Annotated in this window: 51 protein-coding genes (1 of these 51 running past the window's edge); 44 read left to right on the top strand and 7 right to left on the bottom strand. The window is 41.0% G+C overall.

Annotation, left to right across the window (positions count from 1 at the left end; genetic code table 11):
- The coding region (locus tag ADH90_RS11540; protein WP_152904468.1) for a DUF4190 domain-containing protein at positions 1 to 169 on the top strand (169 nt) is incomplete at its 5' end.
- A gap of 42 nt (positions 170 to 211) precedes the next feature.
- Here the strand turns inward: ADH90_RS11540 and ADH90_RS03235 are convergent.
- Positions 212 to 937: a 16S rRNA pseudouridine(516) synthase gene (locus tag ADH90_RS03235; protein WP_049529946.1), complete on the bottom strand. Its 726-nt coding sequence runs from the start codon at positions 935 to 937 to the stop codon at positions 212 to 214.
- A gap of 161 nt (positions 938 to 1,098) precedes the next feature.
- Between ADH90_RS03235 and typA the strand changes: the two genes are divergently transcribed.
- Both typA and ADH90_RS03245 read left to right on the top strand, forming a co-directional pair.
- Complete coding sequence (typA, locus tag ADH90_RS03240) at positions 1,099 to 2,940, top strand: translational GTPase TypA (protein ID WP_049529947.1); 1,842 nt, start codon at positions 1,099 to 1,101, stop codon at positions 2,938 to 2,940.
- Positions 2,941 to 2,959: 19 nt separating this feature from the next.
- Entirely contained in the window at positions 2,960 to 3,208 is a 249-nt protein-coding gene (locus ADH90_RS03245; protein ID WP_000262655.1) for a DUF3165 family protein, read from the top strand.
- A gap of 70 nt (positions 3,209 to 3,278) precedes the next feature.
- Here the strand turns inward: ADH90_RS03245 and ADH90_RS03250 are convergent, their stop codons facing one another.
- Both ADH90_RS03250 and sstT read right to left on the bottom strand, forming a co-directional pair.
- The gene (locus tag ADH90_RS03250; RefSeq protein ID WP_049529948.1) at positions 3,279 to 4,250 is read right to left on the bottom strand and encodes an aromatic acid exporter family protein; all 972 of its coding nucleotides are present in this window, start codon (positions 4,248 to 4,250) and stop codon (positions 3,279 to 3,281) included.
- A gap of 64 nt (positions 4,251 to 4,314) precedes the next feature.
- Positions 4,315 to 5,520, bottom strand: a complete 1,206-nt coding sequence (gene sstT / locus ADH90_RS03255; protein ID WP_049529949.1) for a serine/threonine transporter SstT — start codon at positions 5,518 to 5,520, stop codon at positions 4,315 to 4,317.
- A 151-nt stretch (positions 5,521 to 5,671) separates the two neighbouring features.
- On the opposite strand from sstT, the gene ADH90_RS03260 reads away from it, so the two are divergent.
- The 25 genes from ADH90_RS03260 (at position 5,672) to ADH90_RS03380 (ending at position 28,225) form a co-directional block, all read left to right on the top strand.
- Positions 5,672 to 6,238 carry a mechanosensitive ion channel family protein gene (locus ADH90_RS03260; RefSeq protein WP_049529950.1) on the top strand — a complete coding sequence of 189 codons (567 nt, stop codon included), beginning with the start codon at positions 5,672 to 5,674 and terminating at the stop codon, positions 6,236 to 6,238.
- Positions 6,239 to 6,289: 51 nt separating this feature from the next.
- Positions 6,290 to 7,195, top strand: a complete 906-nt coding sequence (locus tag ADH90_RS03265; RefSeq protein WP_049529951.1) for a magnesium transporter CorA family protein — start codon at positions 6,290 to 6,292, stop codon at positions 7,193 to 7,195.
- Between the two features lie 16 nt (positions 7,196 to 7,211).
- The gene (locus ADH90_RS03270) at positions 7,212 to 7,739 is read left to right on the top strand and encodes a YqeG family HAD IIIA-type phosphatase (RefSeq protein ID WP_049529952.1); all 528 of its coding nucleotides are present in this window, start codon (positions 7,212 to 7,214) and stop codon (positions 7,737 to 7,739) included.
- Between the two features lie 2 nt (positions 7,740 to 7,741).
- A complete protein-coding gene (yqeH, locus tag ADH90_RS03275) occupies positions 7,742 to 8,848 on the top strand; it encodes a ribosome biogenesis GTPase YqeH (RefSeq protein ID WP_049529953.1) in 1,107 nt (368 codons plus the stop codon).
- Between the two features lie 83 nt (positions 8,849 to 8,931).
- Entirely contained in the window at positions 8,932 to 9,243 is a 312-nt protein-coding gene (gene yhbY, locus ADH90_RS03280) for a ribosome assembly RNA-binding protein YhbY (RefSeq protein WP_000060171.1), read from the top strand.
- Between the two features lie 51 nt (positions 9,244 to 9,294).
- Complete coding sequence (locus tag ADH90_RS03285) at positions 9,295 to 9,924, top strand: nicotinate-nucleotide adenylyltransferase (protein WP_049529954.1); 630 nt, start codon at positions 9,295 to 9,297, stop codon at positions 9,922 to 9,924.
- Positions 9,924 to 10,517 (top strand): bis(5'-nucleosyl)-tetraphosphatase (symmetrical) YqeK, encoded by a 594-nt coding sequence (gene yqeK / locus ADH90_RS03290; protein WP_049529955.1) that lies wholly within the window; start codon positions 9,924 to 9,926, stop codon positions 10,515 to 10,517. The genes ADH90_RS03285 and yqeK overlap by 1 nt, the downstream gene beginning before the upstream one ends.
- Entirely contained in the window at positions 10,518 to 11,018 is a 501-nt protein-coding gene (locus ADH90_RS03295; protein WP_049529956.1) for a cysteine hydrolase family protein, read from the top strand.
- Positions 11,019 to 11,029: 11 nt separating this feature from the next.
- A complete protein-coding gene (rsfS, locus tag ADH90_RS03300) occupies positions 11,030 to 11,383 on the top strand; it encodes a ribosome silencing factor (protein WP_049529957.1) in 354 nt (117 codons plus the stop codon).
- Positions 11,384 to 11,493: 110 nt separating this feature from the next.
- Entirely contained in the window at positions 11,494 to 12,234 is a 741-nt protein-coding gene (locus ADH90_RS03305) for a methyltransferase domain-containing protein (RefSeq protein WP_049530001.1), read from the top strand.
- 9 nt (positions 12,235 to 12,243) lie between these two features.
- On the top strand, positions 12,244 to 13,341 hold the full coding sequence (locus ADH90_RS03310) for a nucleotidyltransferase (protein WP_049529958.1): 1,098 nt from the start codon (positions 12,244 to 12,246) through the stop codon (positions 13,339 to 13,341).
- Between the two features lie 131 nt (positions 13,342 to 13,472).
- A complete protein-coding gene (locus ADH90_RS03315) occupies positions 13,473 to 13,727 on the top strand; it encodes a type II toxin-antitoxin system Phd/YefM family antitoxin (RefSeq protein WP_186822552.1) in 255 nt (84 codons plus the stop codon).
- A gap of 3 nt (positions 13,728 to 13,730) precedes the next feature.
- Entirely contained in the window at positions 13,731 to 13,985 is a 255-nt protein-coding gene (locus ADH90_RS03320; RefSeq protein ID WP_049492101.1) for a Txe/YoeB family addiction module toxin, read from the top strand.
- Positions 13,986 to 14,198: 213 nt separating this feature from the next.
- Positions 14,199 to 15,812: a ribonuclease Y gene (locus ADH90_RS03325; RefSeq protein WP_049529959.1), complete on the top strand. Its 1,614-nt coding sequence runs from the start codon at positions 14,199 to 14,201 to the stop codon at positions 15,810 to 15,812.
- 136 nt (positions 15,813 to 15,948) lie between these two features.
- Positions 15,949 to 16,575, top strand: a complete 627-nt coding sequence (gene gmk, locus ADH90_RS03330; protein WP_000775049.1) for a guanylate kinase — start codon at positions 15,949 to 15,951, stop codon at positions 16,573 to 16,575.
- A 24-nt stretch (positions 16,576 to 16,599) separates the two neighbouring features.
- On the top strand, positions 16,600 to 16,914 hold the full coding sequence (gene rpoZ, locus ADH90_RS03335; protein WP_006146546.1) for a DNA-directed RNA polymerase subunit omega: 315 nt from the start codon (positions 16,600 to 16,602) through the stop codon (positions 16,912 to 16,914).
- Positions 16,915 to 16,998: 84 nt separating this feature from the next.
- The gene (locus ADH90_RS03340; protein ID WP_049529960.1) at positions 16,999 to 19,395 is read left to right on the top strand and encodes a primosomal protein N'; all 2,397 of its coding nucleotides are present in this window, start codon (positions 16,999 to 17,001) and stop codon (positions 19,393 to 19,395) included.
- A 12-nt stretch (positions 19,396 to 19,407) separates the two neighbouring features.
- Complete coding sequence (gene fmt, locus ADH90_RS03345; protein ID WP_049529961.1) at positions 19,408 to 20,343, top strand: methionyl-tRNA formyltransferase; 936 nt, start codon at positions 19,408 to 19,410, stop codon at positions 20,341 to 20,343.
- Positions 20,336 to 21,649 carry a 16S rRNA (cytosine(967)-C(5))-methyltransferase RsmB gene (gene rsmB / locus ADH90_RS03350; protein ID WP_049530002.1) on the top strand — a complete coding sequence of 438 codons (1,314 nt, stop codon included), beginning with the start codon at positions 20,336 to 20,338 and terminating at the stop codon, positions 21,647 to 21,649. Before fmt ends, rsmB begins: the two co-directional genes overlap by 8 nt.
- 15 nt (positions 21,650 to 21,664) lie before the next feature.
- Positions 21,665 to 22,405: a Stp1/IreP family PP2C-type Ser/Thr phosphatase gene (locus ADH90_RS03355; protein WP_045763175.1), complete on the top strand. Its 741-nt coding sequence runs from the start codon at positions 21,665 to 21,667 to the stop codon at positions 22,403 to 22,405.
- Positions 22,402 to 24,288 carry a Stk1 family PASTA domain-containing Ser/Thr kinase gene (gene pknB, locus ADH90_RS03360; RefSeq protein WP_049529962.1) on the top strand — a complete coding sequence of 629 codons (1,887 nt, stop codon included), beginning with the start codon at positions 22,402 to 22,404 and terminating at the stop codon, positions 24,286 to 24,288. Before ADH90_RS03355 ends, pknB begins: the two co-directional genes overlap by 4 nt.
- Before the next feature lie 104 nt (positions 24,289 to 24,392).
- Positions 24,393 to 25,151, top strand: coding sequence for a threonine/serine exporter family protein (locus tag ADH90_RS03365; RefSeq protein WP_049529963.1), 759 nt, complete (start codon positions 24,393 to 24,395; stop codon positions 25,149 to 25,151).
- Position 25,152: 1 nt separating this feature from the next.
- Positions 25,153 to 25,602, top strand: a complete 450-nt coding sequence (locus tag ADH90_RS03370; RefSeq protein ID WP_045763178.1) for a threonine/serine exporter family protein — start codon at positions 25,153 to 25,155, stop codon at positions 25,600 to 25,602.
- Positions 25,603 to 25,778: 176 nt separating this feature from the next.
- Positions 25,779 to 26,951 (top strand): hydroxymethylglutaryl-CoA synthase, encoded by a 1,173-nt coding sequence (locus tag ADH90_RS03375; protein WP_049529964.1) that lies wholly within the window; start codon positions 25,779 to 25,781, stop codon positions 26,949 to 26,951.
- Positions 26,951 to 28,225: a hydroxymethylglutaryl-CoA reductase, degradative gene (locus ADH90_RS03380; RefSeq protein ID WP_049529965.1), complete on the top strand. Its 1,275-nt coding sequence runs from the start codon at positions 26,951 to 26,953 to the stop codon at positions 28,223 to 28,225. The genes ADH90_RS03375 and ADH90_RS03380 overlap by 1 nt, the downstream gene beginning before the upstream one ends.
- 150 nt (positions 28,226 to 28,375) lie before the next feature.
- Here the strand turns inward: ADH90_RS03380 and ADH90_RS03390 are convergent, their stop codons facing one another.
- Both ADH90_RS03390 and ADH90_RS03395 read right to left on the bottom strand, forming a co-directional pair.
- A complete protein-coding gene (locus ADH90_RS03390) occupies positions 28,376 to 29,341 on the bottom strand; it encodes a LacI family DNA-binding transcriptional regulator (RefSeq protein ID WP_049529966.1) in 966 nt (321 codons plus the stop codon).
- Positions 29,322 to 30,776, bottom strand: a complete 1,455-nt coding sequence (locus ADH90_RS03395; RefSeq protein WP_049529967.1) for a sucrose-6-phosphate hydrolase — start codon at positions 30,774 to 30,776, stop codon at positions 29,322 to 29,324. The genes ADH90_RS03390 and ADH90_RS03395 overlap by 20 nt, the downstream gene beginning before the upstream one ends.
- A gap of 360 nt (positions 30,777 to 31,136) precedes the next feature.
- On the opposite strand from ADH90_RS03395, the gene ADH90_RS03400 reads away from it, so the two are divergent.
- Entirely contained in the window at positions 31,137 to 33,020 is a 1,884-nt protein-coding gene (locus ADH90_RS03400; RefSeq protein ID WP_049529968.1) for a sucrose-specific PTS transporter subunit IIBC, read from the top strand.
- 307 nt (positions 33,021 to 33,327) lie between these two features.
- A complete protein-coding gene (gene scrK / locus ADH90_RS03410; protein WP_049529969.1) occupies positions 33,328 to 34,215 on the top strand; it encodes a fructokinase ScrK in 888 nt (295 codons plus the stop codon).
- Positions 34,216 to 34,257: 42 nt separating this feature from the next.
- On the opposite strand, the gene ADH90_RS03415 is transcribed toward scrK, so the two are convergent.
- Positions 34,258 to 35,448, bottom strand: coding sequence for a cation diffusion facilitator family transporter (locus tag ADH90_RS03415; RefSeq protein WP_049529970.1), 1,191 nt, complete (start codon positions 35,446 to 35,448; stop codon positions 34,258 to 34,260).
- A gap of 158 nt (positions 35,449 to 35,606) precedes the next feature.
- On the opposite strand from ADH90_RS03415, the gene ADH90_RS11545 reads away from it, so the two are divergent.
- The 11 genes from ADH90_RS11545 (at position 35,607) to ADH90_RS03470 (ending at position 50,576) form a co-directional block, all read left to right on the top strand.
- On the top strand, positions 35,607 to 37,037 hold the full coding sequence (locus ADH90_RS11545) for a hypothetical protein (RefSeq protein ID WP_239681979.1): 1,431 nt from the start codon (positions 35,607 to 35,609) through the stop codon (positions 37,035 to 37,037).
- 1 nt (position 37,038) lies between these two features.
- Positions 37,039 to 38,007 (top strand): glycosyltransferase family 2 protein, encoded by a 969-nt coding sequence (locus ADH90_RS03425; RefSeq protein WP_049529971.1) that lies wholly within the window; start codon positions 37,039 to 37,041, stop codon positions 38,005 to 38,007.
- Positions 38,008 to 38,196: 189 nt separating this feature from the next.
- A complete protein-coding gene (locus ADH90_RS03430; protein WP_049529972.1) occupies positions 38,197 to 40,881 on the top strand; it encodes a cation-translocating P-type ATPase in 2,685 nt (894 codons plus the stop codon).
- Between the two features lie 108 nt (positions 40,882 to 40,989).
- On the top strand, positions 40,990 to 41,400 hold the full coding sequence (locus ADH90_RS03435) for a peptide deformylase (RefSeq protein ID WP_049529973.1): 411 nt from the start codon (positions 40,990 to 40,992) through the stop codon (positions 41,398 to 41,400).
- 45 nt (positions 41,401 to 41,445) lie between these two features.
- Positions 41,446 to 42,168, top strand: a complete 723-nt coding sequence (gene yaaA / locus ADH90_RS03440) for a peroxide stress protein YaaA (RefSeq protein ID WP_049529974.1) — start codon at positions 41,446 to 41,448, stop codon at positions 42,166 to 42,168.
- Positions 42,169 to 42,305: 137 nt separating this feature from the next.
- Positions 42,306 to 43,592, top strand: coding sequence for a homoserine dehydrogenase (locus ADH90_RS03445; RefSeq protein ID WP_049529975.1), 1,287 nt, complete (start codon positions 42,306 to 42,308; stop codon positions 43,590 to 43,592).
- 1 nt (position 43,593) lies between these two features.
- Positions 43,594 to 44,463, top strand: a complete 870-nt coding sequence (gene thrB / locus ADH90_RS03450) for a homoserine kinase (RefSeq protein WP_049529976.1) — start codon at positions 43,594 to 43,596, stop codon at positions 44,461 to 44,463.
- 123 nt (positions 44,464 to 44,586) lie between these two features.
- Positions 44,587 to 45,525 (top strand): peptide-methionine (R)-S-oxide reductase MsrB, encoded by a 939-nt coding sequence (gene msrB / locus ADH90_RS03455; protein ID WP_049529977.1) that lies wholly within the window; start codon positions 44,587 to 44,589, stop codon positions 45,523 to 45,525.
- A gap of 49 nt (positions 45,526 to 45,574) precedes the next feature.
- A complete protein-coding gene (locus ADH90_RS03460; RefSeq protein WP_049529978.1) occupies positions 45,575 to 47,299 on the top strand; it encodes an ABC transporter ATP-binding protein in 1,725 nt (574 codons plus the stop codon).
- 1 nt (position 47,300) lies between these two features.
- Entirely contained in the window at positions 47,301 to 49,049 is a 1,749-nt protein-coding gene (locus ADH90_RS03465) for an ABC transporter ATP-binding protein (protein ID WP_049529979.1), read from the top strand.
- Positions 49,050 to 49,316: 267 nt separating this feature from the next.
- Positions 49,317 to 50,576 (top strand): TRZ/ATZ family protein, encoded by a 1,260-nt coding sequence (locus ADH90_RS03470; RefSeq protein ID WP_049529980.1) that lies wholly within the window; start codon positions 49,317 to 49,319, stop codon positions 50,574 to 50,576.
- Between the two features lie 178 nt (positions 50,577 to 50,754).
- Here ADH90_RS03470 and ADH90_RS03475 read toward each other — a convergent pair whose 3' ends face one another.
- The gene (locus ADH90_RS03475) at positions 50,755 to 52,233 is read right to left on the bottom strand and encodes an oligosaccharide flippase family protein (RefSeq protein ID WP_049529981.1); all 1,479 of its coding nucleotides are present in this window, start codon (positions 52,231 to 52,233) and stop codon (positions 50,755 to 50,757) included.
- 124 nt (positions 52,234 to 52,357) lie between these two features.
- Here ADH90_RS03475 and mecA point away from each other — a divergent pair, with 124 nt between their 5' ends.
- The 3 genes from mecA to ADH90_RS03490 form a co-directional block, all read left to right on the top strand.
- Positions 52,358 to 53,095: an adaptor protein MecA gene (gene mecA, locus ADH90_RS03480; RefSeq protein WP_049529982.1), complete on the top strand. Its 738-nt coding sequence runs from the start codon at positions 52,358 to 52,360 to the stop codon at positions 53,093 to 53,095.
- Between the two features lie 663 nt (positions 53,096 to 53,758).
- Positions 53,759 to 54,322 (top strand): TIGR01440 family protein, encoded by a 564-nt coding sequence (locus ADH90_RS03485; RefSeq protein ID WP_049529983.1) that lies wholly within the window; start codon positions 53,759 to 53,761, stop codon positions 54,320 to 54,322.
- 1 nt (position 54,323) lies between these two features.
- Positions 54,324 to 57,671: the 5' portion of a ZmpA/ZmpB/ZmpC family metallo-endopeptidase gene (locus tag ADH90_RS03490; protein ID WP_049529984.1), read on the top strand. The gene runs 2,466 nt beyond the window's last position; only the first 3,348 of its 5,814 coding nucleotides appear in the window; it begins with the start codon at positions 54,324 to 54,326; its stop codon lies off the right edge, out of view.

A 57,671-nucleotide genomic window follows, 5' to 3' on the forward strand; every position in this document is an offset into this window, starting at 1 on the left:
GCTATCTCCAATCGTAGGTCTCGTTTTGGGGATCATTGGTCTAGTCTTGGCTAATTCACACCAAAAAGAATCTGGACTAGACTATAAGAGAGAAAAAAATTTGTCCATCCTAGGGATTGTAATATCTGCACTTCACTTTATTTTAGGTGTTATGCTATTCGTACGCTAAAGAAGATTAAAAAAAGCTTTATTTGTTTAAAGCTTTTTTGTTTTATCCACTATTTTCTAAGTAATTTTTTATAACCTGTAATTCTTCTTTGTTCAGAAGTCGGAACTCACCTTCTGCTAGCTCAGGGTCCAATATAAAATTCCCGAATTGAACTCGTTTGAGAGCAGTTACCTTGACACCGACTGAGAGGAACATTTTTTTGACTTGATGAAACTTTCCTTCAGAGATGGTGATAGTGGCTTTGCTGAGACTAGGACTTGAGGATAAAATCTCAAGTTGAGCAGGTTTACAAATAGTTCCGTCAAGAAAGATAATCCCGTCTTTGAACTCTTGAATATGGTCGGGAGTTAGTGGCCCATTGATCTCTACTTGGTAAGTTTTATCGACATGGTATTGAGGATGGAGGAGTTGAAAACCTAGAGGCCCATTGTCCGTTAAGAGGAGGAGTCCTGTCGTATCCCGATCCAGACGACCGATAGCATAGAGTTGGTCTGATTGGAGGTGTTGAGGTAGTATGTCCATAACCGTTGGGAGCTTCTTGTCCTTGCTTGCTGTCACGACACCATTTGGTTTGTGAAGCATGATATAGGTGTGATCATATCCTTGGATTTTTATACCCTGAAAAATCAACTCTTGTAATCCCGTATCAACATTCTGTGCAAGGGAACTAGCAGGGAGTCCATCAACTAAAATTTCTTTTTTCAAAAGAGCTTGTTTCATGGCTTTTCGACTGATTTTTTCCTGGGCTAATAATTTATCTAAACGCATACCAGCCTATCTTATCACAAGTCGGAATTTTTGAAAAGAAAAGAGAAGGAATGAATTTTCTTTTGAAAACATTTACACTTACTTGAGTTAAGTCATTTGCTCAAAATTGTGGTATAATCGTTCAGTTAGAAAATAAATTTTTGAATACAATAGAGGAAATCATGACAAAATTAAGAGAAGATATCCGTAATATCGCGATTATCGCCCACGTCGACCACGGTAAAACTACCCTTGTTGACGAATTGTTGAAACAATCTGAAACTCTTGACGCGCGTACAGAGTTGGCAGAACGCGCAATGGACTCAAATGATATTGAAAAAGAGCGTGGAATTACCATCCTTGCGAAAAATACAGCAGTTGCCTACAACGGAACTCGTATCAACATCATGGATACACCAGGGCACGCGGACTTCGGTGGAGAAGTTGAACGTATCATGAAAATGGTTGACGGTGTTGTTTTGGTCGTAGATGCCTACGAAGGAACCATGCCACAGACTCGTTTCGTATTGAAAAAAGCCTTGGAACAAGACCTTGTGCCTATCGTTGTGGTTAACAAAATCGATAAGCCATCAGCTCGTCCAGCAGAAGTAGTAGATGAAGTCTTGGAACTTTTCATCGAGCTTGGTGCGGATGATGACCAACTTGACTTCCCAGTTGTTTATGCGTCAGCTATCAACGGAACATCTTCATTGTCAGATGATCCAGCAGACCAAGAAAAGACTATGGCGCCAATCTTTGACACTATTATCGACCACATTCCAGCTCCAATCGATAACTCAGATGAGCCCCTTCAATTCCAAGTGTCACTCTTGGACTACAATGATTTCGTTGGTCGTATCGGTATCGGACGTGTCTTTCGTGGTAGTGTAAAGGTTGGGGATCAAGTTACCCTTTCTAAATTGGATGGTACAACTAAGAACTTCCGTGTCACAAAACTCTTCGGTTTCTTTGGTTTGGAACGTCGTGAAATCCAAGAAGCTAAGGCTGGTGACTTGATTGCCGTATCAGGTATGGAAGACATCTTCGTTGGGGAAACAATCACTCCAACAGATGCAGTTGAAGCTCTTCCAGTTCTTCACATCGACGAACCTACTCTTCAAATGACCTTCTTGGTTAACAACTCACCATTTGCTGGTCGCGAAGGTAAATGGGTGACTTCTCGTAAGGTTGAAGAGCGCTTGCAAGCAGAATTGCAAACAGACGTATCTCTTCGTGTAGATCCAACAGACTCACCAGATAAATGGACAGTTTCAGGACGTGGGGAATTGCACTTGTCAATCCTCATCGAGACTATGCGTCGTGAAGGTTATGAGCTTCAAGTATCTCGTCCAGAAGTTATCGTAAAAGAAATTGATGGCGTCAAATGTGAACCATTTGAGCGCGTGCAAATCGATACTCCAGAAGAATACCAAGGATCTGTTATCCAAAGCCTTTCTGAGCGTAAGGGTGAAATGTTGGATATGATTGCAACAGGTAATGGTCAAACTCGTTTGGTCTTCCTAGTTCCTGCGCGTGGTTTGATTGGATACTCGACTGAGTTCTTGTCAATGACTCGTGGTTACGGGATTATGAATCATACCTTCGACCAATACTTGCCATTGATTCCGGGTGAAATTGGTGGACGTCACCGTGGTGCCCTTGTTTCGATCGATGCTGGTAAGGCTACAACTTACTCTATCATGTCTATCGAAGAACGTGGAACTATCTTTGTTAACCCAGGTACTGAGGTTTACGAAGGAATGATCATCGGTGAAAACTCTCGTGAAAATGACTTGACTGTTAATATCACTAAGGCTAAACAAATGACCAACGTTCGTTCAGCTACTAAAGACCAAACAGCGGTTATCAAAACTCCTCGTATCTTGACTCTTGAAGAATCACTTGAGTTCTTGAACGACGATGAATACATGGAAGTAACGCCTGAGTCTATCCGTTTGCGTAAACAAATCCTTAACAAGGCAGAGCGCGAAAAAGCAAACAAAAAGAAAAAGTCAGCTGAATAAAAGCTAGAAAGAGCAGAAAATGGTCTATTTAATCATAGGGATTTTATTACTCTTACTCTATATATTTGCGACACCTCAAAGTATCAAGGGAACGGTTAATATTGTAATTCTTGTTTTTGGTCTCGTTTCCCTCGTGATTTTGCTCATGTTGTCCATCCTGCAAATCTTTCAGCTACCAACAGAATTCTTTATCACAGTAGCCATGCTGGTCCTTGCTTACTTTAGTTTGCGAGATATCAGTCTCATGTCAATTCGAAAAAAACACTAATCATCAATTCGAATCCTAAAATAACAAAAACTTCTATTAGCAACTAGTTGGCTGATAGAAGTTTTTTTGATTAAGATAGATTGCTTTTTTCTTCAGAATAGCGTTGATAGAAGTCAACTTTCAGTTGGATAAAGTTTTCCAATTCGCGCAGGAGTTGAAGTAATGTTGCGCGCGTTTCAAATTCTTCCCTTGTTTTAGGGAGGCTACGATTGCGAAATACCTGCAGGTAGCTTTCAATATCATTTAATAGATCGTTGGCTGGATTGGTCTGACTGAGTTGATCTGCAATTTTAGCGAATAGCTGGGCAAGGATTAGGCTTTCGCTTGCTGCTAGATTACAGGTGTTGATTTGCTGGGCCATATTACGAAGAATGCGACTCTGTCTCTGTCTCATTTCGAAATAGTGGATATGATAGTCGGTCTGATGAAAGAGATGGTCAGAGTGATCAAGATAGACCAGTTTGAGAGCTTCTTCAAGAAGCTGATCCAGTTCCTCAACGAGTTGAGCACGGTTACGGCCATCGCCCTTTCCAAGATAATATTCAAAACGTTGTAGAATGTGTTTGAGTTTTTCTTCTACCTTGAGATGATAGAGATGGATTTCTTCTTGTCGAGAAGGCATATAGAGATTGACAGTCAAGGCAAATCCCGTACCGATAAGAAATAGGAGGAGCTCATTCACTAGCAGATCTGGTGATGTAGACTTCTGAACCAAGAGATGACTGACCAGGACACTACTCGGGGTAATGCCAATTTCCCAGCCGAATTTATAGGCAAGGGGAACATAGAGGGCCAAATAGAGACCGAAACTCCAGATATGGTAGCCAGTCAGGTGAAAGGAAAGGACACCAATGAAAAGAGCAAGAAGGGTAGAGAATAAACGATTGCGAGCTAGTTTTATAGTGCTTCTACGAGTATCAGACAAGCTCAAAAGGGCAATGATACCAGCGGACACTGCTGAAGATAAATCGAGAAAGTAGGCTAGGACACAGGCAAAACAGGTTGCCAGAACGAGTTTTAAAGTACGTTGGGTGATGGACATGAGACATTTCCTATAATGAATGATAGAAACCAGACAAAACAAGCCCTAAAAAGGCTTGTCTAGATTAGTTTTTGTGAGCAGAGGAAAATTCTGCTACTGCTGTAAAGAGGACATCTGTTGAAGAGTTGAGGGCTGTTTCGCAAGAGTTTTGAATAACACCAATAACGAAACCAACACCCACAACCTGCATAGCAATATCGTTGGTAATCCCAAAGAGACTGCAGGCAACTGGGATAAGTAGGAGTGAACCTCCGGCGATTCCTGAAGCACCGCAGGCAGAGATGGCTGCAACGATACTGAGTACAAAGGCTGTTGCAAAATCAACTGAGATTCCTAGAGTATTGACAGCTGCTAGGGTTAAGATGTTGATGGTAACAGCAGTTCCAGCCATATTGATGGTTGATCCCAAGGGGATTGAGACAGAATAGGTATCTGGATTAAGACCTAGATCCTCACAGAGTTTCATATTAACAGGGATATTAGCAGCGGAACTTCGGGTGAAAAAGGCTGTAACGCCACTGATACGCAAGCATTTCCACACCAAGGGATATGGATTTTTCTTGATAAAGAGAAAAGCAATCAGAGGATTGATCACTAGGGCAACGAAAACCATAGTGGCAATCAAAAGTCCGAGTAGGATTCCGTAATTTGCTAAACTAGCGATACCTTGGTCTGAGATGGTTTTAAAGACCAAGCCCAGGATACCAAAGGGCGCCAGGTTGATGATCCATTCCACGATTTTTGAAGTCACACTGGCCATTGTTTTGAGTAGTCCCTTGCTATTTTTGCTAGCTTCTCGCATGGCAATCCCAAAGACGATAGCCCAAGACAAAATTCCGATATAGTTAGCTTCGATGATGGCATTGACAGGATTATCTACTATTTTTAGCAGAAGATTGCTGAGCACTTGTCCGATACCGTCTGGAGGAGTAACTTCTGTGCTAGCGCTACTCAAGACCATCTGAACAGGGAAGAGAAAACTAGCCAAAACTGCTACAAGAGCCGCAGCAAAAGTCCCCAGCAAATAGAGGAAAATGACTCTTTTCATATTGCTATCTTGGCCTTTTTGGTGTTGGGAAAGGGCGTTAGCGACTAAAGCAAAAACCAGGATAGGAGCGATAGCTTTTAGTCCTCCTACAAATAAATCTCCCAATAAACCAATGCCAGTTAGATTAGGAACGAATAGGCCGAGGATAGCTCCGATGGTCATTCCGATTCCGATACGTTTGATCAAATTTGTTTTGTTCCAAGCACGAATGATTCTTTTCATAGAGGTCTCCTTTTTTGTGTATTGTTTATGATTATAGTATAAATATGCTTGAAAAGCAAGTGAGTTATATGTTTCGTTGGAATTAATGAATATTTATGAAAAGGATGGCTGGGAAGGATTTATGGTATAATGGATAGAAAAGGAGTTTTATATGCAAGAATTTTTTCAACGTTATTTAGATAAATTAGATTTAACAACTGTATTAGAGAATCTCTTGACTAAGGTGATTTCTCTTCTACTTCTTATCCTTCTATTTTATATAGCTAAAAAGTTCCTCCATGTTGCTGTAGGAAAGATTGTTAAACCTTCACTTAAGTTTTCAAATCGAGATGCAGGTAGACAAAAGACTATTTCTCGTTTGCTTGAGAATATTTTCAACTACACACTTTATTTCTTCTTGATTTACTGTATCTTATCTATTTTAGGGTTACCTGTTTCTAGCTTGCTTGCAGGTGCGGGGATTGCTGGAGTGGCTATAGGTATGGGGGCACAAGGCTTCCTTTCAGACGTCATCAACGGCTTCTTTATTCTCTTTGAACGTCAGTTGGATGTAGGAGATGAAGTTATTTTGACCAATGGGCCTATTACTGTATCAGGAAAAGTAGTTAGTGTCGGAATTCGAACGACTCAACTGAGAAGTGATGACCAAGCCCTTCACTTTGTTCCTAACCGCAATATTACTGTGGTTAGCAATTTTTCAAGAAAAGAAGAGAACTGAAATTTTACTTGATTTATGGTACAATAGAAAGAGTTTGGTAAAGGAGAAACGATGTTTTTAGATGAGAAATTAGGAAATGATTGTGTTTGGATCAATCTAGATGTAGAAAAAATTAAAAATCTTGAAGATTTATCTGAAATCTACGGATTGGATAAAGAAACTATCGAATATGCGCTGGATAAAAATGAACGTGCCCATATGGATTATAACCGTGAGAATGGGACTGTGACCTTTATCTACAATGTTCTGGATTTAGAAAAGGACAAGGATTACTATGAAGCGATTCCCATGACCTTTATCGTTGAAAAGCAACGAATGATTACCATCAGCAACCATAAGAATGCTTATGTCATTGATCAGATGTTAGCTTATCTGGATAGCCATGAGTCGCTTTCTATTTACAAGTTTCTCTTTGCTGGTTTAGAGATTATCAGTAACGCTTATTATCCTGTCATTGAAGAGATGGATAAAAGTAAGGACGAAATTAGTGCCTTGCTACGTCAAACTACAACAAAGAAAAATCTCTTCGCCCTCTCTGACTTGGAGACAGGTATGGTTTACTTGACAGCAGCGGCAAAACAAAATCGACTCCTCTTGGAACATATCCAGGGCCATGCTCTTTATCGGAGATTTAATGATGTCGAACGAGAGCAGTTTGATGATGCCATGATTGAAGCCCATCAGTTGGTGTCTATGACAGACTTGATTTCTCAAGTCTTGCAACAACTCTCAGCTTCTTACAACAACATCCTAAACAATAACTTGAATGATAGTTTGTCAATTTTGACTATTATCTCCGTCTTACTAGCAGTACTTGCGGTTATTACAGGTTTCTTCGGAATGAATGTTCCTCTACCATTTACAGAAGAGCCAAATGCTTGGATTTATATCTTAATGGCTAGCTTGATTTTATGGGCAGCCTTATCTCAATGGCTGAAGAAAATTACTAGAAAATAAAAGAAAAGGAGCCAAAATGGTGATTGAAAACTACATGCCAGACTTTGCTGTAGAAGCAGTTTATGATTTGACAGTCCAAAGCCTGCAAGAGCAGGGGATCAAGGCTGTTTTGGTTGATTTGGATAATACCCTGATTGCTTGGAATAATCCAGATGGAACGGTAGAGATGAAGCAATGGTTGCATGATCTGCGCGATGCTGGGATACGTATCATTGTGGTATCTAACAATACTCCCAAACGTGTCAAACGAGCAGTTGAAAAATTTGACATTGACTATGTTTACTGGGCACTGAAGCCCTTTACTTTAGGAATTAACCGTGCCATGAAACATTTCCACTATGAAAAAGACCAAGTGGTCATGGTAGGCGACCAGCTGATGACGGATATTCGAGCAGCCCATCGAGCAGGTATTCGTTCGATTTTGGTTAAACCCTTGGTTCAGCACGACTCTATTAAGACTCAGATTAACCGAGCGCGTGAGCGTCGTGTGATGAGAAAAATCGCTGAAAAGTACGGACCGATTACATATAAAAAAGGAATCTAATTATGGAAGAAATTCTCTGTATTGGTTGTGGAGCAATCATTCAGACGGAAGATAAGACTGGTTTAGGTTTTACACCTCAGTCAGCACTTGAAAAAGGTTTGGAAACTGGAGAAGTTTATTGCCAGCGTTGTTTCCGTCTTCGTCACTACAATGAAATCACTGATGTTCAGTTAACGGATGATGATTTCCTCAAACTCTTGCACGAGGTTGGAGATAGCGATGCCTTGGTAGTAAATGTCATTGATATCTTTGACTTCAATGGTTCTGTCATCCCAGGTTTGCCACGTTTTGTATCGGGTAATGATGTGCTCTTGGTTGGAAATAAAAAAGACATCCTTCCTAAGTCTGTTAAGCCTGGTAAAATTAGCCAATGGCTCATGGAACGTGCCCATGAGGAGGGTCTTCGTCCAGTTGATGTCGTCCTAACTTCTGCACAAAATAAGCATGCCATTAAGGAAGTCATTGACAAAATCGAGCATTACCGTAAGGGACGCGATGTCTATGTCGTTGGGGTAACCAACGTTGGAAAATCAACTCTAATCAATGCCATTATCCAAGAAATCACGGGCGACCAGAATGTCATTACGACGTCACGCTTCCCAGGGACAACCTTGGACAAGATTGATATCCCGCTTGATGATGGTTCTTATATCTACGATACGCCTGGAATTATCCATCGTCACCAGATGGCTCACTACTTGACGGCCAAAAATCTCAAGTATGTCAGCCCTAAAAAGGAAATCAAGCCAAAAACCTATCAGCTAAACCCTGAACAAACTCTATTTTTAGGTGGCTTGGGACGATTTGACTTCATTTCAGGAGAAAAGCAAGGATTTACAGCTTTCTTTGACAATGAACTCAAACTTCATCGTACCAAGCTAGAAGGGGCTAGCGCCTTTTATGACAAGCACCTGGGAACTCTTCTAACACCACCAAATAGCAAAGAAAAAGAAGACTTTCCAAAACTAGTCCAACATGTCTTTACTATCAAGGATAAGACAGACCTAGTCATCTCAGGACTAGGCTGGATTCGTGTAACAGGCACCGCCAAAGTCGCCGTCTGGGCCCCAGAAGGCGTCGCCGTCGTCACACGAAAAGCAATTATTTAAACACAGAAAGGAAAGAGTTGTCTTTATAAAGGTGAGCATTACGAGCCCAGAAAAGTATAAAAAGAAACTCTCTTAAATGAATTATGTCATTAACATCGAAACAACGTGCCTTCCTCAACAGCCAGGCACACACCCTCAAACCCATCATCCAAATCGGGAAAAATGGACTCAACGACCAAATCAAAACCAGCGTTCGTCAGGCACTTGATGCTCGCGAATTGATCAAGGTTACTCTCTTGCAAAACACAGATGAAAATATCCACGAAGTAGCTGAAATCTTAGAAGAAGAAATAGGTGTGGATACAGTCCAAAAAATCGGACGTATCTTGATTTTGTATAAACAATCAAGCAAGAAAGAAAATCGCAAGATTTCTAAAAAAGTCAAAGAAATTTAAGAATGACACTCCAAAAAACTGTTTTTACAGAAAAGTAAAGGAGATTAACCTATGGCAATCGAATTATTAACTCCCTTTACCAAAGTGGAGTTAGAGCCAGAAATCAAGGATAAAAAACGCAAGCAAGTTGGAATCTTAGGGGGGAATTTTAACCCTGTTCACAACGCCCACCTTATCGTGGCAGACCAAGTCCGCCAGCAGTTGGGATTGGATCAGGTCTTGCTCATGCCCGAATATCAACCACCTCACGTAGATAAAAAGGAAACCATTCCTGAACACCACCGTCTCAAAATGCTTGAATTGGCAATTGACGGAATCGAAGGTTTAGCTATTGAGACTATTGAGCTAGAGCGCAAGGGCATTTCCTACACCTACGACACCATGAAGATTTTGACAGAGCAACATCCAGATACGGATTATTATTTCATTATCGGAGCTGACATGGTGGACTATCTGCCTAAGTGGTATCGAATTGACGACCTGGTTGACATGGTTCAGTTTGTAGGAGTTCAGCGCCCACGTTACAAGGCAGGGACTTCTTATCCCGTTATCTGGGTGGATGTGCCTCTCATGGATATTTCATCTAGTATGGTGCGTGATTTCATCGCCCAAGGACGCACACCCAACTTTCTCCTACCCAAACCAGTGCTAGACTATATCGAGAAAGAAGGGCTTTACTGATGGCATACCAAGACTACATCAACTGTTCCCGTGAAGAATTGTTGGAAAAAATGGCAGAGCTCCTACCTGAAAAACGTCTAACCCATTGTCTGGGTGTAGAGCGTGCAGCCATAGAATTGGCTCAGCGCTTTGGTGTGGATGTTGAGAAGGCAGGTCTAGCAGGGCTACTTCATGATTATGCTAAAAAACTATCAGATCAAGAGTTTCTAGACTTGATTGATCGATATCAACTAGATCCAGACCTTAAAAACTGGGGCAATAATGTCTGGCATGGTATGGTCGGCATTTACAAAATTCAGGAAGATTTGAACTTGCAAGATCCTGAAATTTTACGGGCTATCGAAATTCATACAGTCGGAGCAAGTCAGATGACAGACCTTGATAAGGTTATCTACGTCGCAGACTATATCGAGCACAATCGTGCCTTTCCAGGTGTGGACCAGGCACGTGAGATTGCTGAGCTATCTCTCAATAAGGCTGTGGCCTACGAAACAGCTCGTACTGTGGAGCATTTAGCTCACCAGGGATTTCCCATCTATCCCAAAACCCTTGAAACCTATAACGCCTATGTGCACTATTTGAAAGAGGATTAAATGAAGACGGCTTTTATCATTATTGATGTACAAAATATTTTAGTGGAAACGGGGTTTCAGACAAAAGGTCTATTGGAAAAAATTTCTTATTTACAAAACCAAGCTAGAAGTAAGAATATCGAAATTATCTATGTTCAACATATTGAGAACCCTGAAGCCCAAACATCAGAAGATTGGCAGTTATCTACGCTTTTAAATCGAAAACCTGATGAAAAGGTCTTTCAGAAGAAGTATAATAGTATTTTCAAAGAAACTGGCTTAAAAGAATACTTGGATAAACAGGGGATTGAAAAATTAGTTTTATGTGGTATGCAGACAGAATATTGTGTGGATACCTCTGTCAAGGTTGCTTTTGAATATGGCTATAAGCTTATTATTCCAGAAGGAACTTGCACAACGTTTGATGGGGATGACATTCCAGCAGAAACGATCAATGAATTTTATGAGGACATTTGGGAGGAGCGCTTTGCAGATGTCCTAGATTTTAAAAATATTTTTTAAAAGAGGATTAAATGAACGAAAAAGAATTACTAGAACTAGTCGTGAAAGCGGCTGATGAGAAACGTGCGGAGGATATCCTCGCACTTGACGTACAAGATTTGACCAGTGTGACAGACTATTTTGTTATTACTAGCTCTATGAATAGCCGTCAGTTGGATGCTATCGCTGATAACATCCGTGAAAAAGTAGCTGAAGCTGGCTTTAAAGGTAGCCATGTTGAAGGCGATGCAGCTGGAGGCTGGGTCCTATTAGACCTCGGTAGTGTCGTAGTGCATATCTTCTCAGAAGAAATGCGTGCCCACTATAACCTCGAAAAACTATGGCATGAGGCAAATTCTGTAGACATTTCAGAAGCCTTAGCATAGAAGATGAACTCAGTTGTAATCAACTGGGTTTTATTTGCTTATGTTAGAAGAAAATTGTTAGAAAGGTAAGGGCTAGTGGTGTTTACCATGGGGCTCTTGGTATCATGATTATGGCAACTTATGAAACCTTTGCGGCTGTTTACGATGCTGTGATGGATGATAGTTTATACGATAAATGGACGGATTTTTCTCTACGTCATTTGCCTAAAACCAAGGACAGAAAGAAACTATTGGAGCTTGCTTGCGGGACAGGGATCCAGTCTGTGCGCTTTTCTCAAGCTGGTTTTGATGTGACTGGACTTGATTTGAGTGCGGATATGTTGAAGATTGCCGAAAAGAGAGCGGCTTCAGCCAAGCAAAAGATTGATTTCATTGAAGGCAACATGCTGGATTTGTCCAAGGCTGGTAAATACGACTTTGTCACTTGTTATTCGGACTCTATCTGTTATATGCAGGATGAGGTGGAAGTCGGGGATGTCTTTAAGGAAGTTTATAATGCCCTCAATGAAAATGGTATCTTTATCTTTGATGTGCATTCGACTTACCAGACAGATGAGGTCTTCCCAGGCTATTCCTACCATGAAAACGCTGAAGACTTTGCCATGCTGTGGGATACCTATGAGGACGATGCTCCTCACTCCATCGTGCATGAACTGACCTTCTTTGTCAAGGAGGCAGATGGTTCCTTTAGCCGTCATGATGAGGTACATGAGGAACGGACTTACGAGGTCTTGACCTATGATATTTTGCTGGAGCAGGCTGGTTTCAAGTCCTTCAAACTCTTTGCGGACTTTGAAGACAAGGAGCCAACAGAAACCAGTACCCGTTGGTTTTTCGTTGCTCAGAAGTAGGAGATTTCCATGACCATTACAGGTATTATCGCGGAGTTCAATCCCTTTCATAATGGCCACAAATACCTACTGGAACAGGCAGAGGGACTGAAAATCGTTGTCATGTCTGGGAATTTCATGCAGCGTGGGGAGCCTGCTATCGTGGATAAGTGGACACGGGCTCAGATGGCGCTGGAAAATGGGGCGGACTTAGTGGTAGAATTGCCCTTTTTAGTTAGTGTCCAAGCAGCAGATTTTTTCGGTCAGGGTGCAGTGGCTATCTTGGTTCGTTTGGGGATTAACACTCTTGCTTTCGGGACAGAGGAAGTTCTGGATTACCAGAAAATTGCTGACTTATACACAGAGAAAGGTGCTGAGATGGAGAAATTTGTGGATAATTTACCTGACTCTCTCTCCTACCCTCAGAAAACGCAAGCTATGTGGAAGGAATTTGCAGGTCTTGATTTTTCAGGCAATACGCCCAATCATGTCCTTGCTCTCGCTTATGCCAAGGCGGTTGCAGGACGAAACATCAGACTTCATCCGATTCAGCGTCAAGGAGCCGGCTATCATTCTGTGAACAAGGATGTAGACTTTGCCTCGGCCACAGCTCTCCGTCAGCACCAAAGTGATAAAGATTTCTTAGAACGCTTTATGCCTTCTCTTGCCCTTTTTGAAAATGCTAGTAAGGTGAGCTGGGAAGATTATTTTCCGCTTTTACGCTATCAAATCTTGTCAAATCCAGAACTAACTACTATCTATCAGGTTAATCAAGAGATGGCTGTGCGCATTAAGGAAGCCATCAAAACAGCCCAGTCTGTAGAAGAATTGGTTGAGTTAGTGGCGACCAAACGCTACACCAAGGCCCGTGTCAGACGCCTCTTGACCTATACCTTGGTGCAGGCCAGAGAAAGTGGCCTGCCAGAAGGTATTCACATCCTTGGTTTTACCGAAAAAGGCAGACAACACCTTAAAGCTCTCAAGGAGCAGGTCAATCTCGTCAGCCGAATCGGTAAAGAACCTTGGGATGCTATGACTCAAAAGGCAGACCAAATTTATCAACTGGGACATCCAAGTATAGAAGAGCAGAATTTCGGCAGAGTACCCAATAGAATAGAATCAAACTAAGTCTACTGAAAGGTAGGCTTTTTGAGATTTTTTCGAATAAATAGATAGAAAAGAAAAAACTTGTACAAGTTCCTGACAATTTCTTTCTTTTTGTGTATAATAGTGGAAAAGAGGTAAAACGAGGTATGGTTATGGAAGCAGTTCTTTACTCAACATTCCGAAATCATTTGAAGGATTATATGAAGAAGGTAAACGATGAGTTTGAGCCTTTGACGGTGGTCAATAAAAATCCTGACGAGGACATTGTAGTCCTTTCAAAGAGCGAGTGGGATAGTATTCAAGAAACTTTGAGAATTGCTCAGAATAAGGAGCTTTCTGACAAGGTCTTGCGAGGAATGTCCCAAGTTCGTGCGGGACACACTCAGGTGCATGTGATTGAGGAATGATGGATGCTACTCAAGTTTACAGAGGATGCCTGGGCAGATTATTGCTATTGGCAAAACCAAGATAAGAAAACATTAAAAAGAATCAACAAACTAATTAAGGATATTCAACGTGATCCATTTACAGGAATTGGTAAACCAGAACCACTCAAATATGACTACCAAGGAGCCTGGTCACGGCGTATTGACGCAGAAAATCGCTTGATTTACATGATGGATGGAGATAGCATCGCTTTCTTGTCCTTTAAGGATCATTATTAAGTCTACTGAAAGGTAGACTTTTTAACTTTTTTTGAAAAAAATCTTTAAAAATTTAATAAGGGAGAACAGCCTATTTTATTAGGAAAAATAAGGATTTTTAGCCTTGAAATGACCAAAACATCTTCCATTTAAGGTTTGTTAAAAATGATTTTTTATGGTAGAATGTATAAGAATGCATATCATTCGGATAAACAAATAAATTGAGGTAAAAACATGGAAATTATGGCGATTGTTATCGTTGTTTTTGCCGTCATCATTGGTTTAGTCATTGGATATGTCAGCATCTCAGTCAAGATGAAATCATCACAAGAGGCTGCAGAGCTGATGCTTTTAAATGCTGAACAAGAAGCAACTAATTTACGAGGACAAGCTGAGCGCGAAGCGGATTTATTACTCAATGAAGCTAAGAGCGAAAGCAAGTCTCTTAAAAAAGAAGCACTATTGGAGGCCAAAGAAGAAGCCAGAAAATACCGTGAAGAAGTGGACGCTGAATTTAAATCAGAACGTCAAGAACTCAAGCAAATCGAAAGTCGTTTGACCGAACGTGCTAGCAGTCTTGATCGTAAAGATGACAATTTGACGAACAAAGAAAAAACACTTGAACAAAAAGAACAAAGTATTTCTGATAGAGCAAAAAACCTTGATGTACGTGAAGAGCAACTAGAAGAAATTGAGAAACAAAAGCAAGCTGAACTAGAGCGTGTCGGAAGTCTGACTCAGTCGGAAGCAAAAGACATTATCTTAGCCCAGACAGAGGAAAACTTGACTAAGGAAATTGCTAGTCGCATTCGTGAGGCTGAGCAAGAAGTTAAGGAACGTTCAGACAAATTGGCTAAGGATATCTTGTCTCAAGCCATGCAGAGAATTGCTGGTGAGTATGTGGCTGAGTCTACCAACTCTACGGTTCATCTGCCTGATGATACGATGAAAGGTCGTATCATTGGTCGTGAAGGACGTAATATCCGTACTTTTGAAAGTTTGACAGGGGTTGATGTCATCATTGATGATACGCCAGAAGTGGTAACCTTGTCAGGTTTTGATCCTATCCGTCGCGAGATTGCCCGTATGACTATGGAAACCTTGCTTAAGGATGGACGTATTCACCCAGCTCGTATCGAAGAGTTGGTTGAGAAAAATCGTCAAGAGATTGATAACAAGATTCGTGAATATGGTGAAGCTGCAGCCTATGAAATTGGTGCACCGAACCTTCACCCTGACTTGATGAAGATCATGGGTCGCTTGCAGTTCCGTACTTCATACGGACAAAATGTCTTGCACCACTCGATTGAAGTGGCTAAGTTGGCTGGTATCATGGCTAGCGAACTTGGTGAAAATGCTACCCTTGCTCGTCGCGCGGGATTCCTTCACGATATTGGGAAAGCCATTGACCGTGAGGTGGAAGGTAGCCACGTTGAGATTGGTACTGAATTGGCTCGCAAGTACAAGGAACACCCAGTTGTGGTGAATACTATTGCCAGTCACCACGGAGATGTAGAGCCTGAAAGTGTGATCGCAGTCATCGTTGCTGCAGCGGATGCCTTAAGCGCAGCCCGTCCAGGAGCTCGTAGTGAATCGCTTGAAAGCTACATCAAACGTCTCCATGATTTAGAGGAAATCGCTAATAGCTTTGAAGGAGTTCAAAATAGCTTTGCCCTTCAAGCAGGTCGTGAAATCCGAATCATGGTAAATCCAGGTCAAATCAAGGACGACAAGGTCACAATCTTAGCTCACAAAGTTCGTGAGAAAATTGAAAGCAACCTCGATTACCCAGGAAATATCAAGGTAACCGTGATTCGTGAACTTCGTGCAGTTGATTATGCAAAATAAATAAGAAAGAGCAGTTGAAAAATTACTGCTTTTTTGTTACACTAGATAGAAAGATTGTAGTGTGCAGAAATGGCTTTAGACATATAATCTTACAGAAATTTTCAAGTCATTTCACAAACTATCCAAAGGAGACATAATGGCAGACCGTGGCTTACTAATCGTTTTTTCAGGTCCTTCAGGAGTTGGAAAAGGAACGGTTAGACGAGAAATTTTTGAGAGTTCTGAAAATCAATTCCAATATTCTGTATCTATGACAACACGGGCTCAACGTCCAGGTGAAGTAGACGGAGTTGACTATTTCTTCCGTACGCGTGAAGAATTTGAAGAATTGATCCGTCAAGGGCAGATGTTAGAGTATGCAGAGTATGTAGGCAACTACTACGGAACTCCTCTGACCTATGTCAACGAAACACTTGATAAGGGAATCGATGTCTTTCTTGAAATTGAAGTGCAGGGAGCTCTCCAGGTCAAGAAAAAAGTGCCAGATGCTGTCTTTATCTTTTTGACACCACCAGATTTGGAAGAATTGCAAGACCGTCTCGTAGGCCGTGGTACCGATAGTGCAGAAGTGATTGCCCAGCGTATCGAAAAAGCTAAGGAAGAAATTGCTTTGATGCGTGAGTATGACTACGCTATTGTCAATGATCATGTTCCTCTTGCAGCAGAACGTGTGAAACGTGTCATTGAAGCTGAACATTTCCGTGTAGACCGCGTGATTGGTCATTATCAGGATATGCTACCAAAGTCTCCGACTATTCGATAAACTATAGAAAATAGGTACAAACAAATGATGCTTAAACCCTCTATTGATACCTTGCTTGATAAGGTACCATCAAAATATTCACTCGTCATCTTGGAAGCAAAGCGTGCTCACGAATTAGAAGCTGGAGCACCTGCTACTCAAGAATTTAAATCTGAAAAATCTACTCTTCGTGCTCTGGAAGAAATTGAATCTGGGAATGTAACCATCCACCCAGATCCAGAAGGAAAACGCGAAGCTGTTCGTCGTCGTATCGAAGAAGAAAGACGATTGAAAGAAGAAGAAGAAAAGAAAATTAAAGAGCAAATCGCGAAAGAAAAAGAAGAAGGTGAAAAAATTTAAGGTTGGGGGGACTCAATCTTATTTTTTCTATTGCAAGAATACTCAATTAATTAAAAGGATTTAAGAAGAGAAGGAGGTGAGGATATGGCTATTGCAAAAATCATTGTGGATGTTCCCTTGATGCAGACAGACCAGCCCTATAGCTACAAGATTCCAGAGGAATTTGAAGAGATGCTGAAAGTTGGCATGCGGGTTCATGTACCTTTTGGGAAGGCCAATCGCTTGATTCAGGGAATTGTTCTTGGGTTGGAGTCTCAATCTGATGCAGATGTGGCAGACGAGGACTTAAAAGAAATTGCCGAGGTGCTGGACTTTTCTCCTGTCTTAACGGAGGAACAGCTCTGGTTAGCTGAAGAACTACGTAAGTCAGTATTCTCTTATAAAATTTCCATTCTTAAAGCTATGCTTCCGGGATTTTTGAATTCTAGCTATGATAAGATCCTCTATCCTCTGGAAGGCTTGAGTCAGAAGGACAGAGACCGTTTGTTTGGTTCGCAGGAGTCTCTAGCATTTTCATCTCTCGACCTAGAAAAGCAAGCTGAGATGATGTGCTTGACCCGAAAAGGGCTCTTGAAACTAGAGTATCAGGCTGTAGACCAGAAAAAGGTTAAAACGCAGTCTTGGGTTGAAGTGAATCCTGACAAATTAGAAAAACTAGAAATCTCGAACCGTGCCAAGAAGAAATTGGAACTGCGAAAATATTTATTAGCACATCCTGAAAGTGCACCTTTGGCTGATTTGTTAGAACATTACTCACGCGAGCAAGTTAACTTCTTTGTGGGACGTGGTGCTGTTACCATCGTTCAAAAGGAAGTCCAACGTTCAGCTGCCTACTTTGAAGGAATTGAATCGAATCAAGCCCTAGAGTTAAATCCAGAACAAAAAGAAGCCTGTGAGGCAGTTGTTGGAGCGATTGGGAAAGAACATCCTCCATTTCTTCTACAAGGAATCACAGGAAGTGGGAAAACGGAGGTTTACTTGCAGATTATCCAAGGAGCCTTGGATATGGGGAAAACAGCTATCGTTTTAGTCCCAGAAATCTCTTTGACACCTCAAATGACAGAGCGTTTCATTGCTCGTTTTGGTGATAAAGTAGCCATTCTCCATTCAGGTTTGTCCAATGGTGAAAAGTACGACGAATGGCGCAAGGTGGAGCGAGGAGAAGCCCAGGTAGTTGTTGGTGCTAGGTCTGCCATTTTTGCACCTTTGAAAAATCTAGGGGTAATCATTATCGATGAGGAGCACGAGGCCAGCTACAAGCAAGACAGCAATCCTCGTTATCATGCTAGGGATGTGGCTCTTTTACGTGCCCGGTACAATCAAGCAGCATTAGTCCTTGGTTCTGCAACCCCGAGTCTAGAAAGTCGTGCGCGTGCTGGCAAGGGTGTCTATCAACATCTACGCCTGACGCAACGGGCCAATCCTTTAGCAAGTATTCCTGAGGTTCAACTGATTGACTTCCGTGACTATATCGGGCAGAATGAAACGTCCAACTTTACACCACCACTGATTGAGGCAATACAAGATCGACTGGATAAAAAAGAGCAAGTGGTTCTCATGCTCAACCGCCGTGGCTATTCTAGTTTTGTCATGTGCCGGGAATGTGGGGCCGTGGATACCTGTCCAAACTGTGATATTTCTCTTACTCTGCACATGGATACTAAAACTATGAATTGTCATTATTGTGGTTTTTCTAAGGATATTCCTCATGTCTGTCCAAACTGTCAGAGTCGCAGTATTCGTTACTATGGAACAGGAACTCAGAAGGCCTACGATGAGCTAGCTGAACTCTTTCCAGAGGCACGTATTCTGCGCATGGATGTGGATACAACTCGTAAAAAGGGTAGTCACCAAGCTTTACTTGAACAATTTGGCAATGGTGAAGCGGACATATTGCTAGGAACCCAGATGATTGCCAAGGGCTTGGACTTTCCAAATGTAACCTTGGTTGGTGTTCTCAATGCGGATACAGCCTTGAACCTTCCTGATTTCCGTTCTTCTGAGAGAACTTTCCAACTCTTGACCCAGGTGGCAGGACGAGCAGGAAGGGCTGAAAAAGCTGGGCAGGTCTTGATCCAGTCTTACAATCCTCAGCACTATGCTATTCGCTTTGCCAAGGATCAGGACTATGAAGGCTTTTATGCCTATGAAATGGGTATCAGACGTCAGTTGGGTTATCCACCTTATTATTTCACAATTGGAATTACCTTGTCTCATAAGAAAGAAGAAGAGGTTCTTAGACGTGCTTATCAAGTCATGGAAATATTGCGGTCAGGTTTGTCGGATGCTAGTATCATCCTTGGACCAACGCCAAAACCTATTGCTCGGACTCATAACCTCTATCATTATCAGATTTTAATTAAATACCGTTTAGAAGATGAGCTAGGTCCAACCCTTAACCAGGTCTTGGCCTTGACACAAGAACGGGAAAATAGTGAACTTCGTCTCAGTATTGACCACGAACCGCAACAATTTTTATAAGAAGGAGAAGATATGACAAAACTAATATTTATGGGAACGCCTGAATTTTCAGCGACTGTTTTAAAGGGACTTTTGACAGATGATCGCTACGAGATTGTTGCAGTTGTAACTCAGCCAGACCGTGCGGTTGGACGTAAAAAAGTCATCCAAGAAACCCCAGTCAAACAAGCAGCCAAAGAGGCAGGCCTACCTATCTACCAACCTGAAAAATTATCAGGTAGTCCAGAAATGGAAGCCATCATGAATTTGGGAGCTGATGGGATTGTAACAGCAGCTTTTGGACAATTCCTCCCAAGTAAACTCCTTGATAGCATGGATTTTGCAGTCAATGTTCATGCTTCGCTCCTTCCTAAACACCGTGGTGGTGCTCCTATCCATTATGCCTTGATTCAGGGTGATGAGGAGGCAGGAGTAACCATTATGGAAATGGTCAAGGAAATGGATGCAGGAGATATGATTTCTCGTCGTAGTATTCCCATTACTGATGAGGACAATGTAGGAACCTTGTTTGAGAAATTGGCGATTGTTGGTCGTGATTTGCTTTTGGATACTTTGCCTGCATACATTGCTGGCGAGATTCAGCCTCAACCACAGGACCCAAGCCAGGTTACATTTTCGCCTAATATCAAACCTGAAGAAGAAAAGTTGGACTGGTACAAGACCAATCGTCAACTCTTTAACCAAATTCGTGGTATGAATCCTTGGCCAGTTGCTCATACTTTTCTAAAGGGCGAACGCTTCAAAATCTATGAAGCTCTGCCTGTAGAAGGCGAGGGGAATCCAGGTGAGATTCTTTCCATCGGTAAGAAGGAATTGATTGTCGCAACAGCAGAAGGAGCCCTGTCTTTCAAACAGGTTCAACCAGCAGGAAAACCTAAGATGGACATTGCTTCCTTCCTCAACGGTGTGGGACGAACTTTGGCAATAGGAGAACGATTTGGTGATTAAAGTGGAAACGGCTAGAAGTTTAGCTTTAGAGGTATTGGAGGATGTCTTTATCCAACAAGCTTACTCCAATATCGCCTTAAATAAACACCTTAAGGGAAGTCAACTGTCAGCGGCAGATAAAGGCTTGGTGACAGAGCTTGTTTACGGAACCGTAGCTCGAAAACTAACTTTAGAATGGTATTTGTCTCATTTTATCCAAGACAGAGAGAGGCTAGATAGTTGGCTCTATGTTCTGCTTCTCATGAGTGTCTATCAACTCCAATACTTGGATAAGCTACCTGACCATGCAGTGGTCAATGAAGCAGTGGAACTAGCTAAACTTCGCAAAAAAGGTAGCGAAAAACTAGTCAATGCTGTTCTGCGCCGTATCCTGCGAGAAGGTTTGCCAGATATTGCCAGTATCAAACGTAAAAATAAGCGTGATTCTATCGCCTACTCTTTGCCAGTGTGGTTGGTTTCTAAGCTCAAGGAAGAGTATGGAGAAGAGCGAGCGCAAGCGATTTTTGAGAGTCTTTTGCAACGCAATAAAGCCAGTATTCGCGTAACAGATTTGAGCCGAAAAGAGGAAATCAAAGCTCTGCTTGGTGCAAGTGATTCTTATTTATCTCCTGCTGGTCTGGTTAAGGAACAGGGGCATTTTGCTAGTCATGACTTGTTTTCAGAAGGACTTATTACTATCCAAGATGAGTCAAGTCAACTGGTTGCACCAACACTAGAGCTACAAGGCGACGAGCAGGTTTTAGATGCTTGTGCAGCTCCTGGCGGAAAGACCGCCCATATGGCATCCTATCTGACGACAGGTCAGGTGACGGCTCTAGATCTCTATGACCACAAACTCACTTTAATTCAAGAGAATGCTCAGCGTTTAGGTGTAGCGGACCGTGTCCAAACGCAAAAACTAGACGCTCGAAAAGTGCATGAATTTTTTGGTAAGGATCAATTTGATAAGATTCTTGTTGATGCCCCTTGTTCAGGGATTGGTCTATTGCGTCGAAAACCAGATATCAAATATAATAAAGAGACAGCAGATTTCGCGTCATTACAGGAAATTCAATTGGAAATATTAGGTAGTGTTTGTCAAACGCTACGTAAAGGTGGTATAATAACGTATAGTACCTGTACTATTGTCTCGGAAGAGAACTTTCAAGTGGTTCAAGCTTTTTTAGAAAGTCATCCCGACTTTGAGCAGGTTAAACTAGAACATGAATGTAAGGATATCCTAAAAGATGGCTGTATCCTCATTACTCCGGAATTATACGGAAGTGATGGATTCTTTATCAGCCAATTTCGTAAGATATCCAATTAGGAAGGAACTGACACAATGGAGATTTCATTATTAACAGATGTGGGTCAGAAACGTACAAATAATCAAGACTATGTCAATCTTTTTGTCAACCGTGCCGGTCGTACAATGATCATCTTGGCTGATGGGATGGGAGGACACCGTGCAGGTAATATTGCCAGCGAGATGGCAGTAACTGATTTGGGTGTTGCCTGGGTTGATACGCAGATTGACACCGTTAATGAAGTTCGCGAATGGTTTGCCCACCATTTAGAAGTTGAAAATCAAAAGATTTATCAAATGGGGCGTGATGAAGCCTACAAGGGAATGGGGACAACTCTAGAAGCCCTTGCAATCATTGATCATCAAGCTATTTACGCTCATATTGGAGATTCTCGTATCGGTCTCATTCGAGGAGAAGAGTACCGTCAACTGACAAGCGATCATTCCTTGGTTAACGAATTGCTCAAGGCGGGTCAATTGACACCTGAAGAAGCTGAAGCACATCCACAAAAGAATATTATCACTCAATCTATCGGACAAAAAGATGAAATTCAACCTGACTTAGGAATTGTCAGCTTGGAAGCAGGTGACTATCTGGTCATGAATAGTGACGGTCTAACCAATATGATTTCAGGTAGTGAGATCTATGATATTGTGACTAGCGATATCTCTCTTGATGATAAGGCAGCCACTTTGGTACGCTTTGCCAACAATGCCGGAGGGCTTGATAATATTACAGTTGCCCTTGTTTCGATTGAGGAGGAGGCGGCACTATGATCCAAATCGGCAAGATTTTTGCCGGGCGGTATCGGATTATCAAACAAATTGGCCGTGGAGGTATGGCAGATGTCTACCTGGCCAAGGATTTGATCTTAGACGGGGAAGAGGTAGCTGTTAAGGTCTTGAGGACTAACTACCAGACTGACCCGATTGCTGTTGCGCGTTTTCAGCGTGAAGCGCGTGCAATGGCTGACTTAGATCATCCCCATATCGTTCGGATAACGGATATCGGCGAAGAGGACGGTCAACAGTACCTAGCTATGGAATATGTAGCTGGTCTTGATCTCAAGCGCTATATCAAGGAACACCATCCCCTCTCAAATGAAGAAGCTGTCCGTATCATGGGTCAGATTCTCTTAGCGATGCGCTTGGCGCACACTAAAGGTATTGTCCATCGTGACTTAAAGCCTCAAAACATCCTTTTAACTCCGGATGGGACGGCTAAGGTAACGGACTTTGGGATTGCCGTAGCCTTTGCAGAGACCAGTCTGACTCAGACCAACTCTATGCTGGGCTCTGTCCACTACTTGTCACCTGAGCAGGCTCGTGGTTCTAAAGCAACGTTCCAAAGTGACATTTATGCCATGGGGATTATTTTCTATGAAATGCTGACAGGGCATATCCCTTATGATGGCGATAGTGCAGTAACCATCGCTCTCCAGCATTTTCAAAAACCTCTTCCTTCGGTCATAGCTGAAAATCCATCTGTTCCACAAGCTTTGGAGAATGTGGTTATCAAAGCAACTGCTAAAAAGCTAACAGATCGATATCAGTCGGTTTCAGAGATGTATGTTGATTTATCTAGCAGTCTATCTTATAACCGCAGAAATGAACCTAAACTTGTTTTTGATGATGCTACTAAGGCGGACACAAAGACATTGCCAAAGGTTTCTCAAACAACCTTGACCTCTATTCCTAAGGTTCAACCACAGGCAGATGCCCATCAGGCAACTAAAGCTAGCCCAGAAGTAAGCGCTAAAAAATCTGTGGAAAAACCAGTGAAAAAACGTCGTTTTAAAGCACGTTATCTAGTTCTACTAGCAAGTTTCGTACTGGTTGCCGCTTCTCTGGTGTGGATTTTATCCAGAACACCAGCTAACATCGATATTCCAAATGTAGCAGGTCAAACAGTTGCTGAAGCTAAGGAAACCTTGAAAAAAGCCAACTTTGAAGTTGGTGATGAGAAAACGGAAGCTAGTGAAACAGTCGAGGAAGGGCGAGTGATTCGGACAGACCCTGAGGCGGGTAGTAACCGAAAAGAGGGGAGTAAGATTAATCTGATTATTTCGTCTGGTAAGCAATCCTTTAAGATTGGTAATTACATCGGTCGGAAATCGACTGATGTCATTGCTGAGCTCAAGGAAAACAAAGTTCCTGAAAATCTGATTAAGATTGAGGAAGAAGAGTCCAGTGAATCGGAACCCGGTGTTGTTTTAAAACAGAGCCTTTCAGAAGGGACGACCTATGATCTTACCAAGGCCACTTCTATCGTTTTAACTGTTGCTAAGAAGAAAAAGGTGACGACGATAACTATGCCAAACTACATTGGCTCAAATCTTGAATTTGCTAAAAATAATCTTAAAAGTATTGGTATTAGTGAAGATAGAATTGAAATTAAAGAAGTGGAGATAGCACAAGAAGGAATTAAAGAAGGTGAGATTGCGAAACAAAGTCCCGCACCGGATGAAAAACTTGATTTAAGCAATCCGATAGTTAAACTCTATATTTATAAACCTAAAAAAACTTCACCACCAATTAGTCAACCTTCGTCAGAACATAATTCTGGTCAAACTGACACAACAAACCCTACAAACCCTACGCAGGGTAACCATCCAACGACTCCTACACAAGATGGAACTGGAAGTCAACGAAATCAATAGACTCTCTATATATAAACCAATCTTTGTCACAGTTTTTGTGACAAAGATTTTTTTTCCTCCGAAATTATGATAAAATAAAATGGAGTTTGAAAAAGGAGGGAAATATGGAAGAATCAAAAAAACTGAATGCAGTTATTGATGTCGTCATGCTAGCTGGAACAATTCTGCTTCGCAATGGTTCTGAGATTTATCGTGTTGAAGATACCATGATTCGGATTGCTCATTCACAGGGCATTATGGATTGTAATGTTTTGGCCATGCCTGCCGCCATTTTTTTCTCCATTGAAAATACAAATATCTCTCGTATGAAGCGAGTGACATCCTCCTCTTATAATATTGAGAAGGTATGTGATGTTAACCAAATTTCAAGGCAGCTTGTAGCAGGACAGCTTGATCTGGAGACAGCCTTTATCCAATTAAAGGAATTAAATGCTAAGGCGTCTCCCTATACCAATGTTCAACTAACTGCTGCAGCGGCTCTCAGTGCTCCCTTCTTCTCTATCATGTTTGGGGGGAATGTCTATGATGCCATCGGAGCGGGAGTGGCGACCTTATTTGCCTTTACTTGCTCTCTCTATGTAGAGAAGTTTATTCGTATTCCTTTTATGACAGCTTTTGCAGGTGCTCTTGTCTTTGGTTTGATTGCACAATTTTGGGCGCGCTATTCTGGTTTACCATCGACGGCGGATTTGGTGATTGCGGGTGCGGTTATGCCTTTTGTACCTGGAATTGCCCTGACCAATGCTGTTCGAGATATTATGACCAATCACATTAACTCTGGTATGAGCAAGATGTTTGAATCCTTGCTGATTACCCTTGCCTTAGGGGCTGGAACATCAGTCGCCCTCGTACTAATGAACTAATATGACACTAACAACATTTTTATTGCAAGCTCTGGCAAGTTTGCTTGCCATTATCACGTTTTTAATCGTTTTAAATGTCCAGCGTTCCATGCTGATTCCTGGTGGAGTTTTAGGGATGTCTATCTGGCTACTCTATCTAATACTTAAGGAACCAACCAATGTCATTTTGGCAACCTTTATTGCTGCTGTGATTGGTTCTTGTGTCAGCCAAATTATGAGTATCCTCTATAAGACACCAGCAGTTGTTTTTGCTCTGGCAATATTGGCACCACTAGTACCAGGTTATCTGTCCTATCGAACCACTTCCTTCTTCGTTACAGGTGACTACAGTCATGCCATTTCTAGTGCCATGTTAGTCATGATGTTGGCTCTCGTTATCTCCATTGGAATGGCCAGTGGAACAGTTTTGTTGAAATTGTATCATTATCTCAAAAAGAATCGAGCTAGCTAAGACTCGATTTTTTATAGCCCTAAAGTTCTGTTTGTTGGACTAGCCTAAAAATGAGACAAGGTTTTGAAAATGAACTTGATTTGGTGAATCAAGTCTTTTTTCGCTCATTTGATCTCAATTGTGATAAAATAGAGGTGAACGATTTTTTACAATGAATGATAAAAATAGAGGTAAATATGACAATCGGTATTGATAAGATTGGTTTTGCGACCAGTCAATACGTTTTGAAATTACAAGATTTAGCAGAAACCCGAGGAATTGATCCTGAAAAATTGAGTAAAGGACTCCTTTTAAAAGAATTGAGTATTGCTCCTTTAACAGAGGATATTGTGACCTTGGCTGCCAGTGCAGGAAGTTCTATCCTGACTGAAGAAGAGAAGCAAGAGATTGATATGGTTATCGTAGCGACAGAATCTGGAGTCGATCAAAGTAAGGCTGCTGCGGTTTTTGTACACGGTTTGCTTGGAATTCAACCTTTTGCTCGTAGTTTTGAAATCAAAGAAGCTTGCTATGGTGCAACTGCGGCCCTTCACTATGCTAAGCTACACGTAGAAAATTCCCCAAAATCTAAGGTTTTGGTCCTTGCTAGTGATATTGCAAGATATGGAATCGAAACTCCAGGTGAACCGACCCAGGGGGCAGGTAGTGTCGCTATGCTGATTAGTCAGAATCCACGTATCATGACTTTCAACAACGATAATGTTGCGCAGACTCGTGATATTATGGACTTTTGGCGTCCAAATTATTCCACGACACCATTTGTAAATGGAGTCTACTCAACGCAACAGTATCTTGATAGCTTAAAAACGACTTGGGAAGAGTACCAAAAGCGTTATGACTGTACTTTGGATGATTTTGAGGCTATTTGTTTCCACTTGCCATATCCGAAACTAGCTCTCAAGGGATTGAAAAAAATTCTTGATAAATCTCTACCTCAAGAGAAAAAGGATTTACTTCAAAAGCACTTTGATGAATCTATTATTTATAGCCAAAAAGTTGGAAATATCTATACGGGTTCACTCTTTTTAGGACTCTTGTCTCTTCTTGAAAATTCTGATAGTCTGAAAGCTGGGGATAAGATTGCCCTCTACAGCTATGGTAGTGGTGCTGTATCTGAGTTCTTTAGTGTAGAATTGGTTGAAGGCTATGAACAGCAATTGCAGAAAAATCGCTTAGAATTGCTAGACCAGCGTCAAGCATTGAGCGTAGCTGATTATGAACGAATCTTCTTTGAGGAAGCAAACTTGGATGAGTCAGGTTCTGCAACCATGTCAGGCTATGAAGGGCAGGATTATGCTCTGGTTGAGATTGTAGACCACCAACGTCGCTACAGCAAGGTTGAAAAATAATGAAAAAAAACTGGAATGGATTTGCTAAAAAATCAATTCAAGAGCGCCTAGAACTAGTTAAGTCTCAGGCGCTTACTTCTATTGAAGCCCAAGAAAGTCTTGAGCAAAATGAAAATCTCAGTCTAGCAGTTGCGGACCAATTGAGTGAAAATGTGGTGGGGACCTTTTCTCTCCCATACTCAGTAGTTCCAGAAGTACTGGTAAACGGTCAAGAGTACACCGTTCCTTATGTAACAGAAGAACCATCCGTCGTTGCTGCAGCTAGTTTTGCAAGTAAGATTATCAAACGTGCGGGTGGTTTTACTGCTCAGGTTCATCAACGCCAAATGATTGGTCAGGTAGCTCTTTATCAGGTTTCAGATAGGGATAAAGCTTGTGAGGCTATTCTGAGTCAAAAAGCAGAGTTGCTCGAACAAGCAAACCAAGCCTATCCCTCTATTGTCAAACGTGGTGGTGGAGCCAGAGAGCTAACAGTTGAGAAAATTTCTGGTGAGACGGACTTTTTAGTGGTTTATCTCTATGTAGATACTCAAGAAGCCATGGGAGCCAATATGCTCAATACTATGCTTGAGGCTTTAAAACCTAGCTTAGAGGCTCTAAGTCAAGGGCAAAGTTTAATGGGCATTCTATCCAACTACGCAACAGATTCTCTAGTAACTGCAACTTGTCGGATTGCCTTTCGTTATTTGAGTCGCCAGAAGGATGAAGCACGTGAACTAGCAGAAAAAATGGTTTTAGCCAGTCAGTTTGCCCAAGCAGATCCTTATCGAGCAGCCACTCATAACAAGGGTATCTTTAATGGGATTGATGCTCTCTTGATTGCTACTGGAAATGATTGGCGTGCTATTGAAGCGGGAGCGCATGCCTATGCGAGCCATGATGGCGCCTATCGAGGTCTCAGTCGTTGGACTATGGATTTGAAAACAGAAGAGCTAATTGGAGAGATGACCATGCCGATGCCGGTTGCTACCAAGGGTGGATCAATTGGTCTCAATCCTCGAGTCGTGCTCAGCCATGAGTTGCTAGGTCATCCATCTGCCAAAGAATTGGCTCAAATTATCGTTTCGATTGGTCTTGCACAGAATTTTGCAGCCCTTAAGGCTTTGGTCAGTACAGGTATTCAGCATGGACACATGAAACTTCAGGCAAAATCGTTAGCGCTTTTAGCAGGTGCGACTGAGGCAGAAGTGCCTAAGTTGGTAGAAAGCTTGATTGCAGAAAAAACTTTTAATCTAGAAAAAGCACAGACTCTTTTGAAAAAATTAAGATCATAAGAAAAACTCAGACGAAACTAGTCTGAGTTTTTTGTTTATACTCAATGAAAATCAATGAACCAACTAGGAAGCTAGTCGCAGGTTACTCAAAACACTGTTTTGAGGTTGTAGATGGAAGCTGACGTGGTTTGAAGAGATTTTCGAAGAGTATTAAATACTTTTACCTGGTAAGAGACTAACTGGTAAGAAATAACCAGTCGTGGCAACTTCTTTCCCCTCGATTTTTTGGAGTAGTAAATCAACTGTCAGGCGAGCAATTTCTTCCAAGGGTTGTTTAATGGTAGTGAGGTGAGGGTAGAAATTCTCAATGAAATAAGTCCCGTCATATCCGATAACTTTAAGTTGTTCAGGAACAGAGAGACCAAGCTCCTGAGCAATCTTCATAACCAAAATAGCAGTCAAATCATCAGAGGCGAAAATCGCATCTGGTTTTTGTTTGGTCAAGATATTTTTAATTTCCATTTCCTTACGAAGGGGTGAAAAGTCACTGGAAACATTGATAATAGGAGCCTTGGGTAAGATTGAAGCAAAACCAGCATGACGAAGTCCAGTTGGAGAATTGGAGTTGTCATTACCCGTAATCATGATGATAGTCTTGGCTCCAGTTTTAGCCAAGGTCTGAGCGGCTAGGACTCCGCCAGCATAGTTATCAGAAGAAACAACAGGAATATCTGGTGACAAGTTTCGGTCAAAGGAGATGATAGGAGCCGTTACGCGATTGTAGTCTTCAATCCCTAAGTTATGGCTACCAGAGATAATACCGTCCACTTGGTTGGCTTCTAGCATTTCAAGATATTCACGTTCTTTTTCCGAATCGTGTTCACTGTTACAGATGATTGTCTTGTAGCCTTTTTTGAATAGTTCGTGCTCTAATTTATCAATTAACTCTGCGTAGAAAACATGGCTAATTTTTGGGAAAATTAGCCCAATTAACTTGGCGGATTTTCCTTGAAGACTGCGAGCCAGATTGTTAGGTTTATAGCCTAGCTCACGCATAGCATCTTTAACCTTTTGAATAGTTTTTTCTGACAGGTAGCCTTTTTTATTAATAACACGTGAGACAGTAGTTGGGCTGACGCCTGCTAGTTCTGCGACATCAGTTAGTTTTGCGACCATATTCTAATTCGTAGTATGTTCCGGTTGGGTTTCCAGATTTAATGAGGATTCCATTTTGATCTTCGTGAGGGAAGACACGACCAGAAAATACTTTTTCTCCTTTATTGATAAAGATTTCAAAGACTGAGTTGTCGATGAAGATATTGACAGTAGTTGCTTGATTAGTAACTGAGCAAGAGCGAGTAGTTCCAAATTCTTGAGCATATTGTTCTCCAGCTTGACTGCGGTCAACAGTAACTTGACCATTGATAAGGTCAAAGCTGATAGAGAGTCCTTTGCCATCTTTATCAGCAAGAAGGACTATTTCACTTTGACTATCGGCTTCTAAGTTAAGTTCAAGTTCGTAGGTGTTTTTGGTTTCAGAACGATTTGAAAATTCCTCTTTTGAAGCTCGGAGGTCCTGGATAGCTGCTACAGGGTACTGATAGAGTTTGCCATCTTTAATGGTAAGTTCTTTGACTAATGAGAAGGTTCCTTGATGGTCAAAACGGTCAGATGGGTAAGAAACGTCTGGTAGACCAAGCCAGCTGACGGCCAGGGCACGACCATCAGGAGCGTTAAAGGCTTGAGTAGCATAGGCTTCAAAACCATAATCAAGATTGTGAAGTTCAGAAACATCAACCATACGAGCATTTTCTGGATCAAAGGAAGTGCCGATTTTATACATGTTTGGATAGATATTGTCGTATTCAAGAACCTTTTTATCCAAACCTTGTGGGCAGTAAAGAAGGACAGGTTGTTCTCCGACAAAGACTAGATTTGGGCACTCCATCATATAAGCAGTGCGGTCATTGTTGAAGTCAAGGTCTCCGACTTCTTGCCAGTTTGTATAATCATTTTCGATAGCCTTATAGAGACGGACAAATCCTTTTTTGTCCAAATCTTGACCACCAACGATAGCGTAGTATTGCCCTTTAAAGTTAAAAATCTGTGGATCGCGGAAGTGGTCAGTAGCATCAGCAGGCTGATCAATCAAGATTTTATCAATCTTTTTAATATTTCCATCCTTATCCATCAAGGCACCGATCTGATAAGGGTGGCGTACCCAATTGTCATCACGGACATTTCCAGTATAAAAGAGGAATAATTGATCACCAAACTGCATAGCAGAACCAGAGTAAGCACCGTGGCTATCAAGTGGAGTATCAGGTAAGATTTTTACACCTGTTTCAGTAAAGTGCACCAAATCGTCGCTTTCAAGTTGAACCCAAGATTTTAAGCCATGAGCTGCACCAAAGGGGAAGTTTTGGTAAAAGATAACCCACTTACCATCAAAATAAGAAAAACCGTTTGGATCGTTGAGGAGACCTTCCTTTGGCTCAATGTGATAGCTGACATGCCATGGGGATTGTGCCATCTTTTCTTGGATTTCTTTTCTTTCTTCTTGTGTCCAATCTTCATAACGTCTGTAACGACGTTCAGTAGTCCATTCCATTTCTATTTCCTCCATAAATTCTACTATCTTAATAGTAAACGTTTCCTTATAAAAAAGCAAGTCTTTTACACTAAATTAACGAAAAAAATGTCAAACGTTTGACAGAATATAGAATCACTATTTTATGAAAAATAATGAAAATATGAAAGTTTTTGAAAATTTCAAAGTAAAAAACTTGAGTTTATAGGGTATTTATTGCTGTATTGATGAAAAAAATAGCAAAAACAATCAAAAAATAAAAATTAGCAAATTTTTTTCTGCAAAACGCTTGACATATTTTTAAAACGTGATAGAATAATATTCGTAGGGCGGATAAAATCGCTTTCAAACAAGAAAAATTTTATAAGGAGATTTTTGCAAATGACGAATACAGAAATTGCAAAAAAAGTCATCGAAGCCTTGGGCGGACGTGAGAATGTTAACAGTGTAGCCCACTGTGCGACTCGCCTTCGTGTTATGGTTAAAGATGAAGCGAAGATTAACAAAGATGCTATTGAGAACTTGGAAAAAGTTCAAGGTGCTTTCTTTAACTCAGGTCAATACCAAATTATCTTTGGTACAGGTACAGTTAACAAGATGTACGATGAAGTCGTAGCTCTTGGCTTGCCAACATCATCTAAGGATGAGATGAAGGCAGAAGCTGCTAAACAAGGAAATTGGTTCCAACGTGCCATCCGTACTTTCGGTGACGTCTTCGTACCAATCATTCCAGTTATCGTAGCAACTGGTCTCTTCATGGGTGTTCGTGGTCTCTTGAATGCTCTTGGAATGACACTTCCAGAAGATGTGACAACTTACACTCAAATCTTGACTGACACTGCCTTTATTATCTTGCCAGGATTAGTTGTTTGGTCAACATTCCGCGTATTCGGTGGAAATCCAGCCGTTGGTATCGTTCTTGGTATGATGCTCGTATCTGGCTCACTTCCAAATGCCTGGGCTGTTGCATCTGGTGGTGAAGTAACTGCAATGCAGTTCTTCGGATTTATCCCAGTTGTAGGTTTGCAAGGTTCTGTTCTTCCAGCCTTCATTATCGGGGTTGTCGGAGCTAAATTTGAAAAAGCTGTTCGTAAAGTTGTTCCAGATGTTCTTGACCTCTTGGTAACACCATTCGTAACACTTTTGGTCATGTCAATTCTTGGTTTGTTTGTTATCGGACCAGTATTCCATGTTGTTGAAAGCTATATCCTTATTGGAACAAAAGCTATTCTTAACTTGCCATTCGGACTTGGTGGTTTCTTAATCGGTGGAGTTCACCAATTGATCGTCGTATCAGGTGTTCACCACATCTTCAACTTGCTTGAAGTTCAATTACTTGCTGCTGACCATGCTAACCCATTCAACGCTATCATCACAGCTGCCATGACTGCTCAAGGTGCTGCGACAGTAGCCGTTGGTGTGAAAACTAAAAATCCTAAACTTAAAACACTTGCTTTCCCTGCTGCTCTTTCTGCCTTCCTTGGTATTACAGAGCCTGCTATCTTCGGGGTTAACTTGCGTTTCCGTAAACCATTCTTCCTTTCATTGATCGCTGGTGCTATCGGTGGTGGATTGGCATCTATCCTTGGTCTTGCTGGTACTGGTAATGGTATCACTATCATCCCAGGTACAATGCTTTACATTGGTAACGGACAACTTGCACAATACCTTCTTATGGTAGCTGTATCATTTGCTCTTGGTTTTGCTCTTACTTACATGTTTGGTTATGAAGATGAAGCAGAAGTAGCTTCAGAAACTACAACTGAACGTTTGGCTGACGAAGCGGTAACTGGTACTATTGTTGCTCCTAGCGAAGGTGTCATCCAAACACCAATCGTTGGTGATGTTGTTGCACTTTCAGACGTTAATGACCCAGTTTTCTCAAGTGGAGCTATGGGACAAGGAATCGCTGTGAAACCTAGCCAAGATGTTGTCTATGCACCAGCTGATGCTGAAGTGACAATCGTCTTCCCAACAGGGCATGCTTATGGTTTGAAAACAGCAAACGGAGCTGAAATCTTGATTCACGTTGGTATCGACACTGTTTCAATGAACGGTGAAGGCTTCAACCATAAAGTTGCCCAAGGTGACAAGGTTAAAGCTGGAGATGTTCTTGGAACATTTGACTCAGCTAAGATTGCTGCTGCAGGCCTTGACAACACAACTATGGTTATCGTGACAAACACTGCAGACTTTACTTCAGTAAATCCAGTTGCTTCTGGATCAGTTGCTAAGGGGGATGCAGTCATTGAAGTTAAAGCTTAATACTCTTCGAAAATCAAATTTAAACTGCGTCATACTCGCTTTGCCGTATGTATGTGTTACTGACTTCGTCAGTTCTATCTACAACCTCAAAGCTGTGCTTTGAGCAATCCGCAGCTCGATTCCTAGTTTGTTCTTTGATTTTCATTGAGTACACTACTTTCGATTTAATAGATCAAAAAACGAACAAATGTCATGTTTGTTCGTTTTTGTTTAAATGGTAAAATTTACAGAGGAAAATCTAAAATATTGAGCAATTTTCAGTCTGGAAATATGCTATAATAAAGAAAATAAATACAAGAGGTTAATCATGACAAAACTATACGGAAGTTTGGAAGCAGGCGGTACAAAATTTGTCTGTGCTGTCGGAGACGAAAATTATAACGTTGTAGAAAAGGTACAATTTCCTACAACAACACCTATTGAAACAATCGATAAAACCATTGAGTTCTTTTCAAAATTTGATAATCTTGCAGGACTTGCGATTGGATCATTTGGTCCAATTGATATCGACAAAAACTCAAAAACTTATGGTTTTATTACAACTACACCGAAACCTCACTGGGCCAATGTTGATTTGCTTGGTGCTCTTCGTCGCGCTCTAAACGTGCCAATGTACTTCACAACAGACGTAAACAGTTCTGCCTACGGTGAGGTAGTTGCTCGTAATAATGCTGGTGGCCGTATCGAAAACTTAGTTTACTATACAATCGGTACAGGTATCGGAGCTGGTGTTATCCAACGTGGTGAGTTTATCGGTGGTGTGGGACACCCTGAAATGGGTCATTATTATGTGGCTAGACACCCAATGGATATTGAAAAAGAATTCAACGGTGTTTGTCCTTTCCATAAGGGATGTCTGGAAGGCTATGCAGCTGGACCAAGTCTTGAAGCTCGTACAGGTGTTCGTGGGGAAAACATTGAACTCAACAACTCTGTCTGGGATGTTCAAGCCTACTACATTGCTCAAGCTGCAGTGAATGCGACTGTAACTTTCCGTCCAGATGTCATCGTCTTTGGTGGTGGGGTAATGGCTCAACAACATATGCTTGACCGTGTACGTGAGAAATTCACATCCTTGCTCAACGGCTACCTACCAGTTCCAGATGTACGTGACTATATCGTGACTCCAGCTGTTGCTGGAAATGGTTCAGCTACACTAGGAAACTTCGTTCTTGCTAAGAGCGTTGCAAAATAAGAATATAAAAAACTCCCAACTGAGAAAGTTGGGAGTTTTGCTTTAGTCTTTTTCTATTTTGGTTTCCTGATGGAAAATATTTTGCCAAGTTTCGTGGCGACGCCAGATGCTGGTATGAATGGTATCACCGACTTGGTAGCGGATGAGTTTAGTCTTTTGACTGATAGAAGTTAAATGAAGCTCCTTGATAGCAGAGGTTAGTTCTTTTTCAGCCTTATAGGCTCCCTTGTCAAGTTCTTGTCCGTCCTGGCGGATATAAACGAAGTCTTCTGCAAGTAATTCTTCCAGTTGATTTCCTTGGTCAATCAGTTGCTCTCTCATGAGCAATTTTTTATATACATTATCTAGGATTTCATCCTCAGGGATTGGTGCTGGTTCGATATGAATGTCTGTATCAAAGACACCAAATCGTTCTGATAACATGGATTCGACTTGGTCTGCAATTTCGTGACTTTCAAAAACAGACAGGTCTGGGTTCATCTCAAGTGTGATATCCAGATAAATATTGCTTCCGTAGGTACGACCGCGTTGTGATTTAACCTTGCTAATCTTAGGAATTTCCATGATAGCTTTTTGATAATCTTCTAGCAAGTGTTCGTCAAAACCATCAGAAAGGCTGAAGGATGACTCGATAAAAATGTCATAAGCTGTTTTAAGGATAAAGAAGGTAATGATAATCGCGACTAACTTATCCACGATTGGATAGTTGAAGCTGCTAGCCAGGATAGCAATAGAAGTTCCAAGAGATGTTACCGCATCTGATAAATTATCCTTAGCGGCTGCCTTGAGAGCCTTTGATTTAGCTTGCTTACTCAGATGGGTATTGTAGAGATAAACGGCGAACATGATGATAGCAGAGATGACTCCCAGAGTCGCACCAAGTGGGTCAATGACCGTTTGTTCTCGGCTGAGTATTTTTTGGATGGTATCCCGTAGAACATCAAATCCAACGTAAAACATGATGATGGAAGTGATGAGACTTGCCAAGTCCTCGATTTTCCAGTGACCGAAGCGATGATCTCTATCTGCCGGTTGGCGAGCCAAACGAATCCCGATGAGAAGGGCTACATTTCCAACGATATCTGAAACGTTGTTAAAACCATCCGCCACCAAACTGGACGAGTGAAGGAGGTGACCTGCTGCTAACTTAGCTGCTGACAAGAAAAGGTAGGTCAAGATGCTAATAATAGCACCACGCTCAGCTAATTTCAAATTTGAAACTGATTGGTTCATCTAACTCTCTTCCTAGAATTTTTATATTCTATCATTATACTGGTTTTCCATAGAAAATTCAAATGGAGGGGTCGTTATAAAGGGGATACAAATCAGAAAATGCTTTTTTTTTTTAGGAAAAATGATAAAATTATATAGGATAAATATGGGAGAATAAAATGAAAAAAAATAATTTACTTATTGGGTTTGCATCATTATTTTTTACTGTTTTAGTTTGGTTATCTATGGTTACAAGCGTGAAAAAAGGTATTCCCTTTTCTGATGCTAGTATTTTTGAATACTTTGGATATGCAATGAATCGCGGAGACCTTATGTATGCTAATTTATTTGATCATAAAGGTCCCGTGATTTTTATCGTGAACTATCTAGGTTATTTTATTAGTGGTTCATTAGGCATAAAATTTCTGTATTTGTTTTGTACTTTTTTATTTTTTGTAATTAGTTTTCTGACTTCTAAATTGTTTACAGGAAATAAACAATCGATATTAGTGTTATTCTTACTTTTTTTGGTATATGAACATTTTTTTGATGGTGGTTGGAGTTTAGAAGGGTATATTCTTCCTTTAATTTCATACTCTTTGTATGTGTTTTTAAAATTTTTCATTAAAAATAACATCAAAAATTATGAGATTATATTAGCTGGTTTATCTTTTGCAATTGTATTTTTTACGAAAGCAAATATGATTGGGATTTGGCTTATTTTTGGCCTTTATATAATTGTTCATTATGTTACCTTGAAAAAATATAAAGAATTAATTGATACATTAATTAACTTTTTTACTGGAGTGTTAATTTTTACAATTCCTCTATTTCTTTATTTAATTTATAAAGGTATTTTTGTTGATATGTTATATCAATCGATAGGGGTTAATTTTATATACACTACAGAATCTAATAATGGATCGATGAAAGAAATATTTAAATGGTATTTATCTCAGTCTAATTCATTAAGTTTAAATTTAATAATTCTTTTATCATCTTTTCTATTATGGAACAAGTATAAATATAAATCGATTCTATACCATGTTGCTTTCTTGTTTTGTTTGACATTAGCACTTATTTCGAAACGTAGTTATGGACATTATATTCTTGTAATTATTCCATTCCTAGTACCGTATATTTCTTATATGTTTAATTTATTTAAAAATTTTACTGTAAAGAAATTTACATTATTATTATTAGGTTTATGTATAGTATATATAGCGAACATTAATTACGTAAGGGAAAACATAAAAACAAGAGATAGAAATACATCTTATTTACAACAAAGTGTTGCAAGCTATATAAAAAGTAATTCTCAAGCGGAAGATAGAATTTATACTCATCGACAAAATGGGACAATCTATTTATATAGCGAACGGTTATCTAGTACTAAATTTTTCTTTATTCCAGCAGTAACTAATGATCAAATATTAATCGAAGATTTCAAAAATTCTATTACTGAAAATCCTCCACTTTATATTGTATTTGATACTGAATGGGATTACGGAAAATTGACAGATTCTTTTATAAAAGAATATGTACGTAGTAATTATAAGTTAGAAAAACAGATTGAAACATCTATGATTTATAGAAGAATAGGAAGTTGAGATGACTAGAAATAATCCGATTTTATATATCGTTATTCCGTGTTATAACGAAGAGCAAGTGTTGCCTCATACCAATCCGATGTTTGTTGGGAAAATTGAGGAATTGGTAAAAAATCAAGAGGTTCATCCAAATAGCAAGGTCATGTACGTAAATGATGGCAGTAAGGATAAAACTTGGGAACTTATCCAAGAATATGCTTCATCGAATCCATTTGTTGTAGGTATTTCTCAAAGTCGAAACCGTGGTCATCAAAGTAGTGTTCTTGCTGGGATGTACGAAGCTGCAGAATTTGCGGATATCGTGATTACGATTGATGCGGATGGTCAAGATGATATCAACTGCATGGATCAAATGGTTGCAGAATATAAAGATGGTTCAGAAATTGTTTACGGCGTTCGGGATAATCGAGATACGGATTCAGCATTTAAGCGGATTACCGCAGAAGGTTTTTATAAAGTGATGCAACTATTTGGAGCGGATGTTGTTTTTAATCATGCGGACTATCGTTTAGTCTCCAAACGATTTATTCATGAACTTGCTAAATTTAAAGAAGTAAACTTATTCCTTCGTGGAATTATGCCTCTTGTGGGATTTAAGTATTCGTTTGTGACTTATAAACGCCATGAGCGGATTGCTGGTGAGAGCCACTATCCACTTTCTAAAATGTTTGGCCTAGCAATGGACGGAATTACGAGCCTATCGATTAAACCCATACGCTTGATTACCAGCTTGGGTGTTATGACTTCACTCTTTAGTTTTTTGTTGATCATCTGGGTTTTGTGGAGTAAGTTTTCAGGAACGGTTGTAGCCGGTTGGGCTAGTACCTACGCCATTGTAAGTTTACTTGGCGGGGTTCAACTTATTAGTCTTGGTGTAATTGGTGAATATATTGGGAAAATCTATCTAGAAACGAAGCAACGTCCAAGATATATTATCAGTGATCGTACCTATGATGAGAGTGATGAGTAACCCCACCCCAGCACTTGAAAACTTTTGAATTTCTGATATAATAGAACTACTCAAGGGAGTAGCTGGCGGGAAACCGCGATAGTGTCGTCATTCCGAATTATTTCCGGCACTATATTAAACAGCGAGACTTGTTTTTTTAAAAAACAGGTCTCTTTTTTTGTAAAAGAGACCAAAAAGGAGGAGACTGTTTTGTCAAAAGAACAAAATAAAGACTTGTTTTACACGCAATCTTCTGAGGAAGTCCTAAAGAATTTGGACTCATCTGTTGAAGGTTTGTCAACTGCTCAAGCTCAAGAACGCTTAGCGAGTTATGGTCGTAATGAGTTAGAAGAGGGCGAAAAACGTAGCCTACTAGCTAAATTCCTTGATCAATTTAAGGATTTGATGATCATCATCTTACTAGCGGCAGCGGCACTTTCTGTAATTACAGAAGGAATGGACGGTTTAACAGATGCCATTATCATCTTGGCCGTAGTTGTCTTGAATGCAGCCTTTGGTGTTTACCAAGAAGGTCAAGCAGAAGCGGCTATCGAAGCTCTGAAAAATATGTCTAGCCCCATGGCCCGTGTTCGTCGTGATGGTCGTGTTATTGAGATTGACTCAAAAGAATTGGTACCTGGGGACATCGTCTTGCTAGAAGCTGGAGATGTGGTGCCTGCCGATATGCGTTTGCTGGAAGCGGCGTCTCTTAAAATCGAAGAAGCTGCTCTTACTGGTGAATCTGTACCAGTTGAAAAAGATATTATTCAAGTGGTAGAAGCAGATGCTGGTATCGGTGATCGTGTCAATATGGGTTACCAAAACTCAAACGTAACTTACGGTCGTGGTATTGGTGTCGTGACCAACACTGGTATGTATACTGAAGTTGGTAAGATTGCGGATATGTTGGCCAATGCCGATGAGACAGAAACACCATTGAAGCAAAGCTTGGAACAATTATCTAAAGCCTTGACTTACTTAATCGTTGTGATTGCGATTATCACTTTCTTGGTTGGTGTCTTCGTTCGTGGTGAACATCCGTTGGAAGGCTTGATGGTTGCAGTTGCTCTTGCGGTTGCGGCAATTCCAGAAGGTCTTCCTGCCATTGTAACCATCGTTCTCTCTTTGGGAACTACAACTCTAGCTAAACGTAATTCAATCGTTCGTAAATTGCCAGCCGTTGAAACACTTGGTTCAACAGAAATCATCGCATCTGATAAAACAGGTACCTTGACCATGAACCAAATGACGGTTGAAAAAGTCTACACCAACGGTCAATTGCAAAGCTCTGCAGCTGAAATTAATGCGAATAACAATACGCTTCGCATCATGAACTTTGCCAATGATACAAAGGTGGACCCATCTGGTAAATTGATTGGCGATCCAACGGAGACAGCCCTTGTACAGTTTGGTTTGGATCACAACTTTGACGTTCGTGAAGTTTTGAAGGATGAGCCACGTGTAGCAGAATTGCCATTTGACTCAGAACGTAAACTCATGTCTACCATCCATAAGGAAGCAGACGGTACTTACTTTATCGCTGTCAAGGGAGCCCCTGACCAATTGCTCAAACGTGTGACTCGTATTGAAGTCAATGGGGAAGTTCGTCCAATCACAGAAGAAGACAAACAAGCTATCCTTGCAACCAACAAAGATTTGGCTAAACAAGCCCTTCGTGTCTTGATGATGGCTTATAAGACAAGCAATGAAATTCCAACCTTGGAATCTGAAATCGTTGAGTCTGACCTCATCTTCTCAGGTTTGGTCGGCATGATTGACCCTGAGCGTCCAGAAGCTGCAGAAGCTGTCCGTGTCGCTAAGGAAGCAGGTATCCGTCCAATCATGATCACGGGTGACCACCAAGATACAGCTGAAGCCATTGCCAAGCGTCTTGGAATCATCGATCCAAATGATACAGAAGACCATGTCTTTACAGGGGCTGAGTTGAACGAACTCTCTGATGAAGAATTCCAAAAAGTTTTCAAGCAATACTCTGTTTACGCTCGTGTATCACCTGAACACAAGGTTCGTATCGTGAAAGCATGGCAAAAAGAAGGTAAAGTTGTTGCCATGACAGGTGATGGAGTCAACGACGCACCATCACTTAAGACAGCTGATATCGGTATCGGTATGGGGATTACTGGTACAGAGGTTTCTAAGGGAGCTTCTGATATGGTCCTTGCCGATGACAACTTTGCAACCATTATCGTAGCGGTAGAAGAAGGACGTAAGGTCTTCTCAAATATCCAAAAATCAATCCAATACCTCTTGTCTGCCAATATGGCTGAGGTATTCACCATTTTCTTTGCAACCCTCTTTGGTTGGGATGTATTGCAACCAGTGCACCTTCTCTGGATTAACTTGGTAACAGATACTCTTCCAGCCATCGCCCTTGGTGTGGAACCAGCTGAGCCAGGGGTTATGACCCACAAACCTCGTGGACGTAAATCTAACTTCTTTGACGGTGGTGTATTCGGAGCTATCCTTTATCAAGGTGTCTTCCAAACCATGCTCGTTCTAGGTGTTTACGGTTGGGCAATTCTCTTCCCAGAACATCAAGCTCAAACTGAAATTCACGCAGATGCCCTTACTATGGCCTTTGCAACTCTAGGTTTGATCCAATTGCTCCATGCCTTTAACGTCAAGTCTGTTTACCAATCAATCTTTACGGTTGGACTCTTCAAGAACAAGACCTTTAACTGGTCAATCCCAGTTGCCTTTGTCCTCTTGATGGTGACAATTTTGGTTCCAGGATTTAACAGCCTCTTCCACGTTTCACATTTGAGCTTGACTCAATGGATAGTGGTTGCTGTAGGAGCACTTATGATTGTGGTCCTTGTTGAGATTGTTAAGGCAATCCAACGAGCACTCGGAAAAGATAAAAACGCTATTTAAGCACTATGAAAAGTCATCTTCGGATGGCTTTTTTTGGTTTTATATAAGATAAACTGACAAAGATTTTGTGATATAATCAAGTAGAGAGAAAGATGGAGGAAAGAGTAGTTGGAAAAGAAAATTGTCAAAGATATGATGTTTTTATCGCAGGTATCCCAGCCTGCTAATCAGGAGGATTTACCACTGGCAAAGGACTTGCAAGATACTCTACAAGCCAAAAGAGAAACCTGTGTTGGACTAGCGGCCAATATGATTGGGGTACAAAAACGCGTCATTATTTTTAATATCGGAATGATTCCCATGGTTATGTTTAATCCAGTTCTCAAATCTTTTGAAGGGTCATACGAAACAGGGGAAGGTTGTTTGTCTTTGACAGGAGTGAGACCAACAACTCGGTATGAAAAAATTACAGTAAGCTACAGAGACATCCATTGGCAAGAGCAAACCATTATCCTGACAGGATTTCCTGCTCAGATTTGTCAGCATGAATTGGATCATTTAGAAGGTCGTATTATTTAGGCTCAAATCCTTGGTAGTCTTAAAAAAATATGCTACACTAAGACTATGAAAATTCTAATCCCAACTGCAAAAGAAATGAATACAAATGTTCCTAGTTTTGAAGCAAATCCTTTGCGTCCTGAAAGTCAGGCAGTGCTGGTTGAATTGGCAACATATTCTGCCCAAGAGCTGGAGAGTTTTTACAAAATATCTGCCGAAAAAGCGCAAGAGGAGTATGACCATATCCAGGCCTTGAAAAATGAAACTGCGACAAACTATCCAGCCTTGCACCTCTTTGATGGACTCATGTATCGCAACATCAAACGGGACAATCTCACCAAGGAGGAGCAAACCTATCTGGAGAAACACCTCATGATAACTTCAGCTCTCTATGGTGTGATTCCAGCCTTTGAACCGATTGCGCCTCACAGGCTGGACTTTTTGATGAAGCTTAAAGTTGCTGGGGAAAGCCTGAAAAGTCACTGGCAGGCAGCTTATGAAGAGTCGGTGAAGGGTGAAGAACTAATCTTTTCACTCTTGTCTTCGGAATTTGAAACTGTCTTCCCTAAAGAGGTTCGCGAGCAAATGGTGACCTTTAAGTTTATGGAAGACAGAGATGGAAAACTTAAAGTCCACTCAACCATTTCAAAGAAAGCTAGGGGTGCTTTCTTAACAGCCTTGATGGAAAATCAGGTCACTTCGGTTGAAAAGATTAAAAAACTCAGCTTTGCAGGTTTCCACTATCGAGAAGACCTGTCTACTAGCAAGGAATTGTCTTTTGTAAAATAACAAACATAAAGCCTGCCCATGAATCTATCGGGGCAGTTTTTTTGTGATTTGATGCTCCTATTTTTAGTTTTGAATGGTAGGAATTTTCACACAATTTTGGTATAATAGGACTATTAGAAAATTTCGAGGAGACAAACATGTCAGTTAAGATTGCTTTACTTGGATTTGGTACAGTAGCCAGTGGTGTGCCATTCTTGCTAAAGGAAAATAGAGAAAAAATCGTTCAAGCAGCACATTCAGAAATTGAAGTCGCCAAGGTTTTGGTCAAAGACGATGAAGAGAAAGTACGCTTGCTTGAAGCAGGAAATGATTTTAATTTTGTAACAAATATTGACGAAATCTTGTCAGACAAAGATATCACGATTGTTGTTGAGTTGATGGGACGTATCGAACCTGCTAAAACATTTATCACTCGTGCTTTAGAAGCAGGGAAACATGTCGTGACAGCCAACAAGGACCTTTTGGCTGTTCATGGTGCAGAATTGCTTGAGATTGCTAAAGCTCATAATGTTGCTCTTTACTATGAAGCAGCTGTTGCGGGAGGAATTCCAATCCTTCGTACCTTGGTTAACTCACTAGCATCAGACAAAATCACTCGTGTTCTTGGTGTTGTCAATGGAACATCTAACTTTATGATGACCAAAATGGTAGAAGAAGGCTGGTCTTATGAAGATGCTTTGGCAGAAGCCCAACGACTTGGTTTTGCTGAAAGCGACCCTACCAATGACGTTGACGGGATTGATGCAGCCTACAAGATGGTTATCCTTAGCCAGTTTGCATTTGGGATGAATGTCAAATTTGAAGATGTTGCCCATCAAGGAATCCGCAATATCACTCCAGAAGATGTGGCAGTTGCCCAAGAACTTGGGTACGTGGTTAAATTAGTAGGTTCTATCGAAGAAACACCTTCTGGAATCGCTGCCGAGGTTACTCCAACCTTCCTTCCTAAAACTCATCCACTCGCAAGTGTTAACGGTGTTATGAATGCGGTCTTTGTGGAATCTATCGGTATCGGAGAGTCTATGTACTATGGACCAGGTGCAGGTCAAAAACCAACTGCAACAAGCGTTGTAGCTGATATTGCCCGTATCGTTCGTCGTTTGAATGACGGCACCATTGGCAAAGCCTTTAACGAATACCATCGTGACCTTGTTTTGGCTCAGCCAGAAGATGTCAAAGCCAACTACTATTTCTCAATCTTGGCTCCAGATTCAAAAGGTCAGATCTTGAAATTGGCTGAGCTCTTTAATGCGGAAGATATCTCCTTCAAGCAAATCCTTCAAGATGGTAAGCAAGAAGGCAAAGCTCGTATTGTCATCATTACCCATAAGATTAACAAGGCACAGCTTGAAAATATTACAGACGCTTTGAAGGCGGTAGCCGAGTTTGAACTTCTCAACACCTTCAAGGTTTTAGGAGACTAAGATGAAGATTATTGTACCTGCTACAAGTGCCAATATGGGTCCTGGCTTTGACTCTGTTGGTGTAGCTGTAACTAAGTATCTAGAAATTCAGGTTTGTGAGGAACGTGAAGAATGGATGATTGAGCATCAACTAGGCAAATGGATTCCACGTGACGAGCGTAATCTTTTGCTGAAGATTGCTTTACAAATTGTTCCAGACTTACAACCTAGACGCCTGAAAATGATCAGTGATATTCCACTTGCGCGTGGACTTGGTTCATCGAGCTCGGTCATCGTTGCTGGGATTGAACTGGCAAATCAACTCGGAAACTTGAAGCTAAGCAAACATGAAAAATTACAATTGGCGACTAAGATTGAAGGGCATCCTGATAATGTTGCACCTGCTATCTATGGAAATCTGGTCATAGCAAGCTCAGTCGAAGGTCAGGTTTCTGCTGTTGTAGCGTCTTTCCCAGAGTGTGCTTTCCTAGCTTATATTCCAAACTATGAATTGCGTACTCGAGATAGTCGTGGTGTCTTGCCTAAGAAGCTTTCTTATAAAGAAGCTGTTGCAGCAAGTTCTATCGCCAATGTGGCTATTGCAGCCCTACTGACTGGAGATATGGTCAAAGCAGGCCAGGCTATTGAGAGTGACCTTTTCCATGAGCGTTACCGTCAAGAACTGGTGAGAGAATTTGCGACCATCAAGAAAGTTGCTAAGAGAAATGGTGCTTATGCGACCTACTTGTCTGGTGCTGGTCCAACTGTTATGGTCTTGGCTGATCCTGACAAGATGCCTAAGATTAAGGCTGAACTTGAAAAGCAACCTTTCAAAGGCAAGCTTCATGATTTGCAAGTAGATACACAAGGCGTTCGCGTCGAAGCAAAATAAACAGAACAATAGGATGGGGAAACTCTCTATTAGAGGCTTCCTGTCCTTTTTTTGAAAATGAAACATGGGATATGAAATGATTTCCAGTTTTGTCGACCGACAGACGGTCAAGGAGGATTTGAAATGGCAGAAATATATTTAGCAGGTGGTTGCTTTTGGGGTTTAGAGGAATACTTTTCCCGTATTTCTGGAGTGTTGCAAACAAGTGTTGGTTATGCTAATGGTCAGGTAGAAACCACCAATTATCAACTGATCAAAGAAACAGATCACGCAGAGACTGTGCAAGTCGTCTACGACGAAAAGGTGGTCTCGCTCCGTGAGATTTTACTCTATTATTTCCGAGTCATTGATCCTCTTTCTGTCAACCAACAAGGGAATGACCGTGGTCGTCAATACCGCACAGGGATTTATTACCTAGATGAAGAGGATTTACCGACTATCAATACAGTAGTTCGCGAACAAGAACTCCTCATCGGTCGTAAAATTGCAGTGGAAGTGGAGAAGCTTCGCCACTATATCTTAGCTGAAGACTATCACCAAGACTACCTCAAGAAAAATCTTGGTGGCTATTGCCACATTGATGTGAGAGATGCAGAGAAGCCACTCATAGACGCTGCTAACTACGAAAAGCCTAGTCAGGCAGTTTTGCGAGAAAGTTTGTCAGAAGAGTCTTATAGAGTTACCCAAGAGGCAGCGACGGAAGTTCCTTTTAGCAATGCTTATGACCAAACTTTTGAGGAAGGAATTTATGTCGATATCACGACTGGTGAGCCCCTCTTCTTTGCCAAGGATAAGTTTGCCTCAGGCTGTGGTTGGCCAAGTTTTAGCCGTCCTATTTCCAAGGAACTCATTCATTACTACCAGGACTTGAGTCATGGTATGGAACGTATCGAAGTTCGGTCACGTTCGGGTAATGCCCACTTGGGTCATGTCTTTACCGATGGACCTCAGGAACTAGGTGGTTTACGCTACTGTATCAATTCTGCCTCTTTACGATTCATTGCTAAGGATGAAATGGAAGAGGCTGGTTATGGCTACCTACTTCCATATTTGAACAAATAAAAAAGATGGTGGTTTTCCACCTTCTTCATTTTGAAAATAGAAGGGACATATGAAACAATTACTTTCTTACTTTAAACCCTACCTCAAGGAGTCTTTCCTAGCGCCCTTGTTTAAGTTGCTAGAAGCCGTTTTTGAACTCTTGGTTCCCATGGTGATAGCTGGGATTGTCGACCAATCTATCCCCAAAAAAGATCAGGGTCACCTCTGGATGCAAATGGGTTTCCTCTTTGTTTTTGCGGTTATCGGAGTTTTGGTAGCCTTAGTTGCTCAGTTTTACTCAGCCAAGGCAGCAGTAGGATTTGCCAAGGAGTTGACCAATGACCTCTATCGTCATATTCTTTCCTTGCCCAAGGATAGTAGAGACCGTTTAACGACTTCGAGTTTGGTGACGCGTTTGACTTCAGATACCTATCAGATTCAGACAGGGATTAATCAATTTTTACGCTTATTTTTAAGGGCTCCTATTATTGTTTTTGGTGCCATTTTTATGGCTTATCGTCTCTCGCCTGAATTGACCTTATGGTTTTTGGTAATGGTTGCCATTTTGTCCTTTGTCATTGTCGTGTTATCACGCTTGGTCAATCCTCTCTATAGTATTTTGAGAAAGAAAACAGACCAGCTGGTTCAGGAAACACGCCAACAGATACAAGGGATGCGCGTGATTCGTGCCTTTGGCCAAGAAAAACGAGAAATCGAGAACTTCCAAGTACTTAATCAAGTCTATACGGCTATCCAAATGAAAACAGGCTACTGGTCCAGTCTCTTGACCCCCTTGACCTATTTGATTGTCAACGGAACTTTGCTGGTGATTATCTGGAATGGTTATATTTCTATCCAGGGAGGTTGGCTCAGTCAAGGTGCTTTGATTGCCCTGATTAACTATCTCCTGCAAATCTTGGTAGAGTTAATCAAACTGGCCATGCTCATTAATTCGCTCAACCAGTCTTATATTTCTGCCAAGCGGATTGAGGAAGTTTTCGCAGAAGAACCTGAAGATGTTCTTTCTGAGATGCAGGCAGGAAGAGTGTCTGGTGCCCAAGTTTTACAAGTCAGTCACTTGACATTTACCTATCCAGATGCAGCTCAACCTTCTCTAAGGGATATTTCTTTTGGAATGAAAGAAGGGCAAATTCTTGGGATCATCGGTGGGACAGGTTCTGGTAAGTCATCCTTGGTTCAGGTATTACTTGGGCTCTACCAACTAGATAGTGGCACTGTAACCCTTTATCATGATGGGCGTAGCCCTCGAAATCTTTCTGAGTGGCGATCCTGGATGGCCTATGTCCCTCAAAAGGTTGAACTCTTTAAGGGAACTATCCGTTCCAACTTGACTTTGGGTATGGAAGAGACAATCTCTGACCAAGAACTCTGGCAGGCTTTGGAAATTGCCCAGGCCAAGGATTTTGTCAGTGAAAAAGAAGGGCTCTTGGACGCAGAAGTCCAAGCAGGAGGCCGAAATTTCTCAGGTGGTCAAAAGCAACGCTTGTCGATTGCCCGAGCAGTTTTGCGCCAAGCTCCTTTTCTCATCCTGGACGATGCGACTTCAGCCCTTGATACCATTACCGAGTCCAATCTTTTAAAGGCCATTCAGGAAAACTTGCCCAACACCAGTTTAATCCTGATTTCCCAACGGACTTCTACCTTGAAGATTGCAGATCAGATTCTTCTTTTAGAGAAGGGTCAACAATTAGCACTTGGAAATCATGAAGATTTGATGAAGACTAGTCAAGTCTATCGTGAGATCAATGCATCCCAACATGGAAAGGAGGACTAGAATGAAAGGCAAACATGCAAGTCAAACCCTCAAACGATTAGCAAAAGATTTAGCAAGTCATCCCGTCCTTCTTTTTCTAGCTTTCTTGGGAACCATTGCTCAAGTGGCCCTATCCATCTATCTACCAATCTTGATAGGTCAGGTGATTGACCAAGTCTTAGTGACGGACTCATCTCAGGTATTCTGGCAGATTTTTCTCCAGATGATTTTGGTGGTTATCGGAAATACGCTAGTACAATGGGCCAATCCCCTCCTCTATAATCGTCTCATTTTTTCCTTTACTAGGGATTTGCGAGAAAAAATCATTGAAAAACTCCATCGTTTGCCGATTGCTCTTGTAGACAGACAAGGTAGTGGGGACATGGTCAGCCGAGTGACGACAGATATTGAACAGTTGGCCACAGGTCTGAATATGATTTTCAACCAATTTTTCATCGGAGTATTGATGATTTTGGTCAGCATCCTTGCCATGCTCCAAATTCATCTCTTGATGACTCTCTTGGTTTTGCTCTTAACACCTCTGTCTATGGTTATCTCACGCTTTATCGCTAAGAGGTCCTACCATCTCTTTCAGAAGCAGACGGAGACCAGGGGGATTCAAACTCAGCTGATTGAAGAGTCACTTAGTCAGCAGAACATTATCCAGTCTTTTAATGCTCAAGAAGAATTTATCGATAGACTTCATGAAGCTAATGACAATTACTCAGGTTATTCTCAATCGGCTATCTTTTATTCATCAACGGTCAATCCTTCGACACGTTTTGTTAATTCCCTCATTTATGCCCTTCTTGCTAGTGTAGGAGCCTTGCGCATCATAGCGGGTTCCACTTTGACGGTTGGTCGTTTGGTGACCTTTTTGAACTATGTGCAACAGTATACTAAACCCTTTAACGATATTTCATCAGTTTTAGCCGAGTTGCAAAGCGCCTTAGCCTGCGCAGAACGTGTTTATACTGTTCTAGAAAGTCTTGAAGTTACAGAAACCGGTGAAGAAATCATAAGCAGTGAGCAAGTTAAAGGAGCCATTTCCTTTAAGCATGTTTCTTTTGGATACAATCCTGAAAAGATTTTGATTAAGGACTTGTCTATTGATATCCCAGCTGGTAGCAAGGTTGCTATCGTTGGTCCGACAGGTGCTGGTAAGTCTACCCTTATCAATCTCCTCATGCGTTTTTATCCCATTAACTCAGGAGATATTTTGCTAGACGGTCACTCAATTTATGACTATACCCGAGCATCATTGCGACAGCAGTTTGGCATGGTGCTTCAAGAAACTTGGCTCAAGCAAGGAACCATTCATGACAATATTGCCTTTGGGAATCCTGGTGCTAGCCGAGAGCAGGTCATTGCAGCAGCCAAGGCAGCGAATGCGGATTTCTTTATCCAACAATTGCCTCAGGGTTATGATACCAAGCTTGAAAATGCAGGTGAATCACTATCAGTCGGACAAGCTCAGCTCTTGACCATCGCCCGTGTCTTTCTAGCCATCCCTAAGATTCTTATCTTAGATGAAGCGACATCCTCCATCGATACTCGGACGGAGGTGCTGGTTCAGGATGCCTTTGCCAAACTCATGAAGGGGCGGACAAGCTTCATCATCGCCCATCGTTTGTCGACCATTCAAGATGCTGACTTGATTCTTGTCTTGGTGGATGGAGATATTGTCGAGTATGGCAATCACCAGGAACTGATGACTAGAAAAGGCAAGTACTACCAAATGCAGCAAGCAGCGGCTTTTAGTCCAGAATAGACTTTACCTAGTTTCTTAAGCAAATACAAAATAAAAGTTGCCTTCGGGTGACTTTTTTGTTACAATAGCTAGAAAAATTGTGATATCTAATACTCAATGAAAATCAAAGAGCGAACTAGAAAGCTAGCCGCAGGTTGCTCAAAACACCGTTTTGAGGTTGTGGATAGAACTGACGAAGTCAGTAACACATATACGGCAAGGCGAAGCTGACGTGGTTTGAAGAGATTTCCGAAGAGTATAAATTGTCTTTAGAGAAGGAGAAGCATCATGAAAGTCTTTCAGCATGTAAATATCGTGACTTGTGACCAAGATTTCCATGTCTACCTGGATGGTATCTTAGCTCTTGAAAATTCTCAAATCGTCTATGTCGGTCAGGAGAATCAAGAAATTCTCAAGCAAGCAGATAAAATCATAGACTATCAGGGTGCTTGGATTATGCCTGGTTTGGTTAACTGCCATACTCACTCTGCAATGACAGGCTTGAGGGGGATTCGTGATGATAGCAATCTCCACGAATGGCTAGAGGACTATATTTGGCCGGCAGAAGCAGAGTTCACACCAGAGATGACCACAAAGGCCGTCAAAGAGGCGCTAACAGAGATGCTCCAGTCAGGAACGACAACTTTCAATGATATGTACAATCCTAATGGAGTGGATATAGCGGAGATTTATGATGCGGTCAAGGCTTCCAAGATGCGTTGCTATTTCTCTCCGACCCTCTTTTCTTCAGAAACCGAGACGACGGATGAAACCATAGCCAGAACTCGATCTGTCATCGAGACAATCAAAGGCTATCAGGATCCCAATTTCAAGGTCATGGTGGCCCCTCATTCGCCTTACAGTTGTAGTCGAGACTTACTGGAGTTTAGTTTGAACTTGGCAAAAGAGCTGGATATTCCCCTTCATATCCATGTAGCAGAAACACAGGAAGAGTCAGGGATTATCCTGAAACGTTATGGCAAATGCCCATTAGCCTTTCTGGATGAGCTTGGCTATTTAGACCATAAAGCTGTCTTTGCCCATGGTGTGGAGTTAAATGAAGCAGAAATTACCCGCTTGGCAGATTCGCAAGTCGCTATCGCCCACAATCCTATCAGCAATCTCAAACTAGCCTCAGGGATTGCACCAGTCGTCCAACTTCAAAAGGCAGGAGTGCCAGTCGGGATTGCGACTGACTCAGTTGCTTCTAACAATAACCTCGATATGTTTGAGGAAGGACGCACGGCAGCCCTTTTACAGAAAATGAAGAATGGCGATGCCAGCCAATTTCCAATCGAAACTGCCCTCAAGGCCCTGACCATTGAAGGAGCTAAGGTGTTGGGAATGGAAGATGAGATTGGTAGTCTAGAAGTTGGCAAGCAAGCAGATTTTCTCGTCATCCAACCCCAAGGAAAAATCCATCTCCAACCTCAAGAAAACATGCTTTCTCACTTAGTTTATGCTGTCAAATCCAGTGATGTTGATGACGTCTACATTGCAGGTGAACAAGTCGTGAGAGCTGGGAAGGTACTAACAGTAGATTTGTAAGTGATACTCTTTCTAATTTTTTAAAGCTAGGTCGGTGTTGTCTTGACCTCGTTAGCTCTAACAAGTTTATTGAGTGAGTATTTATTGTGTAGGCCGTATAGAAAAAAGAAGACTCTGTAAGGTCTTCTTTTTGTTGCATCATATTTGATTTGAATATTTTTGAGAAGGATAAAGACCTCTATCCTCTTTTAATCTTAGCACCAACTAAGTCAAGCGCATAATGAAGTGTTTTATCTTTGATAATAAAGAGTGTGATGGCGTAATAGATGCCACAAGCTGCGATTGTAGAAAGAACCATGCTAATCATCTTCATCGTAACTTCATAGCTATGAACTTGGAAGAGGGTTTTAAAAACATAATAAATTGGGATGAAACCAAGTGATACGATTGTGTAGCGAGCCAGAGTTGTAAAAATCTCTTTCAAATCCAATAGTTTGTGTTTTTGAATAAAGCGAATTTCTAGCAGAACTACGATTGATTCAGCTATAATGGTTGTTCCGATGTAGTATGCTGGAGTAAAGATATTGTTAAAAAGGAGTAGAGAGTTTAGAATGACATTGACACCGCCACCGATAAAGTAAAAGGCAGTCAAACGATTTTCATGGTCATTAATAAAGATAATCTGTTTTCCAAGGATTAATTCGATAGCCCAGATAATGGTACGAAAGGCAAAGACACTCGTTACGATTCCTGCTTCTAGATATTTCTCAGAAGAGTAGATAACTGTAGCATAGGTTCCTAAAACCATAATACCAATACTGGTAGGAACCATGAGGAAGTAAAAGAGTGATGCGCCCTGATTGACCAAATTTTTATAAGAAGTAAAATCTTTTTTTCCTAGATAATAACCAAGTCGTGGGATACTGACGTTGATAGCGCCACTAAGAACACTAGCAATCAGCATAACGATACTGGAGGCGATGGTGTAGTATGAGATGAAATTCTCATCAGGTCCTTTAGTGATGAACATACGATCCAGCAAGGTATAGAGCATATTAGCATTTGCTAGAAGGAGCATGGTTAAGAGTGGTTTAGATGACTTGAGAAGTTCGATGAACTCAATCTTAACAAAGGAAACCTCTCGTTTAATCCATAGGAAACTGAACAGATAGTTGATAATGGTTGTCGCACTCATGATTGTGGCATAAGGGACGATATCATCAGGTGTCTTAACGAAGGCAAAGATAGCCACTAACATTCCAATTCGGATAACCAGTGTTTTATAAAGGATAAAAGAATAGTTCTCGTAGGCTTCATTCATCCACTCGATATTCAGAAATTGGAAGAGGGCTTGAATTCCAAGGATATAGTAAAGGATTTTCAGATTGACAATACTAGTATCAAAATGAATAAAGAGGAAGTAAATTGCAGTTGTCAGAATTGAAGTAATCAGGGAGATATAGAACAACTTAGAAAAGACATAATTGATTTTATTTTTATCATCCTTAACCTTACTGATAGCTCGAATCCCATAATTGTATATTCCAAAGGCAGCGAGTGGAATGACAAAGCTTGCCCAGGTGTTGGCAGTGTTGAAGTAACCGTAATTCGATTTACTAAGAATCCGTGTTAGATAGGGATTAGTAATCAAAGGAAAAACGATATTTAAGATATTGACCAGCAAGCTAGCCAAAGCATTTACTTTAATATTTTTCATGAAATTTTCTTTCTTATATTCTAAAATAGATACTAGTATTATATCACATTCCAACGCCATTCTTTTGATAAAATCTGTGAAATCTTGTATAATAGATAGAACTGAAAGTATGAGGTTACGAACTATGAAAATGAAACAAATCAGTGATACGACTTTAAAAATCACCATATCTTTAGAAGATTTGATGGATCGTGGAATGGAAATCGCAGACTTTCTCGTTCCGCAAGAGAAAACAGAAGAATTTTTCTATGCCATTTTGGATGAGCTAGAGATGCCAGATAGTTTTTTGGATACGGGTATGCTTAGCTTCCGAGTGACTCCTAAGCCAGATAAGGTTGATGTCTTTGTGACAAAATCTAAGATCGACCAGAATTTGGATTTTGACGATTTGGCAGATCTTCCTGATATGGATGAGTTAGCTAAAATGTCTCCAGATGAGTTTTTGAAAACCTTAGAGAAAACCATGGCAGAAAAAACTAAAGACGATATTGAAGCTATTCAATCTTTAGAGCAGGTTGAAAAGGAAGAGGAAGCGGCGCTTGACGAAGCACTTGGAGTAGAAGAAGGAAAAAGAGAACCGTATATCTATTACATCTTGCGCTTTGACGATTTATCTAGTTTGGTTTCTTTTGCCAAAATGGTTGACTACCAAATGGAAACTTCAGAACTCTATAAGATGAATGGCCAGTACTATTTGACAGTCTTAGTTGATGTAGAAAATCAACCTAGCCTTTATCCAGCTTGGTTGTTGGCTCGTATGCGAGAATTTGCGGATGATAGTGATATCAGTCGTTCTGTCCTCCAAGAATATGGGCAACTACTCATTAATCATGATGCTGTTCAAGGACTCCAAAAAGTTTAATCTAGAAAAAGAGGTTGGGACAAAAGATCCCAACCTCACTTTTTATTAGCAATCATATTTTGATTCGGTAGCTGATTGAACTTTTTGTTCGTCTTTTAGACTCTAAGAAGCTCCTAATCATCCTCGCGGGGCTGGGACTACGAAATCGAGATTTTATCTATCGATTTCTGTCCCACCGCCTTTTGTTATCTTCTCTGTAAAATCTAGTTTTTTAAAAATTGGATTCGGTTTGTATTCAAAAAACTGTCATATTATAATTTAAGAGTGAAATTAAAGTTTGATCATAATTTCATGAAAATTTTCTGAATCATCATCTAAATCTACAAGGACGAAAAAGTGGCTAAAAAATAAGCAAACTAGTAGCTTTAATAGAAGAAATGGGATAGAATTGTAGAAGTTGCTTTTCGGTAGCTTATAATCGAATTGGCAGACAAATCTTTTAGGTGTAAATGTTGTTAGATCAACGATTTTACTAAACTATTATATTTTTTTGTTTTCAAAGTATAATTTATCTTATATTTGAAACTAGATGAATTTGAATCAGTTTTTAAAAAGAGCCCTCATATAGTTTTTGAATCCTAGCAAATGGTATTCCAACGTCTTCCAATCTTGCTAAAATTGATGAAAAACGATATGATAGAATGAAAAAAAGCGAGGTGAAATATGGACCAAAGACGGATTCAAACAGAAACACAGCAGATACTTGAAGATGTATTAGACAAGGCTTCTTTACAGGAGGGAGCACTATTTGTTTTGGGGTTGTCTTCGAGTGAAGTGCTGGGAGGACACATCGGAAAAGATTCGAGTCAGGAAATCGGTGAATTAATTGTCAAGACACTGTTGGAGTTGTTGGCGGCTAAGGGAATTCACCTAGCTGTTCAAGGTTGTGAACATGTCAATCGTGCCTTAGTTGTTGAACGAGAAGTAGCTATAAAACATCAGTTGGAGATTGTAAGTGTACTCCCGACCTTACATGCAGGAGGATCTGGTCAATTGGCCGCCTTTCGCTTTATGAAAGATCCTGTGGAGGTCGAATTTATCAAAGCTGATGCAGGTATTGATATTGGAGATACGGCTATTGGGATGCATATCAAGCATGTTCAAGTGCCGATACGTCCAGTTTTAAGAGAGATTGGCCAGGCTCATGTGACGGCACTTGCTAGTCGACCAAAACTCATTGGAGGGGCGCGTGCTCAATATCCAATAGATCACATTAGGAAGATATAAAATGAATACTAGAAAAATGCAGTTTGAGAGAGTCATCAAATACTCTATTCGGAAGTTCTCAGTTGGTGTCGGTTCTGCGGTAATCGGGACATTTCTTTTGGGGGCAAACAACTTTTTAGCTGAAACTGTTGTAGCTAACGAAGTAGCGACACCTAGCCAAGTTCATTACCGTTATTTGGCTGAACAGGAATTGACAGAAGCAGAAAAAGCTTTGATCCATCGCGAACTCCCTTCAGATTTAAAACAAGATGATGTTGTTTATCTTGTTTACAGAAAAAAGGAAGTAAATTCTCAACAATTGCCTAACACTGGAAGCAAGGAGTTGGCATTGGCAACTCTCGGTTTTGCAACAGCATCTTTGGTTGTTGTGGTGATGTCTAAAAAACACCGCAATAAAATGTTGGGTCTTCTCTTTATTGGTGCTCTAGGTGGTAGTTACTTTATCCCTCAATCAGCCCAAGCCTTTGAGAATAAAATCTTGGTGTCCTACAACCAAACGATTGTTGCAAGTAGTCAAGAGGACTTGGAAAAAGGTGTCATTCAGATTGAAGGATACGAATACGTAGGTTACTTTAAAGCATCAGATTTCCAAGAACAACCAGAGCAAATTGCTACTGCTAAGGGAACGCAAGAAGCAGGTCATGAAGGTGAATCTCTGATTCAATCAGAACTACCAGCTTACACAGGTGAGATTAGCGCTAAAGGCACTCAAGAAGCAGGTCATGAAGGTGAATCTCTGATTCAACCAGAAGAACCAGCCTACACAGGCGAAATTACAGCAAAAGGCACGCAAGAAGAGGGCCACCAAGGTGAGTCTCTAGTTCAACCAGAAGCCCCAGCTTACACCGGCGAGCTTACAGCCAAAGGTACCCAAGAAGAGGGGCATCAAGGTGAGTCTCTAGTTCAACCAGAAGCTCCAGCTTACACCGGCGAGCTCACAGCCAAAGGTACTCAAGAAGAGGGCCACCAAGGTGAATCCTTGGTTCAACCAGAAGCCCCAGCTTACACCGGCGAGATTACAGCAAAAGGAACTCAAGAAGAAGGCCACCAAGGTGAATCCCTGGTTCAGCCAGAGTTGCCAGCCTACACCGGCGAAATTACAGCCAAAGGCACCCAAGAAGAAGGTCACGAAGGTGAATCCCTAGTTCAACCAGAAGCCCCAGCATACACCGGCGAGCTTAGTGCCAAAGGCACCCAAGAAGAAGGTCGCGAAGGTGAATCCCTAGTTCAGCCAGAATTACCAGAGTATACAGTAGCTGAAGCAACTGTCACAGAAACTGAAACTGTAGAAGTCCCATACACAAGAGAGTATGTAAATGACGATACTCGCTACACTGACGAAGAAACAGTGATTCAAAATGGTCAAGCAGGAAGTCAGCTGATTCATCGTGTCTATAAGACAGTCAATGGCCAAAAAGTTGGGGACCCAATCAGCACGAGTACAGAAACTGTTAAGGCTCCAGTAAACGAAAAAATTAGTCGTGGTACCAAGGCTATTGAAGGTCAAGTAGAAGAAGTTTCATTTGAAGAAATTCCTTTCGAGACAAGAACAGAAGTAGACAGCACTCTTCCGAAGGGAACAGAAGTTGTTGCTCAAGCTGGTCAAAACGGTAAGAAAAAGATTACCAAAGTCTATAAGACTCTTAAGGGCGTGAAAACTGCAGATGCTCCAACGATTTCAGAGGAAGTTGTTGAAGCAGTTCAAGATCATATCATCAAAAAAGGTGATCAAATCCTGACTGAGCCAACGTTGACCCTCACTCATATAGATAAAGAAGAATTAGAGCGCCGTGCTAAGGTTCGTTACCAATTGGTCAAACCAACAGGTGTAACCATTAAATCTCTTGAAGTTGTCTTGAAAGACGGAGACACTAGCCTTCAAACAGTCAATATGTCTGAGGGAGATTTGACTGCTAATCTTACAGACTTGAAGTACTACAAGGACTACAAGATTGCGACCAAGATGGTTTACGACCGAGGAAATGGGAATGAAGAAGTTGTTCTCACGGAAGAACCACTGCGACTGGATTTAAAGAAAATCGAGATTAAAGATATTCTAAGAACGGATTTGATCAAATATGAAAATCAAATCGAAATGGATGAAACTCGACTGACTTCAGTGCCAACCGACTTGTCAAACTATTATCTGAAAGTTACCTCTAATGACCATAAGACCAATTTACTAGCGGTTCAAAAAATCGAAGAGTCAACAATTGATGGAAAACAAGTCTACAAGGTAACAGCAGTAGCGGAGAACTTGGTTCAACGTAATGTTGATAATCGCTTTAATGAAACTTATACCTACTATATTGAAAAACCAAAAGCTAGTCAGGATGGTGTTTTCTACGACTTTGGAGAATTGATCCAAGCCATTCAGGCAAATCCTGCTGGTGAATTTAAACTGGGTCAAAGTATGAGTGCTCGTAACGTTGTTCCTCAAGGGAAATCTTACATTACTTCGGAGTTTACTGGTAAGCTATTGAGTGATGGAGACAAACGTTATGCTATCTATAATTTGGAACATCCACTCTTCAATGTCATTAATGGTGGGACTATTAAGAACATCAACTTTGAAAATGTAGATATTAATCGTTCTGGTCAAAATCAAATTGCGACGGTTGGATTTAACCTTAAAAATAAAGGTCTAATTGAAGATGTTAAGGTGACTGGTTCGGTTACTGGTAACAATGATGTTGCAGGTATTGTCAATAAGATTGATGAAGATGGTAAGGTTGAAAATGTCGCCTTTATTGGTAAAGTCAACTCTTTAGGGATTAACTCGACAGTTGGTGGTATTGCTGGTTCAAACTATATGGGCTTTGTCAATAGAGCCTATGTAGATGCGACTATTACGGCCCAAAATGCCAATGCAAGTATGCTAGTACCATTTGTCACTTATATGCTAAATAGTTGGAAATCAGGTACAAAAGCAAGATTAACAAATTCTGTTGCCAAGGGTATCCTTGATGTTAAAAATACTAGAAACGTTGGTGGGATTGCCTCTAAAACATGGCCATATGGAGCTGTACAAGATAACGTAACATATGCTAAAGTAATCAAAGGTCATGAAATATTTGGTTCTAACGATGTTAACGATGAAGACGGAAGCCCACATATTAAAGACTTATTCGGAGTTATCGGTTATAGCTCTGCAGAAGATGGAACTGGTAAAGATACTAAGAATCCAAGTAGGCTAAAACACTTAACTAAAGACGAAGCTGATGCTCGCGTTGCTGGTTACAATATTACAGCTGATAAATTCATAAGTGAACCTTATGAATTGAACAAGTTGAACAATGTAAGCACTCGTGAAGCAGCTTATGAGTCTATTCAAGACTACAATCCAGAC

Origin of the sequence: Streptococcus pseudopneumoniae, assembly GCF_001073085.1 — a bacterium.
In the GTDB taxonomy this organism is placed as follows: Bacteria; Bacillota; Bacilli; order Lactobacillales; family Streptococcaceae; genus Streptococcus; species Streptococcus pseudopneumoniae_M.

Coding starts and splice junctions, on each gene's coding strand:
- ADH90_RS03465 (WP_049529979.1), top strand. CDS start 47,301: ATGAAAGGCAAACATGCAAGTCAAACCCTCAAACGATTAGCAAAAGAT.
- ADH90_RS03370 (WP_045763178.1), top strand. CDS start 25,153: ATGACACTAACAACATTTTTATTGCAAGCTCTGGCAAGTTTGCTTGCC.
- scrK (WP_049529969.1), top strand. CDS start 33,328: ATGACAAAACTATACGGAAGTTTGGAAGCAGGCGGTACAAAATTTGTC.
- gmk (WP_000775049.1), top strand. CDS start 15,949: ATGGCAGACCGTGGCTTACTAATCGTTTTTTCAGGTCCTTCAGGAGTT.
- rpoZ (WP_006146546.1), top strand. CDS start 16,600: ATGATGCTTAAACCCTCTATTGATACCTTGCTTGATAAGGTACCATCA.
- ADH90_RS03470 (WP_049529980.1), top strand. CDS start 49,317: ATGAAAGTCTTTCAGCATGTAAATATCGTGACTTGTGACCAAGATTTC.
- rsfS (WP_049529957.1), top strand. CDS start 11,030: ATGAACGAAAAAGAATTACTAGAACTAGTCGTGAAAGCGGCTGATGAG.
- ADH90_RS03355 (WP_045763175.1), top strand. CDS start 21,665: ATGGAGATTTCATTATTAACAGATGTGGGTCAGAAACGTACAAATAAT.
- ADH90_RS03235 (WP_049529946.1), bottom strand. CDS start 937: ATGCGTTTAGATAAATTATTAGCCCAGGAAAAAATCAGTCGAAAAGCC.
- yaaA (WP_049529974.1), top strand. CDS start 41,446: ATGAAAATTCTAATCCCAACTGCAAAAGAAATGAATACAAATGTTCCT.
- mecA (WP_049529982.1), top strand. CDS start 52,358: ATGAAAATGAAACAAATCAGTGATACGACTTTAAAAATCACCATATCT.
- sstT (WP_049529949.1), bottom strand. CDS start 5,520: ATGAAAAGAATCATTCGTGCTTGGAACAAAACAAATTTGATCAAACGT.
- ADH90_RS03285 (WP_049529954.1), top strand. CDS start 9,295: ATGGCAATCGAATTATTAACTCCCTTTACCAAAGTGGAGTTAGAGCCA.
- yqeK (WP_049529955.1), top strand. CDS start 9,924: ATGGCATACCAAGACTACATCAACTGTTCCCGTGAAGAATTGTTGGAA.
- ADH90_RS03400 (WP_049529968.1), top strand. CDS start 31,137: ATGACGAATACAGAAATTGCAAAAAAAGTCATCGAAGCCTTGGGCGGA.
- ADH90_RS03265 (WP_049529951.1), top strand. CDS start 6,290: ATGTTTTTAGATGAGAAATTAGGAAATGATTGTGTTTGGATCAATCTA.
- ADH90_RS03390 (WP_049529966.1), bottom strand. CDS start 29,341: ATGGTCGCAAAACTAACTGATGTCGCAGAACTAGCAGGCGTCAGCCCA.
- ADH90_RS03295 (WP_049529956.1), top strand. CDS start 10,518: ATGAAGACGGCTTTTATCATTATTGATGTACAAAATATTTTAGTGGAA.
- pknB (WP_049529962.1), top strand. CDS start 22,402: ATGATCCAAATCGGCAAGATTTTTGCCGGGCGGTATCGGATTATCAAA.
- yhbY (WP_000060171.1), top strand. CDS start 8,932: ATGTCATTAACATCGAAACAACGTGCCTTCCTCAACAGCCAGGCACAC.
- ADH90_RS03415 (WP_049529970.1), bottom strand. CDS start 35,448: ATGAACCAATCAGTTTCAAATTTGAAATTAGCTGAGCGTGGTGCTATT.
- ADH90_RS03320 (WP_049492101.1), top strand. CDS start 13,731: ATGCTACTCAAGTTTACAGAGGATGCCTGGGCAGATTATTGCTATTGG.
- ADH90_RS11545 (WP_239681979.1), top strand. CDS start 35,607: ATGAAAAAAAATAATTTACTTATTGGGTTTGCATCATTATTTTTTACT.
- ADH90_RS03395 (WP_049529967.1), bottom strand. CDS start 30,776: ATGGAATGGACTACTGAACGTCGTTACAGACGTTATGAAGATTGGACA.
- fmt (WP_049529961.1), top strand. CDS start 19,408: ATGACAAAACTAATATTTATGGGAACGCCTGAATTTTCAGCGACTGTT.
- ADH90_RS03485 (WP_049529983.1), top strand. CDS start 53,759: ATGGACCAAAGACGGATTCAAACAGAAACACAGCAGATACTTGAAGAT.
- ADH90_RS03380 (WP_049529965.1), top strand. CDS start 26,951: ATGAAAAAAAACTGGAATGGATTTGCTAAAAAATCAATTCAAGAGCGC.
- ADH90_RS03340 (WP_049529960.1), top strand. CDS start 16,999: ATGGCTATTGCAAAAATCATTGTGGATGTTCCCTTGATGCAGACAGAC.
- ADH90_RS03375 (WP_049529964.1), top strand. CDS start 25,779: ATGACAATCGGTATTGATAAGATTGGTTTTGCGACCAGTCAATACGTT.
- ADH90_RS03250 (WP_049529948.1), bottom strand. CDS start 4,250: ATGTCCATCACCCAACGTACTTTAAAACTCGTTCTGGCAACCTGTTTT.
- ADH90_RS03445 (WP_049529975.1), top strand. CDS start 42,306: ATGTCAGTTAAGATTGCTTTACTTGGATTTGGTACAGTAGCCAGTGGT.
- ADH90_RS03315 (WP_186822552.1), top strand. CDS start 13,473: ATGGAAGCAGTTCTTTACTCAACATTCCGAAATCATTTGAAGGATTAT.
- ADH90_RS03475 (WP_049529981.1), bottom strand. CDS start 52,233: ATGAAAAATATTAAAGTAAATGCTTTGGCTAGCTTGCTGGTCAATATC.
- yqeH (WP_049529953.1), top strand. CDS start 7,742: ATGGAAGAAATTCTCTGTATTGGTTGTGGAGCAATCATTCAGACGGAA.
- thrB (WP_049529976.1), top strand. CDS start 43,594: ATGAAGATTATTGTACCTGCTACAAGTGCCAATATGGGTCCTGGCTTT.
- ADH90_RS03425 (WP_049529971.1), top strand. CDS start 37,039: ATGACTAGAAATAATCCGATTTTATATATCGTTATTCCGTGTTATAAC.
- ADH90_RS03365 (WP_049529963.1), top strand. CDS start 24,393: ATGGAAGAATCAAAAAAACTGAATGCAGTTATTGATGTCGTCATGCTA.
- ADH90_RS03325 (WP_049529959.1), top strand. CDS start 14,199: ATGGAAATTATGGCGATTGTTATCGTTGTTTTTGCCGTCATCATTGGT.
- ADH90_RS03245 (WP_000262655.1), top strand. CDS start 2,960: ATGGTCTATTTAATCATAGGGATTTTATTACTCTTACTCTATATATTT.
- msrB (WP_049529977.1), top strand. CDS start 44,587: ATGGCAGAAATATATTTAGCAGGTGGTTGCTTTTGGGGTTTAGAGGAA.
- typA (WP_049529947.1), top strand. CDS start 1,099: ATGACAAAATTAAGAGAAGATATCCGTAATATCGCGATTATCGCCCAC.
- ADH90_RS03310 (WP_049529958.1), top strand. CDS start 12,244: ATGACCATTACAGGTATTATCGCGGAGTTCAATCCCTTTCATAATGGC.
- ADH90_RS03260 (WP_049529950.1), top strand. CDS start 5,672: ATGCAAGAATTTTTTCAACGTTATTTAGATAAATTAGATTTAACAACT.
- ADH90_RS03270 (WP_049529952.1), top strand. CDS start 7,212: ATGGTGATTGAAAACTACATGCCAGACTTTGCTGTAGAAGCAGTTTAT.
- ADH90_RS03305 (WP_049530001.1), top strand. CDS start 11,494: ATGGCAACTTATGAAACCTTTGCGGCTGTTTACGATGCTGTGATGGAT.
- ADH90_RS03460 (WP_049529978.1), top strand. CDS start 45,575: ATGAAACAATTACTTTCTTACTTTAAACCCTACCTCAAGGAGTCTTTC.